Raw genomic sequence first — 56315 nt, forward strand, 5'->3', positions numbered from 1 at the left:
GCCCTTGCCATTCGGATTATCTTCCCCTCAGTCAGGGTGATCCAGGCTTCTTACAACCTGGCGGGTTTGCCAGCTTCGCTGGGCAAACAAAAAAGCCGGCATAAGCCGGCTTTTTTGTTTAGTTTAAACAAGTAGATTATTCAGCTGTAGCTTCTTCTACAACTTCTACTTCTTCAACTTCTGGTCTATCGACTAACTCGACGTAAGCCATAGGGGCGTTATCTCCCGCACGGAAGCCACACTTCATAATACGAGTGTAACCGCCTGGGCGTTGTTCATAACGCTGGCCAAGTTCATTAAACAACTTGCCTACGACTTCTTTGTCACGAGTGCGTGCAAACGCCAAACGACGATTTGCAACGCTGTCTTGTTTCGCCATTGTGATTAATGGCTCTACTACGCGACGCAACTCCTTCGCTTTTGGTAACGTTGTCTTGATAATTTCATGACGCACCAAAGACACAGCCATATTGCGGAACATCGCTTGACGATGGCTGCTATTGCGATTCAGTTGACGACCACTCTTACGATGGCGCATACCTATACCCTTCTCAGTAAATCAATTACTAAAGGAAACTTAGTCGTTATCAATGAGACTAGCTGGCGGCCAGTTTTCCAGGCGCATACCCAGAGACAAGCCACGTGATGCTAATACGTCTTTGATTTCGGTCAGCGATTTTTTACCCAAGTTAGGCGTTTTTAATAGCTCAACTTCGGTACGCTGTACTAAGTCACCAATGTACTGAATTGCTTCTGCCTTAAGGCAGTTCGCAGAACGAACAGTTAACTCAAGGTCATCTACCGGACGAAGCAGAATCGGATCAAATTCCGGTTTCTCTTCTTTCTCTTCAGGTTCGCTGATATCGCGCAACTCGACAAAGGCTTCTAGCTGTTCAGCTAAAATAGTTGCCGCTCGGCGAATTGCCTCTTCTGGATCTAACGTGCCGTTAGTTTCCATATCGATAACCAGCTTATCCAAATCCGTGCGTTGCTCTACACGAGCCGCATCAACACTATATGCGATACGTTCGACAGGGCTAAAAGACGCATCTACCAGTAAACGACCGATTGGACGTTCATCGTCGTCTTCAGACTGACGAGATGACGCAGGAACATAGCCACGACCACGTTCCACTTTAACACGCATGTTAAATTCACTATCACCGGTGAGATGACAGATAACGTGTTCAGGATTTACGATTTCAACATCACCATCGTGCTGGAAATCGCCTGCGGTTACAGGACCTGCACCGGATTTGTTCAAGGTCAACGTCGCTTCGTCTTTGCCCTCGAGGCTGACAGCCAGCCCTTTCAGGTTTAACAAAATTTCGATGACGTCTTCCTGTACGCCTTCTTTACTGCTGTATTCGTGCAGCACGCCGTCGATTTCTACTTCAGTCACTGCACAGCCTGGCATTGACGACAATAGAATACGACGTAACGCATTACCTAAGGTGTAACCAAAGCCACGTTCTAGAGGCTCCAGTGTCACCTTGGCATGAGTCGGGCTTACTTGCTCGATGTCGACTAACCTCGGCTTTAGGAATTCGGTAACAGAACCCTGCATTGTGTCCTCTCTCTATGCTTAAGCTTTACTTAGAGTAAAGCTCTACGATCAACTGTTCGTTAATTTCAGCAGACAAGTCAGTGCGTTCTGGAAGACGTTTGAACTGACCTTCCATTTTGCTGTTGTCTACTTCTAACCAAACTGGCTTTTCACGCTGCTCAGCCAATTCCAATGCTGCTGCGATACGTGATTGCTTTTTAGCTTTTTCACGTACTGATACAACATCTTCAGGACGAACCTTGAATGATGGAATGTTAACAACTTGACCGTTTACAACTACAGCCTTGTGGCTGACCAGTTGGCGAGCTTCAGCGCGTGTAGACGCGAAACCCATGCGATAAACTACGTTATCCAAACGCTGTTCAAGCAACTGCAACAGGTTCTCACCGGTATTGCCTTTCAGACGAGCGGCTTCTTTATAGTAGTTACGGAATTGCTTTTCTAGGACGCCGTACATACGACGAACTTTTTGCTTCTCGCGCAATTGCACACCGTAATCTGACAAACGACCGCGACGCGCGCCGTGTTGTCCAGGTGCAGTTTCGATCTTACATTTAGAATCGATTGCGCGTACGCCGCTTTTCAGGAACAAATCTGTTCCTTCGCGACGGCTCAGCTTGAGCTTAGGACCCAAATATCTTGCCATGATCTTTCTCCAACTATCGATTCACGCCTTAAACGCGACGTTTCTTAGGCGGACGACAACCGTTGTGAGGAATCGGTGTCACATCGGTAATATTTGTGATTTTGTAACCAACGGCATTCAGGGCACGAATCGATGATTCACGACCTGGGCCTGGACCATTCACAAATACTTCCAGGTTTTTAAGTCCGTATTCCTTCGCCATTTCACCTGCGCGTTCTGCGGCAACCTGTGCTGCGAACGGCGTTGACTTCCGTGAACCACGGAAACCTGACCCACCTGCAGTAGCCCACGAAAGTGCGTTACCCTGGCGATCAGTAATGGTAATAATGGTGTTGTTGAAAGATGCATGAACGTGAGCCATGCCATCGGCGACTTGCTTTTTAACGCGCTTGCGAGAGCGAGTTGGTGTCTTAGCCATTACTCAATCCCCCTATTTCTTAATTGGTTTGCGCGGACCTTTACGAGTGCGCGCATTTGTTTTAGTGCGCTGTCCACGTAGAGGTAAGCTGCGACGATGACGAAGTCCACGGAAACATCCGAGATCCATCAACCGTTTAATGTTCATTGATACTTCACGACGTAAGTCACCTTCTACTACATATTTGGCAACTGCGTCACGAAGCGCGTCTAGTTTGTCTTCTGACAATGAACCAATCTTAGTGTCTTCAGCGATACCCGTTGCTGCACAGATAGCCTGTGAGCGAGTACGGCCAACACCGTAGATAGCAGTTAAAGCAATAACTGCATGTTTATTGTCAGGAACGTTAATGCCAGCGATACGGGCCACTAACACGTCTCCTATAATTTGTAGGCATCAGTTGAAAAGCCCGTTAGGATACTCAACCGCATGCCGAATTGCAAACACTTCAAAGGGGGCGACCCTTAGGCCACCCACCTTTCCTTCGAATCAACCTTGTCGTTGCTTATGTTTAGCATCAGTGCAAATCACACGCACAACACCGTTGCGCTTAATGATTTTGCAGTTACGACAGATTTTCTTCACGGAAGCACGAACTTTCATTGCTACTCTCCGTTCTACCTAACCTTAGCGGCCGTAGCCTTTTAGGTTAGCTTTTTTCAGCACAGAGTCATATTGATGAGACATCATATGAGTCTGTACCTGTGCCATGAAGTCCATGATGACAACAACGATAATCAATAACGATGTACCGCCGAAGTAGAACTGCACGTTCCATGCAATCATCATAAACTCAGGAACCAAACAGACAAAGGTAATGTACAGTGCACCAGCTAAGGTTAACCGAGTCATGACTTTGTCAATGTACCGCGACGTTTGTTCACCTGGGCGTATGCCCGGGATGAAAGCGCCGGATTTCTTCAAATTATCTGCCGTCTCGCGAGGATTAAATACCAACGCGGTATAGAAGAAACAGAAGAAAATAATTGCAGCCGCGTATAATAGCACATAAAGCGGCTGACCTGGAGATAAAGTCATCGATACTTGTTGTAAAATATCGGCAACCGTACCTTCACCCGACCCAAACCAGGTCGCAATGGTACCAGGAAACAAAATAATACTCGATGCGAAAATCGGCGGAATAACACCGGCCATGTTAACTTTCAATGGCAAGTGTGTACTTTGTGCTGCAAACACCTTACGACCTTGCTGACGTTTTGCATAGTTAACAACGATACGACGTTGTCCACGCTCCACGAAAACTACGAAGTAAGTGACTGCTAACACAACCACACCGATTAACAACAGCAGCAGTAAGTGCAAGTCGCCTTGGCGTGCTTGCTCAAACGTCTGCCCAATTGCTGATGGTAAACCTGCAACAATACCCACGAAAATCAGGATAGAGATACCGTTACCAATACCACGCTCAGTAATCTGTTCGCCTAGCCACATCAGGAACATTGTCCCGGTAACTAAGCTCACTACAGCGGTAAAGTAAAAACCAAAGCCTGGATCAATAACAAGACCCGGCATTAGATTCGGTAAACCGGTAGCGATACCAACAGATTGGAAAGTCGCCAGTATTAAGGTACCCCAGCGCGTATACTGGTTGATCTTACGTCGCCCAGATTCGCCCTCTTTCTTAAGCTCAGCAAGGCGCGGATGAACCACGGTTGCCAACTGCATAATAATCGAGGCCGAGATATACGGCATGATACCTAGTGCAAATACCGACGCACGTTCCAAAGCACCACCGCTGAACATGTTAAACATGGCAACGATGGTATCTTTCTGTTGTTCGAACAACTGAGCTAAAACTGCGGCATCAATACCAGGAATAGGCACAAAGGAGCCCGCTCGGAAAACGATAATCGCTCCTAATACAAACAACAGGCGACGCTTGAGTTCCGACGTGCCACCTTGCGCTCGATTTGATTCCAATCCTGGTTTAGCCATGAGCTCTATCCTTCGATTTTGCCGCCAGCAGCTTCAATAGCTTCGCGAGCGCCTTTGGTGACTTTTAGACCATTAACGGTCACTTTGCGGCTGATTTCGCCAGACTTGATGACTTTAGCAGCCAACACGTTCTTGCGGATTAAACCAGCAGCTTTCAATGTTGCTAAATCAACAACATCACCCTCGACTTTCGCAATCTCTGCCAGGTTCAATTCTGCAGTGGTCATAGCCTTGCGAGAAGTGAAACCGAATTTTGGCAGACGACGCTGGATTGGCATTTGACCGCCTTCGAAACCTGGCTTAACGGAACCACCAGAGCGAGATTTCTGCCCTTTGTGACCGCGACCACCGGTTTTACCCAGACCTGATCCAATACCGCGCCCAACGCGCTTTTTGCTGCTTTTTGCACCAGGTGCAGGAGAAAGATTATTTAATTCCATCATTTATCCCTCCACCTTAACCATGTAATTTACTTGGTTCACCATACCGCGGACTGCAGCAGTGTCTTCCAACTCTACTGTGTGACCAATGCGGCGGAGACCTAAGCCACGTAGTGTAGCTTTATGCTTCGGTAAACGACCGATGCTGCTACGCGTCTGTGTTACTTTGATTGTCTTGTTCGCCATTGTTCACTACCCCAGTATTTCGTCAACGCGCAATCCACGCTTCGCCGCAACTTGCTCCGGCGACTTCATGTCGTTCAGTGCTTTGATCGTTGCACGAACCACGTTGATTGGGTTGGTTGAACCGTATGCTTTTGACAGCACGTTATGAACGCCTGCAACTTCCAGTACTGCACGCATCGCACCACCGGCGATGATACCTGTACCTTCAGAAGCAGGTTGCATGTATACCTGTGAACCTGAGTGACGACCCTTAACAGGGTGTTGCAAAGTTTCGCCTTTCAGCTGCACCGATACCATGTTACGGCGTGCTTTTTCCATAGCTTTTTGAATAGCTGCTGGAACTTCACGTGCTTTACCGTAACCGAAACCGACTTTACCTTTGCCATCGCCAACTACAGTCAGTGCGGTGAAGCTAAAGATACGACCACCTTTAACAACTTTCGCCACACGGTTGACCGTAATCAACTTCTCGATCAGTTCACCGTTTTGAGCTTCTGCATTTGCCATGTTCGTCTCCTAGAACTGAAGTCCAGCTTCGCGCGCAGCGTCTGCTAATGCAGCAACGCGGCCGTGGTATTTAAAACCACTGCGATCGAAAGTGACGCTTGTAACGCCCTTTTCTACCGCACGCTCAGCGATGATTTTGCCCACGACTTTAGCGGCATCAACGTTACCCGTTGCTTTCACTTGGTCGCGAACTGCCTTTTCAACCGTCGATGCGGCTGCCAGCACTTCAGAACCGTTTGGGGCGATCAACTGTGCGTAAATATGACGCGGTGTACGGTGTACAACCAGTCGATTTGCACCCAACGCTTTAATTTGTTTACGTGCGCGAGTAGCACGACGTAAGCGAGCTGCTTTCTTGTCCATCGTATTACCCTACTTTTTCTTGGCTTCTTTACGGCGCACTTGCTCGTCTGCATAGCGAACACCTTTGCCTTTATAAGGCTCTGGCTTACGGTATGCACGAATGTTAGCGGCAACTTGACCAACTAACTGCTTATCTGCGCCTTTAACGACAACCTCGGTTTGAGAAGGAGTTTCAATGGTGATTCCTTCAGGAATCTCGAACTCCACAGGGTGTGAAAAGCCCAACGTCAGGTTAAGTTTTTTACCTTGCGCTTGCGCACGGTAACCAACACCAATCAGTTGTAACTTACGTTCGAACCCTTTGGTTACTCCAACCACCATGTTTTGCAACAATGCACGCGCAGTACCTGCTTGCGCAGTAGCGTTAGCAACGCCATCACGCGGAACAGTACGCAGTTCGTTGTCTTCTTTTACCAATTCAACGGCATTATTGACTACGCGACTCAGTGAGCCTTGAGCACCTTTAACTGTTACTTCCTGGCCATTTAGCGCAATTTCAACGCCAGCAGGAATTTCAATAGGTGCTTTAGCAACACGTGACATTTCCTACCTCCTAATTACGCTACGTAACCGATGATTTCGCCACCAAGACCAGCTTGGCGAGCGGCACGATCGGTCATTAGGCCTTTCGATGTTGAAACAACAGCGATACCAAGACCACCCATCACGTTAGGCAGCTCGTTGCGCTTCTTGTAGATGCGCAAACCAGGGCGACTAACGCGCTCGATTGATTCTATTACTGGCTTGCCTTCGAAATATTTCAATTCGATTTCAAGCTCAGGTTTTGCATTACTCTCGGCGTTAAAGCCAACAATGAAACCTTCTTGTTTAAGCACTTCGGCAATTGCCACTTTCTGCTTAGATGAAGGCATTTTCACTGTAACTTTATTAGCACCTTGAGCGTTGCGAATGCGTGTGAACATATCCGCAATTGGATCTTGCATGCTCATATTTGCTTTCTCCCGTGATTCGTGGCTTACCAGCTAGCTTTTTTCAAGCCAGGAATTTCACCGCGCATCGCCATCTCACGGACCTTAATACGGCTCATGCCGAATTTACGCAGGAAACCATGAGGACGACCAGTAATACGACAACGGTTACGTTGACGCGTCGGACTGGCATCACGTGGGAGCTGTTGCAATTTAAGAACTGCTTCCCAACGCTCTTCGTCTGATGCATTTACGTCATTAATGACCGCTTTCAGTGCGTTGCGTTTTTCTGCGTACTTAGAAGCGAGTTTTGCTCGCTTAACGTCACGCGCTTTCATTGACTGTTTTGCCATAACTCTACACCTTACTTTCTGAACGGGAAGTTAAAGGCAGCTAGCAAAGCACGAGCTTCGTCATCTGTGCCAGCATTTGTGGTAATGGTGATATCCAGACCACGTACCTTGTCGACTTTGTCATAGTCGATTTCCGGAAAGATGATCTGCTCACGAACACCCATGCTGTAGTTACCACGACCGTCAAACGATTTAGGGTTGAGGCCACGGAAGTCACGGATACGTGGGATTGCAATCGAGATTAAACGTTGCAAAAAGTCCCACATGCGCTCGCCGCGCAGAGTTACTTTACAGCCAATCGGGAAGCCTTCACGGATTTTGAAACCGGCGACAGACTTGCGTGCAACAGTACGGATTACCTTTTGACCAGAAATGGCCTCGAGGTCCGCAACTGCGTTATCAAGTACTTTTTTGTCAGCCAGAGCTTCACCAACACCCATATTCAGGGTGATTTTCTCAATCCGAGGGACTTGCATGACGCTGTTGTAGCTGAACTCTTTAACTAGTTCAGGAACTACCGATTCTTTGTAAAAATCATGCAGTTTCGCCATCGTAAAACTCCAAAATTGAATTAAATGATTGCGTTGTTCGACTTGAAGAAACGGACTTTTTTGCCGTCTTCAGTACGAAATCCAACACGATCTGCTTTACCTGTCTCTGGGTTAAGGATCGCTACGTTCGATACGTGGATAGGCGCTTCTGTTTCAACGATGCCGCCAGATTCACCAAGTGCCGGATTTGGCTTTTGGTGCTTCTTGACAACGTTGACGCCTTCTACGATCACGCGATCTTTATCGGTAAGAACTTTAAGAACTTTGCCTTGCTTGCCCTTGTCCTTACCTGCCAGGACGACTACTTCGTCATCACGTCTAATTTTTGCCGCCATAATGGACTCCTTATAGAACTTCTGGTGCCAGCGAGATAATTTTCATAAACTGCTCTGAACGCAGCTCACGAGTTACCGGCCCGAAGATACGAGTACCAATGGGCTGTTGGTTGTTGTTTAACAACACAGCCGCGTTGCGGTCAAAACGGATGACCGACCCGTCTTGACGACGGACGCCTTTTCTGGTGCGAACGACCACCGCATTAACAACATCACCTTTCTTCACCTTACCGCGCGGAATTGCTTCCTTGACAGTAACTTTGATGATATCGCCGATGTTTGCGTAACGGCGGTGCGAACCACCTAGAACCTTAATACATTGTACGCTGCGCGCGCCGGAGTTATCGGCAACGTCCAGGGTAGTTTGCATTTGGATCATTTCAGTGCCCCGCTTAGTTAAAAAAACAGACCCTCTCGGGTCGTGCTGCCTTTGGTTTTTCCCTTATAAAAAGGGCGGCGAATTGTAACAGATAAAAATACGATGTGGTAGGGCTATCTTACTTTTTTTCTTAACTGACGGTGAAACGACATGGTTTTGCTGTCGGATTCAGTTGGCAGTAAACCGCTGGGATGGTAAATTCGTACTCAAGACGTTCAAATTTAAACATATAAAGCGCCTAATAATCAATCACTGAGCTTTACCACTGGGAATGGCAACAGGAATTAAAAGAGCCTATGAATTTACTCTTTATTATCATGGCGCCGCTTTTCGGAGCGTTGCTACCGTTATTGTTTAAACGTACTCCTCGCGCAGTACAAACATTGATTACGTTGGCGGTGCCGCTCAGCTGCATTGCCGTATTACTCAATTACGCTCCTGCCACTTTTGCCGGCGATGTACCCAAACAGTTTGTCGAGTGGCTTCCTGCGCTGGGGCTTAACTTTGCCTTGCGTCTGGATGGACTGTCATTGTTGTTTGTGAGCCTCATCCTTGGAATTGGTGTGCTCATTATTGGTTATGCCCACTACTACTTGTCCCGTGATGATGACGAGGGCCGCTTCTACGCCTGTTTGCTGCTGTTTATGGCCTCTATGCTGGGTATCGTCATGGCAGACAACATTCTGCTGATGTGGGCCTTCTGGGAGCTAACCAGTATTTCGTCGTTCCTGTTAATTGGCTATTGGTTCCATAGCAGTGATGCACGCCGTGGTGCACGGATGGCATTAGCCACTACCGGTGCAGGCGGTTTAGCGCTACTGGCCGGGCTATTGTTGATTGGCAATATCGCCGGTAGTTATCAGTTTGATGCGGTACTAGCCGCAGCCGATACCATCAAAAACCACGATTACTACGCTACGGCTTTAGTACTGGTGTTACTGGGGGCATTTACCAAATCCGCACAGTTCCCGTTCCAGTTTTGGTTACCTCATGCCATGGCAGCCCCAACACCAGTAAGTGCTTACTTGCACTCAGCTACCATGGTCAAAGCCGGTATTTTTCTGCTTGCCCGGTTCCATCCGGTTTTAGGTGGCACCGAGATGTGGCTAACTATCGTTACTGTGGTTGGCTTAATAACCATGTTAGTGGGTGCCTACTTTGCGCTACTAAAGCACGACCTAAAAGGGTTACTAGCTTTCTCGACTGTTAGTCATCTGGGCTTAATTTGTATGTTGCTTGGCATCGGTACAGAGGGAGCCATTGTTGCCGCGCTGTTCCACATTATTAACCATGCCTGTTTTAAAGCCGCGTTGTTTATGACCGCAGGTATCATTGACCACGAGAGCGGCACACGTGACATGCGCAAGCTACAGGGACTAATGGGATTAATGCCCTTGACCGCGACACTGGCTATGGTTGTCGCCGCCTCAATGGCTGGGATACCGCCATTTAACGGCTTTATGTCTAAAGAGTTGTTCCTGGATCAGGCTGTGCAGCAACACTTGTTTGGTGGTTTGTCATGGTTTGTGCCTATTTTGGCTACCGTTGGCGCGGCACTATCGGTGGCGTATTCGATTCGCTTTATTCATGACGTATTTTTTAATGGCGACTATAAAGAATTACCGAAGAAGCCTCACGACCCGCCACGCATGATGTCGGCACCCGTCGCTATTCTGGCTATTATGTGTATAGCCATTGGTCTCGCGCCCATGACCATGGTGTCCGGCATATTAGACGTCGCAGCCAGCTCGGTAACCAATGCCAGTACAACGGTTAAGTTGTCCTTGTGGCACGGTTTTAATTTACCGCTACTGATGAGTTTTGTCGCGGTCGTTGCCGGCATCTTAATTTATGCCGCGCGGGATCAATTATTTACCTTTAACCGACAGTTTGATGGCCAGGATGCAAAACATAATTTCGAACGTATCGTACAACGCATCAGCGACCGCGCAGCACAGTTGTTTGATCGGCTTGATACTGGCTCCCTGCAACGTTACGTCGCTTTTGTGCTGATCAGCGTTATCGTCATCATGTTGCCGTCATTAATTGACCTTAGTGCCATTACCGGCGGAAAACCACAGCAACCTATTGATGTCGTATCGATGGTTGGCGCCATCGTACTAATTGCTGCCGCATTTGCGACCGCAACCCTACACCGTAACCGGTTTGTGATGTTGATGATGCTGTCTGTCGTTGGCCTGATGGTATCGCTAGCGTTTGCTCATTTCTCAGCTCCTGATTTGGCCATGACACAGTTAGTGGTCGAGGTCGTCAGTATTGTTTTGATGATTTTGGCACTCTTCTTTATGCCACAAAAAACTGCGCGGGCATCGAGCGGGCATCGGGTATTCCGGGATATTATTATTGCCAGCTTTATAGGTGGGATCGTGGCAACCCTCAACTTTGCCATTTTAACCTCACCCGCCGAGTCCATCTCTGACTTCTTTATTGCCAATGCCAAAATCGGCGGTGGTGGCACCAACGTGGTCAACGTCATACTGGTCGACTTTCGTGGCTTTGACACGCTCGGCGAGATCACTGTGTTGGCGATTGCCGCTGCGGGTATTCATAAACTGCTGAATAAACTGAAGCCGTTTATGCCATCCAGCGATGTTGACGGGCGTCCATGGCACCGCATTAAACACCCGTTAATGCTAACTAACGTGGCTAATTTGGTATTACCGATGGCAATGATGGTTGCGGTTTATATTTTCTTACGCGGCCATAACTTACCAGGCGGGGGCTTTATCGCCGGGCTTATCGCCGCCTCCGCTATGATCTTGCAATACATCGCCAATGGCGTCGACTGGGTTAAAGGGCGCTTTAACGTTAACTACCAGTCGTTAATGTCCATTGGGGTGATGATTGCCGCGCTGACCGGCCTGGGTAGCTGGCTATTTAGCAAGCCATTTTTAACCAGTTGGTTCACTTACCTAAAATGGCCCGTGGTTGGGAAGTGGGAGTTCGCGACCGCGCTACTCTTTGATCTCGGTGTGTTCCTAACCGTTATCGGCGCGACCATGATGATTCTCAGTAACTTTGGCAAGATGACCACTCGCCACCGTCCAACGTACGAGGGCAATTAATGGAAACACTCTATTCAGTCACTGTCGGTATATTGACCGCGTGTAGCATCTTTTTAATTCTCCGTGGCCGTTCATTCCCGGTTGTGGTGGGTATTACTATGCTTTCTTATGCAGTTAATCTGTTTCTGTTTTCGACCGGACGCCTGACTATCGATGGCGCGCCCATACTCGGAACGCAAGACAGCTACGCCGATCCGCTGCCTCAGGCATTGGTGTTAACGGCTATAGTTATCGGTTTTGCGATGACGGCGTACTCGATTATTCTTGCCGTGCGCACCCGTGGCGAAGTCGGCACCGACGAAGTCAGTGATTCAGATAGTTCATCGGAGGGTAAACGCTGATGTTGCAACAACACCTTGCTATATTACCCATTCTGATTCCGCTATTTGCTGCATTATTGCAGTTATTACCCTGGGGCAACCGACCGCAGCCTAAGCGCCGTGCCATCGGCCTATTGGCCAGTATTTTAACGCTAATTGCTGCGGTTGCACTGTTAGTCGAAGTGCAGCAACAAGATATGCTGGTGTACTTATTGGGCAACTGGGATGCTCCCTTTGGCATCGTACTGATGGTAGACCGTCTCAGCGCGCTAATGATGCTGATAACCGCAGTGTTAGCTCTACCAGTATTGATTTATGGTTGTTACGCAGAAGATAACCTCGGGTCGCACTTTCAGGCGCTTTATCAATTCCAGATTATGGGCATCATGGGTGCCTTTGCCACTGGCGATATCTTCAACCTGTTCGTGTTCTTCGAGGTATTACTTATTTCGTCGTATGCCTTGATGATGCATGGTGGCGGTAAATTCCGCGTGCGCGCAACGCTGCATTATGTGCTACTTAATCTATTAGGTTCAGCACTATTTTTAATTAGCATCGGAGTACTCTACGGCGTAACCGGCACACTCAATATGGCAGATATGGCGGTGAAAATTCAGTCACTGACCGGCGACCAGGCAATGTTAGCTAAAGCGGGCTCGTTAATGCTGCTAATTGTCTTCGGCCTGAAAGCCGCAATACTGCCACTGCATTTTTGGTTACCGCAGGCATACTCAACAACCACCGGCGTGGTCGCGGCATTATTCGCCATCATGACAAAGGTTGGCGTGTACTCAATTATCCGCGTTTACTCGCTAATATTTGGCGCTGACGCTAATGAGTTAGCGTTGGTTGCTCATGACTGGCTATGGATTATGGGCTTGTTAACATTAGTTGCCGGTGCTATCGGTATACTTGCAGCGCGCGATCTACGACTGATGGTGGCTTATTTAGTCGTTATCTCGGTGGGCACGCTGGTGGCGGCCTTCAGTCTGTCATCAGCAGCCACTACCGGCGCCACGCTATTTTATCTGATTCATTCCACTTTTATTACGGCAGCACTGTTTTTACTCGCCGACCTGATGGCCTTTGAACGGGGTAAGACAGCCTCCCGTATTGTCTCGGGTAAGAAAATGGCAAACCATTCGACCTATGCGACATTCTTTTTGATCGGCGCGATTGCCATTATTGGGCTACCACCACTCTCAGGGTTCGTATCTAAATTGATGATACTTGAATCCGCTGCTGCCAATGGCCATAACTTCTGGCTTTGGGGCGCGATTATCGGCGCTACTTTCGTCATGCTGGTAGCAGTCACGCGTGCGGGCAGCAAAATGATTTGGCATACCCTATCCGGCAAAGCATCTGAGCAGTCGGCGCCACTGGGTAAACGAATAGCACTGGCTTCGTTATTATCACTGACCTTATTAATCAGTATTTTTGCCAACCCTATCCGTCAATATACCGATGCGGTTGCTGATCAGTTAACTGACGTCGATAGTTATCCGGTTCATGTGTTAAAACGCGCGGGAGGTGAACATGAATAAGCTGATGCCCGCCCCACTACTCAGCGCATTCTTATTACTGATATGGTTGTTGTTATTTAACTCTCTCAGCGCCGGTGTAGTGCTATTGGGCGTAGTCTTCTCTTTGTTAATACCGATACTGTTACGTCCGGCCTGGCCTCATTTTGCAGAGGTTAAAAAACCGCATTTAGCCGTAATTTACTTCTTTATCTTGCTGTTTGATATCGTTGTCGCCAACTTTAAAGTCGCAGCCCTTATTTTAGGTAGTCGCAAAAGCATCAAGCCGGCCTTTTTTGTTTACCCGTTAGACATGAAAGAAGAACTGCCGGTTACCATCCTTGCCAGTACTATAACCCTCACACCAGGTACAGTATCTTGTGAAATAACACGAGGCAGGAAGGGCATTCTGATCCATGCGTTTTCGGAAGACGATCCAGAGCAAGTGATCAATACGATCCGTCACCGATACGAGCGCCGTCTAAAGGAGATATTTGAATGCTAGGTACTATTTTGCAAATTGCATTTTTGTTGTTCAGCCTATCGATATTAATGAACCTTTGGCGGCTGGTTAAGGGGCCCGATTTGCCCGACCGGATACTGGCATTGGATACTATTTATATCAATTCGCTGGCACTGCTTTTACTACTGGGCATGTTCCAAAATACACAAACTTACTTTGAGGCCGCATTGCTGATTGCAATGTTTGGTTTCGTTGGCACCATTGCTGCCGGTAAGTTCTTGTTACGTGGCGACCTCATCGAGTAAGGAAGTTAATTATGGAAACGCTTAATGCACTACCCGTGTGGAGCCAATGGCTTATTGGCTTTTTTATCCTGTTAGGATCTGTGTTTGCCTTTATCGGTTCGCTGGGCTTGGCGCTTTTACCTGATTTTTTTACCCGTTTACATGCGCCGACAAAAAACACCACGCTGGGTATCGGCGGTATCGTTATTGCATCGATTATCGCAACATCGGTGCAAGGCTCCGTCACCCTAAGTGAACTTCTTATTGCCATATTTTTATTCCTTACGGCACCCATTAGTGCACACATCATGGCAAAAGCAGCGCTACATACCGAGCTGAAGATGTTCTCTCGTACCCGGGATTATCGTCAAAAGGGTGACGCCTACGAACACGAAAAAGCCGACTAAATGTCGGCTTTTTTTAACGTAGTTGAGTTGCTTTAGAAGTAGTAACCGAAGTTAATGTTAAAGCGGTCATTAACCTCACCACCATCAGTAGCAATGTTACCGCCAATAAACGGCTGGTTTTTCGCTCTCACGTAATCGACATAGGTATAAAACCCGCCACCTGCAGCTACGGCTACACCGAGAACATTCATCCAGGTGTCGTCCTGATAGCCGGCTTTGTCGGTAATGATACTGTGGTCATTGTAGAAGGTTAAACTGGTAATTGGACCGATATCGGTAGGTAGCGTGTAAGCAACGTTACCGGTGTATATTTTCGCCTCGGTCGGAATTGCGTCATAGTAGGCATAAGCCCCCATATACACACCGCGGTTTTCTACTTCCAGGTCATACTCGTAATCAGCATACTGTAATTGAACGTTCCACGGACCGTTGTTGTAGTTCGCGTGTGCGCCCCATGCAAAACGGTTGCCTACGTTCTGATCATTGTATTGCGAGTATGCTTCAAATCCCTCTGCGGCAGTACCGGAATAGAAATTATTGCCCTGCGCTGACAAACCAACTTCCAGGTTGTGGTCATCGGTGAAGTGGAATACCCGTGCACCCCGAACGGCATAGCTGTTGCTCTCACCGATAGCAAGACCCGGCGTGTCATAAGCACCCTGACCTGGTAGCCGTATACCAACGCTGTCGTAGTTATAACGCGCGGTGCGATCGCTGGTTGACCCGTCTACACCCCCCTGTTCGTCCGACTTATGGTAAGCAATGTCAAACTGCCAGTCGTCGTCGCGATAGAGTAAGCGAATACCGTTGTCGTGTTCATCTTCTAAACCAACATAAAAGGTCGAGTTAAAGAAGTAGCTGTGTGAGTTGTATGGCAAGTTACCAAAGGGTACTTTGACCACACCTACCTGGCCCTGCCAATTTTCAGTGAAGTTATAGCCGAACCAAGCATGTTTAACCGAATCCATATAATGGAACCAACGATACTCAGCTGACAGGATCACGTCGCCAATTTCGCCGTCAAAGTTAAGACGGAAGATATCGAAGTCCAGGTCACCCGTGCGATTTTCGTTACCTTGGTTGTAGTTATTGTACTCATACTGAAAACGTACCGCACCGTGCACCTTTATTGGCCAGTTCTCATTTTCTTCAGTTTTGTCTTCAAGTTTCGCCAAACGAGCCTGAACACCGGAGTCAGCGCTGTTTTCGCGTATTGACTGACGTTGTTTGCTATCCGTTTGTTTATATTCTTTGCGCGTCACCATTTGCTCATGACGCTCCTGCATTTTTTCCTTCTGCGCTTCTTGCTCTGCTAGGCGCTGCTCAAGTTCAGCAAGTTTCTGTTTTAGCATCTCGATCTGGGTTTGCACGCTTTGATCATCTTGCGGCGCCGCAGAGGCGAGAATTGGGGATGCAGCGAACACCGACGCTGCGAGTATCCATCCTTTTGCCATAAATAGCTCCTTAGTTTGGCGAGACGTAGCGACCATTATAACAATCGCTTACTTCGAAATTTTAGTATAACTCGCTGACTAATACCGATATTTATATTATTTAGATCAAAAAAAAGGCCTCCGCAAGGAGGCCTTTTTGTTATTTAGTCGTTATCTGCGTTTAGACAACAGTAGCTTGCTCAACAACTTCAACCAGTGTCCAAGACTTATTCTTAGACAATGGACGTGATTCGCGAACAATCACGATATCGCCCATTTTGCACTGATTGTCTTCGTCGTGTGCGTGTACTTTAGTTGTACGCGAGATGTATTTACCGTAGACCGGGTGCTTAACACGGCGCTCTACAGCTACAGTGATGGTCTTATCCATCTTATCGCTGACAACTTTGCCTTGCAGTGTACGAATACGTTTATCTTGAGACATTACGCACCTGCCTTATCGTTCAAGATGGTTTTAATACGCGCGATATCGCGACGTACTTGCTTCATCATGTGAGTCTGATTCAGCTGACCAGTTGCCGCTTGCATGCGCAGATTAAACTGCTCACGACGCAAGTTCAGCAATTCTTCTTGCAGCTGCTCAACGGTTTTTTCTTTCAGTTCACTTGCTTTCATCACATTACCGTCCGAGTCACAAAAGTGGTTTTGAATGGCAACTTACGAGCCGCAAGGCGGAACGCTTCACGTGCCAGTTCTTCAGAAACACCGTCCATTTCGTACAGTACGCGACCTGGCTGAATCTGAGCAACCCAGTATTCGACGTTACCTTTACCTTTACCCATACGAACTTCTAAAGGCTTTTTGGTAATTGGTTTGTCTGGGAATACACGGATCCAGATTTTACCTTGACGCTTAACGTGACGAGTCATTGCACGACGGCCGGCTTCGATTTGACGCGCGGTCATACGACCACGGTCAGTCGCTTTTAAACCAAAGGTTCCGAAGCTGACTTTGTTACCAGACTGCGCCAGACCACGGTTACGGCCTGTGTGAACCTTACGGAATTTAGTACGCTTAGGTTGTAACATTATCGTCTCTCCTTACTTACGGTTTTTGCCGCGCTTAGGAGCTGGTTTTTCTTCTGTTGGCAAGCCACCAAGAACTTCGCCACGGAAAATCCAGACCTTAACACCGATGATACCGTAAGTGGTGTTCGCTTCTGACGTCGAGTAATCGATGTCTGCACGCAGTGTGTGCAAAGGTACACGACCTTCACGATACCACTCTGTACGTGCGATTTCAGCACCGCCCAAACGGCCGCTAACTTCTACCTTGATACCCTTGGCACCAAGACGAATAGCGTTTTGAACAGCACGTTTCATCGCACGACGGAACATCACACGACGCTCCAACTGACCCGAGATGTTGTCAGCAACAAGCTGAGAATCCAGCTCAGGCTTACGTACTTCAGAAATATTGATTTGCGACGGCGCGCCAGTCAATTTCTGAACCTGCTTGCGCAGCTTTTCTACGTCTTCGCCTTTTTTACCGATAACAACACCTGGACGTGCAGTGTGAATAGTCACACGAACACTTTTCGCAGGACGCTCGATAACGATACGAGACACTGATGCATTGCGCAGTTCTTTAGTCAGGAACTTACGTACCTGATGATCACTGTGCAGGTTATCAGCGAATTCGTTTGTATTCGCATACCAGGTTGCATTCCATGGTCTGGAGATACCTAGGCGAATACCATTAGGATGTACTTTCTGACCCATAATTTATCTCCTAGCTATCCGACACGACCACAGTAATGTGGCTGGTGCGCTTAAAGATACGATCGGCACGGCCTTTCGCACGTGGCTTGATACGCTTCATTGTAGGACCTTCGTCTAAGAAGATCTTAGCAACTTTCAGCTCATCAATGTCCGCACCTTCGTTGTGTTCCGCGTTAGCGATAGCTGATTCAAGAACTTTCTTGATCAAGCCAGCTGCTGCTTTAGGGCTGTACGCAAGGATGTCCAGCGCTTTTTCTACTGGCAAACCGCGAATTTGGTCAGCAACCAAACGGCCCTTTTGAGCAGAAACGCGGGCAAATTGGTGTTTAGCAATTGCTTCCATCACTTTCTACCTCTTACCGTTTCTTCGCTTTCTTATCAGCAGCATGGCCGCGATAAGTACGGGTTGGTGCGAATTCACCCAGCTTATGACCGATCATTTCGTCTGAAACGAAAACTGGAACGTGCTGACGACCATTGTGTACAGCAATCGTCAAGCCGATCATATCTGGCGTAATCATTGAACGACGGGACCAAGTTTTAATTGGCTTTTTATCCCCGGCTTCCAACGCTTTCTCCACCTTATTTAGCAGGTGAAGGTCAATAAATGGACCTTTTTTAAGAGAACGTGGCATGTTATATCCTCAACTCTTATTTGTTGCGACGGCGTACGATGAATTTATCGGTACGCTTGTTCTTACGGGTTTTATAGCCCTTGGTCGGCGTGCCCCAAGGTGTCACTGGGTGACGACCACCAGAGGTACGGCCTTCACCACCACCGTGCGGGTGATCAACCGGGTTCATCGCCACACCGCGAACGGTAGGACGAACACCGCGCCAACGTTTGGCACCAGCTTTACCCAATTGTTGTAGCATATGCTCAGCATTGCCCACTTCGCCGATAGTTGCACGACCTTCAGACTGTACGCGACGCATCTCGCCAGAACGTAAGCGGATGGTGACATAAGCACCGTCACGCGCAACGATCTGTGCGTAAGCACCTGCAGAGCGTGCTAACTGAGCACCTTTGCCAGGTTGCATTTCGATGGCGTGTACAACACTACCTACCGGAATGTTACGCATTGGTAATGCGTTACCCGGTTTGATTGGCGCATCAGAACCTGATTGTACGCGGTCACCCACGTTCAAGTTCTTAGGAGCCAACATGTAGCGACGCTCACCGTCTACGTACAATATCAGAGCGATGTTCGCTGAACGGTTTGGATCGTATTCGATACGCTCAACCTTTCCAGGAATACCGTCTTTATTACGTTTAAAGTCGATAATACGGTAGTGGTGCTTGTGACCGCCGCCGATATGGCGAACCGTAATACGACCGTTGTTGTTACGACCACCTGACTTGCTGATTTTTTCCAGCAACGGTGCGTAAGGCTTGCCTTTGTACAGTTCCTGACCAACGACTTTAATCTTGTGGCGTTGACCCGGAGACGTAGGCTTACTTTTAACTACAGCCATGATTATTCCTCCTGTTACTCAGCGCCGCCAACGAAGTCGATGTCAGCACCCTCTTTCAGGGCTACATACGCTTTTTTCCAATCGTTACGTTTACCGAAACGGAAACCGGTACGCTTGGTTTTACCCTTCACGTTAACAGTGCGTACGTTCTTAACTTCAACTTCAAAAAGTTTTTCGACAGCCGCTTTAATTTCGGATTTAGTTGCATCTTTTGCGACCTTGAAAACAACCGTGTTGTTGCCTTCAGCCGTCATGGTGCTTTTTTCCGAAACGTGAGGTGCTAGGATCACATTAAGCAAACGTTCTTCGCGCATCATGATAACACCTCCTCAAGCTGCTTGACTGCGTCGGCAGTCATCAGGACGTTTTCGAAAGCGATTAAGCTAACAGGGTCGATACCTTGAACGTCGCGTACATCAACTTTATGCAAGTTGCGTGACGCCAGGAACAAGTTCTCGTCCACGTCTTTAGTCACAATCAAAACGTCATTCAGGTTCAAACCTTTCAGTTTTTCAACCAGTTGCTTAGTCTTCGGTGCTTCAACACTGAAGTTTTCAACAACGGTTAAACGATCCTGACGAATCAATTCAGACACGATGCTTTTAATTGCACCGCGATACATTTTCTTATTTACCTTTTGGGCGTGACTTTGCGGTTTAGCCGCGAAAGTTGCACCACCCGAGCGCCAGATCGGACTGCGGATAGTACCCGCACGAGCACGACCGGTGCCTTTTTGACGCCATGGCTTCTTGCCGCCGCCAGCTACTTCAGAACGAGTCTTCTGTGCTTTTGTACCCTGACGAGCACCGGCTGCGTACGCTACAACTACCTGGTGGACAAGTGCTTCGTTGTACTCACGTCCAAAGGTAGCTTCGGAAACCTCAAGAGCGCCTTTTGCGTCTTTCAATGTTAATTCCATCACCATTCTCCTCAGACGTTACGCCTTGACCGCAGGTTTAACGATAACATCACTGCCGGTAGCACCAGGGACCGCACCTTTGATCAACAACAAGTTGCGTTCTGCATCTACACGGACCAACTCAAGTGATTGAGTGGTGACGCGTTCGTTACCCATTTGACCAGCCATTTTTTTGCCTTTAAATACTTTACCAGGCGACTGGTTTTGACCGATTGAACCCGGTGCACGGTGTGATAATGAGTTACCGTGGGTAGCGTCCTGAGTACGGAAGTTCCAGCGCTTCACGGTACCGGCAAAGCCTTTACCTTTAGAAGTACCAGTAACGTCCACTTTTTTAGTTTCTGCAAAAACTTCTACAGTCAGTTCAGAACCCACTGCATAATCTTCGCCTTCGCCATTTTCAAGGCGGAATTCCCAAAGACCGCGACCAGCCTCTGTACCAGCTTTAGCAAAATGACCTGCTAAAGGCTTGGTGACACGACTCGCTTTCTTCTCGCCTGTGGTCACTTGAAGCGCGCGATAACCGTCTGTGTCTTCAGATTTAACCTGAGTCACACGGTTCGCCAACACTTCGATCACAGTAACAGGAACAGAAGCGCCGTCTTCCTGGAAGACACGCGTCATTCCTACTTTACGACCGACTAGACCTATAGCCATTGTTAAAACCTCTCGTGTGTAATCCTATTACTGCCCACTTAACCCAAGCTGATCTGTACATCAACGCCAGCTGCCAAATCTAAACGCATCAATGCGTCAACAGTTTTGTCAGTTGGGTCCATGATATCGATCAGACGCTTGTGGGTGCGGATTTCGTACTGGTCACGCGCATCTTTGTTTACGTGTGGAGAAATCAGCACGGTGAAGCGTTCTTTCCGTGTTGGCAGTGGAATTGGACCACGTACCTGAGCACCAGTGCGTTTTGCAGTTTCTACGATCTCTGCAGTTGACTGGTCGATCAGACGGTGATCGAACGCTTTCAAACGAATCCGAATTCTTTGATTAGCCATAAAAAATCAAAGCCTCAATTAAAGAGCATTTAAAAAAGAGCACAGACAAACGCAAACCTCCCTGGCACATACCGGGGGTGCGAATATCTCTACATCAACCATTCAATCCCCTATCGGGACTGCTGTGGAACACCAAACATATAAACCTTGCGGCTTAGGGAAAATTGATGTGGTCGCGAATTATACACCTTCGCGACCGTATGTCAACATTTAGCAATATGTAGGTTGCGCCTATGGCGCGACTTCTTGGTAGAACTTGCGCTAAAAGCGCAAGCTACTTGGCGTGATCCAAAACCTGCTGCCAAACGCGGGTAAAGTTACCACCCAGAATCATTTCAATTTCTTTTTCGGAGTAGTCACGGTCTAACAGACCCTGAACTAAATTAGGATAAGTAGAAACATCTTTTAGGCCAACCGGCAGTGAGTCACCAACGCCATCATAATCTGAGCCAATACCAATATGCTCAACACCAATTAATTCTTTGACGTGGTCGATGTGGTCCAATACCTGTTCCAGCGTCGCGTAGGGGTATGGATTAGTTGCTTCGATTTCAGCAACACGGCGCTTCGCTTCATCACTGTCCTCGCCAAACTGCTGGTAAACGGCTTGAATCCGTTTTTTCATCATATCGCGGTAACGATTGGCTTGTTGGGCAACAAACGACGAACCGAAATTAATTTGTACTACACCGCCATTTTCAGCCAGTTTTTTGAGCATATCGTCGCTCATATTGCGTTCAAAGCCCGGAGTAAAGCTACGTAACGACGAATGCGAGGCTATAACCGGCGCTTCAGTCGTTTCGATAACGTCGTAAAAGGCTTCGTCAGAGATATGTGATACATCGATCATCATGCCAATATCGTTACACGCTTTGACCAGTTCAAAGCCAAACTCGCTAAGCCCGTCCCATTGCTTGCGGATGTCATAGGACGAGTCAGAGATATGATTGGTTTGTGAGTGAGCAAACGAAATATATCGTACGCCACGCTCATAGAACATTTCCAGGTTGTCGAGATCGCCCTCCATTGGGGTTCCGTTTTCCATCCCCATAGCGATAGACATCAGTCCATTATTCATATTTTCGCGCGCTTCAGCGGGCGAATAGGCAAGTGCAAATTTATTCGGTGCGCGACCCACCAATGCTTCCATACTATCAATCAAGTCATGAGCTAACTCAATACTGCCACCGGTTTGCTCATATTCGGCCGGGATATAAATAGCCATAAAGGGTACGTTCAGACCGCCCTCTACTGCACGGGGGTAGTCAAAGTCGCCGCTTTCTGTGGCAACAGTTACATCTTCCCAGCTATTATGAATTCGATAGGGCACATCAATATGGGTATCGGCGATAAGATATTTTTTTGCCAGTTGTTTTGCTTTGTCGCTCGCCTGGTATTCCTGTGCGCCGGCCATAGTAGCCGCTACACTCATTACCGCCAGCACTGACGCTTTTATCGTTGTTTTTAACATGCTTAATCCTCGGTAATACAATAAACTGTTTTCTGGATTAGGCAGGTTAACAAATCTTCAACTGTGACGCACTATAGATGCGCTGAATGCGATAAAAGCGCCGATTACTAACGTCCCTATTATCAGGGTTCCAACGACCGGCGCTACTAACCAGGCAAGCCACCATTCATTAATAAACATGGTTAACCTCACGCACGTTTATTGAGTTTTTGGCTGGTTTTGCTTTTCTTCGGCCGGCTCGTTAGCAGCAACTGCCTGGTCGCTTTCTGAGGCAAGTAATTCATCACCCCATACGGTTAACGTCTCAATCACCGTGGCTTTGGTTGCGTTAAACAATTCAACCGATACGTTTGCAACTTGCTCGCTAATAAAAGAGGTAGCTTCTTGCTCCGCTTGCTGTGCAGACGCTGCACTGGATACCATAAGTGCTGTAGCTGCCACTGAAGTTAAGATGACTTTTTTCATGATGTTCTCCTTTGTATTCTTGTTTGTGTTCGACTCAATAGTTAAGTCGTAGTTACTAATACAAAGGTTGTGCCAACTTCTATTTGTTTACTAACACCATGATTTTATTGGTTTTTTATTTGCCTTCTAAAACACAGGCGAATACCGCCATTAACTACCAAATAATTAATTAGCTAATTTAACCAACTAACTGGTCAAATCCGCTAACGTCTCTTCAGGGTTAAGCCTAAACGCCAGTGCACCTTCTATTAATGCGCTCCCGTCTTTGGCTCGAGGACCTTTTATACTCAAATATTGCCGCCATTTTTTACCACCCGGCTGGCCCTGGAATAGCCCCAGCATGTGGCGCACCACGTGCCACGCACGGCCACCTTGGCTTATATGTTCATTCACGTAGGTAATCATTTGCCTGGCAACCTGTTCGCGGTCGAACCCCAGCCGCTCCTCGCTCTCAATACCAGCTAACTCAGTGAGCATCCAGGGATTTTGGTATGCTTCACGACCAATCATTACCGAATCCACGTGTTCAAGGTGCGCCAACACCTCAGCCTTGCTTTTTACACCGCCATTGATACTAATGGGTGTATCGATATAACGTTGCTTAGCCTGATAAACACGCTGATACTGAAGTGGCGGTACCTCACGATTTTCTTTTGGGCTCAAACCACTCAGCCAGGCTTTTCGGGCATGCAGCGTCAACTGGTCAACACCGGCATCCACCACGGCATCTAAAAATTGATATAAAAATTCGTCTGAATCCTGTTCATCAATACCAAGCCGCGTTTTAACGGTGACCGGTATATCCACCACCCGCTTCATAGCCCTGACACAATCAGCTACGGATTCGGGCTGCGCCATCAAGCAAGCGCCAAAACTACCATTTTGAACCCGATCGGACGGACAACCGACATTAATGTTTACCTCATCGTAACCCCGTTGCTGAGCCTGCTCGGCGCAGCGTGCCATAGCCTCAGGTTCACTGCCGCCAAGCTGCAAGGCGACCGGATGCTCAGCGTCATTATAAGCCAGGAAATCCTGTTGACCGAATAAAATTGCGCCAGTGGTTACCATTTCCGTATAAAGTAAGGTTTTAGGAGTCAATAGCCGATGAAAATATCGACAATGACGATCGGTCCAATCCAGCATCGGGGCCACTGAGGTTTTGTAGGGATAGCTAGGCATACGTTAGGCAAATCACTTGATAACAGAATTAATCCGCATTATACCGTAACAACAGGCATATCTCACCACCTACCCGTGCAAAACGGTTGCCTCTGATTTAAAAGGCATTACAATGAGGTTTCAGCATTAATACTGTGTAAACTATGACCAAGTCAGAAACCGAGCGCCTTGTTCGCAAGGCTGAAAAACTTTGTCAGGCGCGTGGCGCCCGTATGACATCGACGCGTAAAGAAGTATTTGCCATTCTCGCCCAGCAGGATGGTTCAATTGGTGCTTATGATCTGCTCGATCAATTAAAAATTATCGTGCCAAATGCCAAACCACCTACTATTTACCGCGCATTGGATTTTTTACAAGAGCAAGGCTTTGTCCACAAAATCACTTCATCGAATAGTTTTGTACTTTGCTCGCATTTTGATCACCACCACCCGGTGCAAATGTTAATCTGTGAATCATGCGGAAACGTCCAGGAGATCCAATCTGACGGCGTTTACGAAGAGCTTCAGCATCAAGCTGAAGGACAAGGTTTTTTGGTACAAGAACAAACTATAGAGGCACACGGGCTTTGCGCTAAGTGCCACTAACAGTATCATTATTTAAGACTTTCCTTATAACAATACAAAATAGATAGGCCTTCCTATGAAGTTAAATTACCTGTTGGGTATTACGATTGCAGGGTTAGGATTTTCCACGCTTGCCAGTGGTCAGGCGTTTGATGATAAATTTCGTCAGTTAAACGACGATAAATTTCGTACCCCTAACGTTTACCGTACAGCATCCGGCGCTCCGGGCCACCAATACTGGCAGCAAGAGGTTGACTACGATATTCGCGTAACACTGAATGACGATAATCAAAGCGTCAGCGCGCGTAGCACCATTACCTATACCAATAACTCACCGGATACCCTGCGTTATTTGTGGGTGCAGTTAGACCAAAACCGGTTCAAAAAGGATTCAATTGGTCCCAAAACCCGCGCTACCTCAGCAGATAGCCTTGAACGGGTGAGCTTTTCTCGTATGGAAAGCATGTTAACCCAGGAAGAGTTTCCGGCTGGTTACACTATTACCGATGTCAGCGATACCCGCGGCGAGCCGATGGATTACACCATCAATGACACCATGATGCGTATTGATTTAGATGAAGCACTGGCATCGGGTGAAAGCGTTACTTTTAACATCGGCTGGCAGAACAACATTATCGAAGCTGATGTACTAGGTGGCCGTGGTGGTTACGAGTACTTCGAGGACGATGGTAACTATCTGTATGAAATGGCGCAGTGGTTCCCGCGTATGGCAGCCTACTATGATGTAGAAGGCTGGCAGAATAAGCAGTTTATCGGCAACGGTGAATTTGCCCTGGAGTTTGGCGATTACACTGTTGCGATTACGGTACCAGCCGATCATATCGTGGCCTCAACCGGCGAGCTACAAAATGCCGAAGAGGTGTTAACTGACGAACAATTAGATCGTCTAGAGCAAGCTAAATCATCTGACCAACCAGTTAAAATCGTGACTCAGGACGAAGCGCTGGAAAACGAAAAAGAAGGCACTGACGAAACCAAAACCTGGGTTTTTAAAGCCGATAAAGTTCGTGATTTTGCCTGGGCATCATCGCGTAAGTTTATCTGGGATGCGCAGCGCTATCAAAAGGGTGACACCGACGTTATGGCAATGTCGTTTTACCCGGAAGAAGGCAACCCGCTATGGGAGCGTTATTCGACGGCGTCAATTATTCACACCATTGACGTATATAACGACTACAGCTTTGACTACCCCTACCCTGTTGCGATTTCAGTAAATGGTCCGGTCGGTGGTATGGAGTACCCTATGATCACCTTTAACGGTCCGCGCCCATATCTGGACGAAGAAAGTGGTGAGAAATATTACTCTAAACGCACTAAATACGGCCTGATTACCGTCATCATCCACGAAATCGGTCATATTTACTTCCCCATGATCGTCAACTCAGACGAACGCCAGTGGACCTGGATGGACGAGGGTATCAACACCTACCTACAGTTCTTAGCGGAACAAGAATGGGAGCCCGACTATCCATCCTGGCGTGGCGATGCACGTAATATCGTGACCTATATGGCTAGTGATAACCAAATGCCGATTATGACTAACTCAGAATCTATTCTGCAGTTTGGTAATAACGCTTATGGTAAACCAGCGACAGCATTGAATATTCTGCGCGAAACTATCGTGGGTCGTGAATTATTTGACTTTGCCTTCCGTGAATACGCTAATCGCTGGAAGTTTAAACGACCGACTCCAGAAGACCTTTTCCGCACCTTAGAAGACGCCAGTGGCGTTGATCTTGACTGGTTCTTCCGTGGTTGGTTCTACACCACAGACCATGTCGACATCAGCCTGGATCAGGTCAATTTGCTGACCGTCAGCACCCAGGATCCAGAGGTAGAGGCGGCATGGCGTAAGCAGGTTGATGAACAGGACCCGGAAACCATTACCGCGGTTCGTAATCAAGACGTAATGTATAAAATCCACCAACAAGAACAGTTGCAGGACTTTTATAACGAGCATGACGAATACACGGTTACTAATGCTGATCGCAACAAATACAAGACGTTGCTGGATGGTCTTAATGAAGAACAAAAAGCAATGCTTGATAACGGCAGTAACTTTTATGTCTTAGACTTCAGTAATCTTGGCGGTCTGGTCATGCCTATTCTGCTTGATCTCCACTACCAAGACGGTAGTAAAGAACACGTCCGTATTCCGGCAGAAATCTGGCGTCGCTCGCCGCAGCAGGTCAGTAAATTGCTGATTCGCGACAAAACCATCGCAGAAATCGTGCTCGACCCATACTGGGAAACCGCTGATGTTGATACTACCAACAACTATTGGCCAGCCCGTCCGGTGCCATCACGTATCGAACTATTTAAACGTGGTGATCGCGACAACAGCATGATGGAAGATTATGATGCAGAACTTAAAACAGACGACGATGAAGAATAAATTAGCCGTCTTTTTTACTGCATTATTGTCACTTGCGCTGCTACCTCAGGTAGCAGCGCACAAGTATTTTTTTGGGCTGACTGAAGTCAGTTATAACCCCCGCACCCAACATGTCGAGGTTGTTCATCAATACACTCTGCATGACGTGCAACGGGCGTTACAGAAGCAGTACGGTGATGACTTCACGCTCGACAACCCTAACGCAGAAGCGCAAATAATGCGTTGGCTTGAAAACCAATTCACCCTTTTTGACAGTAATGACAATAAAGTAAAGCTTAACTGGATTGGCTTTGAAGCTGACTTCCAGAATATTTGGCTTTACCAGGAAGTTGATATTGCCCCGACCGATTTTTGTAATTGGCGGGTGAGTAACAATATATTGATGCGCGAATTTGCTCCACAGGTGAATACCGTTAACTTTGTAACCGATAACGGCACTGATGGCGTTACCTTGACTCGCGAAAACTATACAAAAGCGGTAAACTGCCAATAAATACTTGCAACGACATAGGGACAAGATTGCATGAATGCTGAGTTCGTAAACCCATTTCTGCAGGCATTACAAAATGTAATGTCGATGATGGCGCAAACGGAATTGAAACCCGGAAAGCCGCAGCTTAAAAAAGATGATGTCGCGCGAGGCGATGTGTCCGGCATTATCGGTATGGTTGGGCCACAAATAAAAGGCTCGTTTTCTATCTCTTTTGAAGAAAACCTGGCCTGCGAAATCATGAATAAGATGTTAGGCGAAATGCCAGACTCAGTTGATGACGAAGTCTGTGACATGGTGGGTGAAATTACCAATATGGTTACCGGTGGAGCCAAAAAAACCCTGGGTGAAAAAGGGTACGAGTTTGATATGGCTACTCCGATTGTTGTATCCGGTAAAGATCACACGATTTCACACCGTTCTGAAGGTCCCAGAATTATCATGCCTTTTAGCCATATTGCCGGCAAAGCCTACATCGAAATTTGTTTTGATAAGATTGGCTAAGGTTTATTTTAGCCGTCAACTCTAACTAGTAATGGTCATCGGCAGCTCGCGCAAAATTATCAAAGCGGGACAAGTGGCCATGAAACTTAAGCTCTATCTTGCCTATAGGCCCGTTACGCTGTTTACCTATGATAATTTCTGCCAGCCCTTTCTCACCGCTGTCCGGATGATAAACCTCATCCCGGTAGATAAACATAATGACGTCAGCATCCTGCTCTATTGAGCCGGATTCACGTAAATCAGAGTTTACCGGCCGTTTATCAGAGCGTTGCTCTAGTGAACGGTTTAACTGCGACAACGCAACTACCGGTACATTGAGCTCTTTGGCCAGCGATTTTAACGAGCGCGATATTTCTGCAATTTCCAGCGTGCGGTTCTCGGACATCCCCGGTACCGTCATCAATTGCAGATAATCCACCATGATCATTGATAAACCATCGTGATCCCGTGCAATACGACGAGCACGAGAACGCACTTCGGTAGGTGTCAGCCCCGACGCATCATCAATGTAAAGATTGTTTTTCTCGTTGAGAATATTCATCACTGAAGCAATGCGTGCCCAGTCATCATCCTCAAGTTTACCGGTCCGAACTTTGTTCTGATCAACCCGGCTTAATGATGCCAGCATACGCATCATAATTTGTTCTGCCGGCATCTCCAGACTGAATACCAGAACGGGCTTTTCTTCGTTCATTGCAATATTTTCAGCCAGGTTCATCGCGAAGGTTGTTTTACCCATCGACGGACGCGCGGCGACAATAATCAAATCCGATGGCTGCAGCCCGGCTGTCATCTGGTCCAGATCGTGGAAACCACTGGATACTCCGGTCACGCCGTTGTGGTTTTTAATTTTACTTAACGCGTCTATGCGCTCGATAGTCTTGGCCAGAATATCGCTGACACCCTTGGGGCCCTCTGTCGCGCTAGTACGTTTTTCGGCAATGCGGAATACTTTACTCTCCGCCTCATCCAGCAGTTCCTGGCTGGTTCTGCCCTGCGTATCGTAACCGGACTCGGCAATGTCATTGGCGGCTGCGATCATTTCGCGCAAAACAGCCCGTTCACGCACAATATTTGCGTAGGCTAAAATATTGGCCGCACTGGGGGTATTTTTTGATATTTCACCTAAATAAGCGAAACCACCCACTTTGTCCAATTCACCTGCGGCCTCGAGTACTTCAGAAACAGTAACCAAATCCATTGGTTGGCTGTTATCAGATAGTTTTTGTAGGGCCTGAAAAATCATCCGATGCCCGCGATGATAAAAGTCTTCGGCAATGATGCTGCCAGCCACTTTATCCCAGGCATCGTTATCAAGCATTAATCCGCCTAACACGGACTGTTCAGCCTCGATCGAGTGAGGCGCTGAACGCAGCGCCTCAATTGCTTTATCAGATTTTTTTGCAGCTTGGGCCATGCAAGACGCTTCTCTTGAGTGGTATTGAATAACCCGCCTACTATAGCGTTATTCGCTGCGAATTTCGATAGTTCCGGACACCGTACTCATTTTTACCCGCGCAGCGCCAGAGCCGGCAGTAAAGTCCAATGATGATGAGGCCCCCCAACGAGACTCATCAGCTTTAGCATCGGTAATTCCGTTGACAATGTCGCCGCCTGCATTAGCTTTCAGATCAAAGGTTGCGTTTACCTCACCCAATAAGCGGAAGTTTAAGTCACCGCTCACCGACGAGGCGTCCAGACTTGCGGTGTCGTTAAGCCCGAGCGTGATATCAACGTCGCCGCTGACGTTTTTTACATCGCCTGAATCGACGGCAGGCAAACGCATCTCTACATCACCGGAGACATTCTGCAACTGAAAGCGCTTTAAGGTATCAGACTGAACATCGACGTCGCCACTGACCGCCTGGTATTTTGCAACGGTCGCTGCATTTTCAATATCGGTAATATCACCACTTACCGTTTCTAAGGTAACATCGCCCGCTAACTGGCTGGCTTTGATATCACCCGACACCGTTTTTAACAGTACATCGCGGGCGGCATTGGTGAGCTTGATATCACCACTTACCAGGGTAATGTCTGTAACTGCCTGCAGGTCTGACGCACGCACGTCCATCGATACACCCTCTACTTTCAACGGGCTAGTTGATGGCATATACAGCGTTAGCTCCGAGCCTTCTTCGTCATTGTAACTCCAGCCGTTCTGCTCGGGCGTCCTAACCTCGATTCTCACGCCGTTGCCGCGTAGCTCAAAAATAAGCTCCTCGGCGTTTTCGTCGAGCGTTCCTACCAACCGAACCTGGCTTTTGTCATGTGTTATCACCTCTAACTCACCGCGCTCGTTATTGAGGTAAATCTGGGTGCCAGCACTAATATCGATGGTTTTATCAACCGGCTGTTGCGCCACACTGTTAAAACTGACCGAAGCCATTAGAACACCCGCCAATACCGGTAGGGCTTTTAATAACTTACTCATCGCACATCTCCTGTTTAGATCGCTTGTAATTTGGGTTGTTGCTGATAAGCCTGTTGCAACAACTGCAATTCTTGTTGGTTAATCCAGCGCAGCAGTTCGAGCATTTGCGCGTTACCGCCATTTTGTTGCATCGAGCGGATAAGTTGCTGCTGTTGAGCTTAATTCATTTGTTCAGGCAGTTTTATATCGGTGAGCTCGGACACCGTTGTCTCCCTGTCTATGCATTACTTTTTAAGTTATTTGCTAATGAGTCGCTATGGGTTTTAGCAGGGTTTACAGGCGGGGTAAATTTTTTCAAAAAAAAAGCTGCCGAATGGCAGCTTTTTCTCTGGTTGTTGGCACTTACTGATTAGTCAGCAGCAACAACTTTCAGGTTTACGTTAGCAAACACGTCTGCGTGCAAGTGCAATTCCAGCTCGTATTCGCCAGTTTCACGGATAGTACCGTGAGGCATTAATACTTCAGCTTTCTTCACTTCTACGCCGGCTGCAGTAATCGCGTCAGCGATATCACGCGTGCCGATTGAACCGAACAGTTTACCTTCGTCACCAGCTTTAGAAGCGATTTCGATAGTATCCAGTGCGTTGATTTTTTCTGCACGAGCTTCTGCTGCTGCTAATTCGTCAGCAAGCTTAGCTTCGTACTCAGCGCGACGCTGTTCAAACAGTTCAATGTTTGATTTGGTTGCAGGAACCGCTTTACCCTGAGGGAATAAGAAGTTACGTGCATAACCTGATTTAACGCTAACTTGGTCGCCTAAGCCACCCAGGTTAGCAATTTTGTCTAACAAGATGATATTCATTTTTCGCTACCCTTAATCTTGGAACCGTTGCTAACTTACTGATGTGAATCAGTGTAAGGCAGCAATGACAAATAACGAGCGCGCTTGATAGCACGAGCTAACTGGCGCTGATACTTCGCAGAGGTACCAGTGATACGGCTAGGAACAATTTTACCTGATTCGGTAATGTAGTTCTTCAGCGTAGCGATATCTTTGTAATCAATCTCTTTAACGCCTTCTGCCTTAAAACGGCAGAACTTACGGCGACGGAAAAAACGAGCCATGATGGTCTCCTAGATCTGTTCTAAGTGCTGAGCATGAAGTACTAAACGCGCCAGACCATTGTTGTCTTCGTGGCGATGCAGAAAACCTTCTGCGTGTACCTCACTACCCACCGTCAATTTTTGTAACCAGTGTTGTAACCCTTCACCGCTCATAACGAGCTGCAGTTTAACGTAACTTTGACGGTTCATTCCGGCTTCCGGTTGCATCGAACGGTGTTCGATGGTCACCAATAAGTGCTCGATGCCCGACGGACTGGTTTCCAGCTTCGCGGGTTTACAAACAGTACCGGTAATGTGTAGTCGATTCATACGTCTCTCTGAGGGTCTGCTTTACTCAAACGAGTTAGGCAGCTTCACTGTCACCTTTACGATCTTCCTTCGGCTTAGTCAGCGGCGAAGGTTCAACGATCGCTTCTTTTTTGCGCATAATCATGTTGCGCAATACTGCATCGTTAAAACGGAATGCAGTTTCCAGCTCTTCTACAACCTCTGCAGACGCTTCGATGTTCAACAGAACATAGTGCGCTTTGTGCAGTTTATTGATTGGATAAGCCAGTTGACGACGGCCCCAGTCTTCCAAACGATGGATCTGACCACCACCTTGCTTGATCGTTTCGCTATAGCGCTCGATCATGCCAGGTACTTGCTCGCTTTGGTCCGGGTGGACCATAAATACGATTTCGTAATGACGCATTACAGTTTCCTTTTGGTTCGTATAGCCTCGGTTCAGCTCAGCCGCACTGACATAGAAGCAAGGAACTCAACTAGTAGTTAATTCAATGGCTGATTTAAGCCGCGCGATACTAACGCATTTAAAGGTAAAAAGCAATTTTTGCTTATTCGCTGTCGGCGGCTTGGTGGGATGATTCAATACGGTCGGTCAGCAGGCCAACCAGGCGGCCAACCAATTCGTTTTTGACTTCGCTCTGACCGCGCACAACAATATGATCAAAACGTTTATCGTTGCGATGCAAGGTGGCATCAATTTGTATCGCTCCGTCGCGTTCGACCAGCGCTATTACCACGTCATATTGCGCTTCGCGGTCACCCACTTTATGCCACTCGTGGCGCACCTCTAAGCGGTTATCAATATCTTCAGCAACCTCACTCAGGGTGCGGGTTTCTGTAGTATCAAATTGATACTCGAAGTTTACGTAGGGTTTGGTCGAGCGAATAAACTCACCCGACTCCCAGTTAGGAGTCCAGCTAATAAAAACCATTGCAATTAACACTAAGGCAATGGCAATGGGCAATAGTCGACGTTTAAGATCCATTGCGCTGTCTGACAACCTCAAATAAACACACGCCACTGGCGACCGATACATTTAAACTACTGACACTGCCTGCCAACGGAATCGATACCAGTTCATCGCAGGTTTCACGCGTTAAGCGGCGCATGCCTTTACCTTCAGCGCCCATTACCATGGCAGTCGGGCCCTGATAGTCTATTTCGTAAAGTGATTTTGTTGCTTCGCCCGCCGTACCGACAATCCAGACATTCAATTGCTGTAGTTCCCGGAGCGCACGAGCCAGGTTGGTCACTACGACCATTGGCACCACTTCCGCGGCACCAGAGGCGACCTTACGCACGGTCGGCGTAATCTGTACTGACTTGTCTTTAGGCACCACCACGGCGGTTACCCCAGCGGCATCGGCAGTGCGCAGGCAGGCCCCCAGATTATGCGGGTCGGTAATACCATCCAGCACTAAAAATAGTGGCGACTGCTCACTGTCATCAATCAATTTGGCAAAATCATGTTCGGTCAGCGTAGGCAAAGACGTTACCGTGGCTACCACGCCTTGGTGATTACCACCCTCAGCGCGTTTATCCAGCGCATGCTTTGGCACCCACTGCGGCCTGATGCCAATCGTATGCGTTTGTTGCACCAGTGCATTGACCGCATCATTTTGGCGCTCTTTAGAGACATAAAGCTCAACCAATCGGTCCGGATGGTTATCCAAAATAGAACGAACCGCGTGTAAACCAAATACCGTGACCTTTTGGCTCATGATGATTTTTTACCCTTGCCTTTGTTGCCCTTTTGCGGCTTCTTATTAGTTGGCTTTTTGCCACCCTGAGATTTTTTGCGCTGGGTTTTACCACTATTACGTTTGCGTTGTTTACCCGCAGGGCTCTCTGCCGCGATCAAGCTTAAATCGATCTTACGTTCATCCAGGTCAACGGTCTTAACTCGAACCTGAACTTTATCACCGAGGCGGTACACGGTGCGTGTATTTTCACCAATCAACAACCCTTTTTGATTGTCATACTGATAATAATCATCGCCGAGATTGCTAATATGAACCAGACCATCGATTTGGTATTCGTCCAGGCGAACAAACAAACCAAAGTTGGTTACCGATGAGACCACACCACTGAACTCCATACCGATGTGATCTAACATGAATTCACATTTCAGCCATTCATCCACTTGCCGCGTTGCATCATCAGCCCGACGTTCAGTCATCGAACAATGTACGCCAAGATCCTCCAGCTCACGCTCACTGTAAGCCCATGCACCCGTCAACGCTTGCTCTGTGCCTTCACGCTTACGCAGAATCGATTTAATCGCCCGATGCAGAATCAGATCAGGGTAGCGCCGAATCGGCGAAGTGAAGTGCGAGTAGGATTTAAGCGCCAGCCCAAAATGCCCTTCATTCTCAGACTGATAGACGGCCTGCTGCATTGAGCGCAGCAACATCGTCTCGATCAATTCATGATCAGGGCGATCTTTGACTTCCTCTAATAATTTACCATAGTCCGATGGCGTTGGCTTATCGCCGCCGCCCAAACTTAACCCCAGTTCGCCCAGGAAAGCCCTGAAACTGGTTAAACGCTCGTCTGCCGGTGCTTCATGCACGCGGAATAGCGCACCAATTTCTTCTTCGCTTTCAATCAGTCGCGCCGATGCAACGTTCGCGGCAATCATGCACTCTTCGATAATTTTGTGCGCCACATGACGTTTGACCGGTTCAATCCGCTCAATTTTGCGGTGCGCATTAAAAATAAAGCGCGTTTCCTGCGTGTCAAACTCTATGGCAGAGCGTTGTTTACGTACCGTAGCCAGTGCTTTATACACATTGTGCAGTTCTTCAATATTGCTGAGTACGTTTTTATACTGCTCGCGCAGTTCTGCGTCACCATCTAAGATTTGCTTAACTTTGGTGTAGGTGAGGCGGGCGTGTGAATTCATCACCGCCGGATAAAAACGCGAGTTTTTCAGCTTACCGCGCGGGCCAATTTCCATTTCCGCGACCATACACAAGCGGTCGACGTTAGGATTAAGCGAACACAGCCCATTAGAAAGTTTTTCCGGTAGCATCGGAATGACGTTATTCGGAAAGTAAACCGAATTACCGCGGTTAACGGCTTCGTTATCCAGCTGAGTCGACGGTTTTACGTAATAGGATACGTCAGCAATAGCTACCCATAAGCGCCAGCCTTTTTCTTCCGGCAAGGCACACACAGCGTCATCAAAATCACGTGAATCTTCGCCATCAATGGTTATTAATGGCAATTCCCGCAGATCGACACGGCCATCGTAAGCCTCTTTGGGTACTTCCTCGCTGTATTTTTCCAGCTCAGCGTCAATACCCTCTGGCCATTCGTTAGGAATATCATGCTCACGAATCGCGATTTCGATTTCCATACCCGGCGCCATATGGTCACCCAGTATTTCATAGACCTTACCAATAGGACTGGTGCGGCGATTAGGCCGGCGCGTAATGGTCACGACAACGAGTTGACCATGGCGCGCGCCAAGATTGTCGGCATGCGGTATTAAGATATCCTGACTAATACGCGAGTCATCCGGCACCACAATGCCCAAATCATTTTCGACAAAATAACGTCCGACGATATTACTATCCCGCGGCTCAACAACACGAACGACACGACCTTCGGCACGGCCGCGGTTATCGGTCCCGGCAGGCTTAATCAGTACTTTATCGCCATGCAGCACCGAATACATTTGGTGGTGCGGAATAAAAATATCTTTGCCGCCGTCATCAGGGCGACAAAATCCGAAGCCATCACGATGACCGATAATGGTGCCGCGGACCAACTGCATGCGCTCGGGCAGACCATAACAATTGGCTTTGGTATAGACTAATTGACCATCACGCTCCATTGCCCGCAAACGACGCTTTACACCAATATGCTGTCGCTCATCCTGCAGCTTAAAATGCGTAATAAAATCGTCAAAGGGCACTGGCTTTAAGCGCTCAGTTACCAGTTCAAGCAGTTCATCCCGTGACGGGATTTCGACATCGTATTGTGGTGTCGTTTGGTCGTTGCTGTTGCTTGCGTTGTTATCGGTCATAGAATCCTTAATTTTGCGCGTATCTTGCGTCTTTTACCTAACTAATAGTATACGCACCTGAATAGCTCTTGTCAGTTAATCTACCATGACAATAAAAAACCCCCGCTTACTTGCGGGGGCTGTTGCTGTGTTTTAGCCGAAAAACTTATTCGTTTGGCTGCGATAAACTCAGCTCGCGAATGGTGTTTTCCTGAATATCACTGTTATCAAACCAAATCGGACGCAACTGTGGCTGTTGCGAGTACAGCAGCGTCTGGTCAATGTAGTGATCAGAGAACACGTTACGTGACTGCGAGTAACTCAGTAGTCCTTCGGCTACCGGACCGTTCTCGGTAAATTCCATGGTAAACATCCAGCTTGAACCGTAGCTAATATGATAGCCAAGGCCGGCTTCGGTCAGGTTGGAACCATCTGCTTCAGGATAAATTAAACGCGGATAGATGGTACCATCTGAACCGGTGTTAGCACGGAAGACGTTAAAGCCACCTTCAACGTTGTTAGCACCACCCCAGGGTAAGCGCTGACCCGAAGGTTGTCCGGTCGGTAATGCGCGTTCGACAAATTGCACTTCGCCCAACGGCGCGTCAATCGGTAATCCCAGTGACTGGATGCGCACCATGGCATTACCCAGATCCGTTAATACCGACACATTGTTTACCATGTCGCGCGGCGTATTAAGTGGATCAGCCGGATCAAACTCAACTTCCCATTTGGGGTTGCGATTAAATTCGGTAGCAAATTCACGGAACAACATCGCACCGACGCTATCTTTGTTCATCGTGCCATCCCACTGACCGAGCGTATCGCAAGCAGGTTTGATGCTGATATTGCCGGCCGCAGTAGATACCGGTTGTTCACCCTGACGGGTACACAACGCCAGCAGATCGTCCAACAGCACCTCAGCCAGATAGCTACGATTACTTAACAACTTCTCGGCGATATCTTCACGGGTAAACTTACCATCAGCAGAGCCACCTTCAGCCAGCATTTTTTGGCCTAAACGCGAACGCCACGATTGTTCGTTGTTGATTGGTCCCCACAACGGCGCAACATTCTCAATTGGCGTATCCGGGTTGGTTAGCCAATAACTGTTATTCGAGTTTTGTACAAAGTCAGTGCGCAACAGTGAAGGAGCACGGTCAAACGACATCTTGCCGTCTGCTTTGAACATTGCTGAATTACCCGGCATCACAGGGAAGCCGGCAGAAGCACTAATGCCCTGCAGCAAGGTGTTTTGCTCCCATGCGGCAATCGCTTCGTCGCTGATATTCGGCACCGATGAACCATCAGTAAAGAAGGCATCGCCATCGTCATCAACTGCCATCGCGTTGTTAAATACCGTACCGGTATAGTCAATAAAGCTTTGGCGGTATTCTTCGATATTACGCGCCCGGTTCATTGCCAGCCAGTGGTCAAGCACTTCGTAGTTTGGCAAGTTGGCATCGTAAATCGCATAAGCGACGTCTTTACCAAAATCATCCACACCCCAGGTTAATGGTGAGTTAGGAACCTTTATGATGGTACCGAACTCACTGTGGTAGCTGGTTTTTTCCAGGGTAATACTATTCCCGCCACCGACATTAACCCGAATCTGGTGCGTCTTGGTTGTCATCTCGACCGGCTCGCCGTCGACCAAATAGGTGGTACCCGATTCATCCGCCGGGTCCAGTTCTAATTGGTGCACAACAAAGCGGTTAGCGGTAGAGAAAGTATGCGTCCAGGCCACGTTCTCGTTAAAGCCGATATTAACCACACCTGGCATACCCGATAACGAGCCACCGGCAACTTTCAACTCGCCCGGAATTTCTATACCAAACTGCCAGAAGCGTTGGTTACCGGTATGCGGGAAGTGCGGGTTAGCTAACAGCATACCCTGCCCGGTTGCACTTAAGTCACGCCCCACAGCCCAACCATTTGAGCCCATTTCGGTAGGGTTCGGTTCCGGCATGTGAACGTCTACATTGGCCAGATTCAGACTCGCGGTTTCCTGACCCGGCATAACCGGCTGGGGCGCAAAGTCCTGCCCCGGAGGCGCTGCTACAAACACCGCACCCGTAAAGTTACTGGCTCCCGGCAACAACGCAACCCCCTGCGCATAGGTCAGCATGTCGACCGGCGTAATTTCGCGCACAAATGGTTGGCCGGCACATTGAGGGTCAATATTCGCAACACCGGTATCATTCAGGTACTTGTTATAACCTGCCGCATAACCTTCAAGTAAGGCTTTAGATTCGTCAGTCAGGCTGTCATAGCCCTGCTCCGCGTTGTCACGGATACCTAATGCTAAAAAGCCAAAATCATCGATTAAGTTTTGGCTGTTACCCGATCCAATCGGGTTATCAGGACCAAAGAACATGGACCGCTGAGAATTAAACTTAACGATTTGATCGGCAAGGATACAAATATTGTCTTGCGCAAAGGCATAGCCCACGCCAAACGCTATACTTTCGACATTGTCGGCAGTTATGTAAGGTACGCCATAGTCTGTCCAGGTAATATCCGCGGTTAACTCACCATCTGTATCAAAGGTAGTTAACGGCTCCTGTTCTGGTAACGGACTACTGTGGTCAGGTTCTTCCGCCACTGGCGGTGCTTGGTATTCCGGTACGTCGTTTTCAAATTCACAGCCAGCGAGCGTCACTACGCCAGCCAGGATCATCCCCTGATAAATCCGACTTTTTGTTGGCAAATTCATCGCTTTTTCCTTGTTATTGTTTTTAATTTTTAAAACGATACTGCCTTATTCGTTTAGTGCTTGAGTATGGAAGCTACAGGTCGAACCTGCAAGTCAATTTCTGCCGGTTTATTATAGCTTTATCGTGCCTTTCAGGTAATCTACCGCAGTGCCATGTATCTGCACTCGGTCACCGACCACGACACACTGCAATGTTCCGCCACGACGGGATGCCTGGCGGGCTAAAATGTGGTTTTTATTTAACCGTTGCGCCCAATATGGCGCCAGCTGGCAGTGTGCCGAGCCGGTTACCGGATCTTCAGGTACATTAAGCTTGGGGAAAAAACAGCGGCTGACGCAGTCATAGTCGCGACCGGCGGCTGTAAATACGACCCCGCGCGAGTCCAGCCGCTGTAAGACGGATAAGTCGGGGGCGAGATCCAGCACCTGATGTTCATCAGCAAGAACAACAATGTGGTCAAACCCCAGCAACACGGCTTGCGGCTCAACGTCCAGTACCTGGCTAATGGCCTCAGGCACCGCAACCGACTCCGGCAGCGTCGCCGGAAAGTCCATCATTAAACCTTGTTCTGTGCGATGCACAATAAGCTCACCGCTACGGCTCTCGAACGACACCTGCTGTTGAGCGTAACCCAAGTGCTCAAAAACCACATGCGCAGCCGCTAAGGTTGCATGACCACACAGATCCACTTCAGCTGCCGGCGTAAACCAACGCAGCTGAAAGCGCTCACCCTGCGGCACAATAAACGCGGTTTCGGATAAATTATTTTCTTCGGCTATTTTTAACAGCAGGTCATCAGCAAGCCATTGTTGCAAAGGCACGACTGCTGCCGGATTCCCCTCAAAAACACGCTCAGCAAAAGCATCCACCTGAAATAAATTGAGTTCCACCGCAACTTCCTCTTGTTATTACCAGTTATTGGCTATACATAGTAAGTGATGAACACGATGCTGATAAAGATATTCAACTTATTTCTGCTGCTAGCGAGCGCAATGACTGTCGCGCATGCCGAATACGTTTATGCCGGCGTCAAGTCAGATAAACACAACATCACCCAGCATACGACGCTAGACAGACAGGGTCTCAATTACCACCAAACGCTGTTACAAGCAGACGTTGAAAACGAAACGAGTGATCTCGACAGTTTAACAACTACGCCGGAACTCCCCCCCTGGCATCGTCTATCGTTCGGTCAACCGTCAGCACTGTCGCTAGCTAATGTCGCGTTTAAGTTTTCTTTCCCACAGAGCCGTGCCCCGCCAGTAATCTGCTAACGCAATTTTGATTTAACGACGTCATCAACGTTTACTATCTGTGTTAGTGGAGTATTCATATGAACCAATTTAAAGCGATCCCATCCGATCACATGAGCCCGGAACTGGGCACAGAAAACACCCAGCAAGAGTTTAGTCACGCAAGTTGGCATGCGCCGGCGACGGCTGTGTTTGATGATTTCCGTCAGCATGAGCCCGTTATCGTCGATGCCGACACTAGTCTTGCTAAGACCGAGTCACTTTTGCATAAAAGCGGTCAACGCTACGCCTGTGTGAGTAATACCAAAGGTAATATCATCGGATTTGTGGCGCTACGTGAGTTTTATGGCCGGCGTGCCATGCAATTAGCATTACAAGCTCAGATTCCGCGCGCTGAAGTGAGCGTCAGTGCGCTGATGGTGAACCTAGCGCAATTGCCACAAATCGAATATCGGTTGCTGAATCAAGCGCGCATTGGCGATGCCGCAGCAACATTGAAGACTCGAGGTTACGACTTTTTAGTGATTAAAGAAGGGGAAATTCTGCGCGGCGTTATTTCATCACTACGCATCGCTGAAGTCACCGGAGAATCAGTAAACATTTATCACTCCGCGTCCACTTTTGCCGAAATCATGACTGCCGTCAGTCATGGTGAATTAATGGACTAACGTAAACAGCTAGCGGTAGCGCTTATTATTGATACAAGCGTTACCCAGCTATCGCCCAGTTTTACCGTCAAGTGGTCATAAAACGTCTGTGTTTGCATCGCCGGGGGTGTTTGCTAACCCCAGCGGGACCATTAATAACAACCCCGACATGATAAATAGACGCATAAATGCCTCAAGCGCGGAATAAACTAAAAGCTTAAACTGAAGCAGTGGCGTTTTAGATCAATAGCGTGATTTGGCGCTGTGGTTTTAAAGGACTATTTATAACTGATTATTTCTAATTGATGGTGCCGAGGGGGGGACTTGAACCCCCACGCTGTTACCAGCGGTGGATTTTGAATCCACTGCGTCTACCAATTCCGCCACCTCGGCAAAAGATAGGATGTCTTGGTCGACGGGTGGGATTATACCCGTGACATGGTGCTAATCAAGCACTTATTGCAGAAATTTTTCAGTTACTGGTTTAATTGCTGATTAGTTAACCAATGCCGCCTTTTTTGCCCCATGCATACGCGATTTTTCGGCTTCGTGTTACACTTTCGTGGTTTGATTAGCACAAGCAACGATAAGGGTTACCGTGGTTACCGAAGCACAAAAATTACATGCCAGTTTCCCCAGTGCGGGAATACTTCGACGTCTTGCCGCGTGGATTTATGATTTACTGGTAGCAGCCGCTATTATTATGCTGGCATCTGCTGTGGCGCTAGCTTTTGCCGGGATCTTGTCTGCAACCGGCATGATTACCTTAACCGAAGAGTTCGACCACGCGGCCTGGCTGGCTCAGGGGCCCTGGTACAGCATTTATTTGATTACCGTGGTGGCGATTTTTTTTGGCTATTTCTGGAAAACCTCCGGGCAAACCGTCGGTATGCGCGCATGGCGGTTAAAACTACAAAACCGTGATGGCAGTAAACTGTCGCTAACCCAGGTCGTGATCAGGTTACTAACGTGCTGCGCCGGCCTTGGCAGTTTATGGGTGTTAGTCGATTTTAAAAACCGTCGCAGCTGGCACGACTACGCCGCCGGCACTGAGCTGGTTGTGCTATCTAAAGAGGCTAACCAGCTATTTTATTGGCATGATTTATAGTCGCTTCCGCGAACAAGCTAGCCCGGCCGCTTCTGCATAAAATAAACAGCCAAACCGGCAAACACGATACTGGGCAATACCGCGCCCAGTATCGCCGGAATCTGGTAAACCTGCGCTAACGGCCCGAAAATCTCGTTGGTTACGTGAAAACCAAAACCGGTCACCACGCCCAATAAGATGCGCGCCCCCATACTGGTCGAGCGCAGCGGCCCGAAGATAAACGACAACGCCACCAATAACATCACCGCGACCGTAATCGGTGCTAATACCTTGCGCCACAGCGCCAGCTCATAACGCTGCGATGACTGCTGGTTGCTCTCCAAATAGGTCAGGTAATCCAGTAGCCCGGTTATCGACAAAGACTCCGGCTTTACCGTTACAACGCCCAGTTTGTCAGGTGTTAAACTTGACTGCCACGCTATTGATGGCACCCGGCGTTCGTTAATTCTGCGTTCACCAATTTCGGTCACCACCACCTGGTTTAAGCGCCATTTTTGGTCACTGAATACCGCTGACTGCGCATAGGTAACCGTGTCTAACTGCTTTTGTTCGGTAAACTCGTAAATCAATACGCTGTTCAGTTGGCCGGTATCCTGCACTTCGCCGATATTGATAAAACGATTACCGTCTTTAGCCCACACCCCGCGCTGCGCCGAAATCAAGCTACCACCGGATATTTCCTGTGCCCGGATTAACCGCCCTTTGGCTTCCATTGGCGGCGCAATCCACTCGCCAATCGCCATTACCGCGACCATCATAATAATGGCGGTTTTCATCACCGCAGCCGCAATATTCAGGCGCGAGCGCCCCGCTGCCATCATCACCACTAACTCGGAGTTACTGGCCAACATGCCCATGCCTATCAAACCACCCAACAAGGCAGCCATAGGAAAGAATACCTCGATATCCCGGGGCAGGCTGTAAAACACAAACAACGCGGCATCAACCACTTCGTAACTGCCCCGCCCCACTGACTTTAACTGTTCAACAAAACGAATCAGCGACGACAGCCCGGTCAACACAGCTAAACTAAGTAGCGACGTACGCAACACCGTCATACCGATGTAACGTTCCAGAATTGATAACATTAACTACGCCCCCATTTTAGCGAGGCCAGCATCCGTAAGCCCACCGGACGCCCCTTACCAATTAATATCATGCCGAATATCAATAGCCCGATATGGATCCACCACAAACCAATAGCGGTAGGAATGACACCATCGCGGACAGCAGATTTAGCCGCCATCAGCAGCAGAAAGTACCCCAAATAGATAAGCAGCGCCGGTGCCATCCGCGCGAATTTACCCTGCCGCGGATTAACCCGGCTTAACGGCACCGCAATCAATGTCAGCAACGGCATCGCCAACGGAATCGCCACACGCCACTGAAACTCAGCCACAGCCGCAGCGCCGGACTCTTGCAGCAGCTCTTGCGTACTGTAGGCTTCCAGCTTGCGAATTTGCTCGTTAACCGGCTGCTCTTTAATCTGCAGGCGATAGCTATCAAACTGCATCAGCTGGTAGCTGTTGGCATCACCAGCAAAGCGTTTACCGTTATTCAGCTCCAGCCATTGCTCACCCGATGCTTCGGTAATAACCCGGCCACCATCCGCCATCACCACACTGCCTGACTGCAGTTGACCCTGTTCATGCTGGTGCTGTGCTACAAACACATTATCCAGCTGCCCCTCTTCACCCTGCGCTTCGATAAAAATGACGGCTTTTTGGTTACTGGCTTGCTGAAAACGACCGGGCATTAATGCCGTCAGGCCACTATCTGCGCGTGCTTTATCTTCAATTTTCTGTTCTTGATCTAATGCCCATGGCACTGCCCACAACGTTAACGCCGCCGTGGCAAGCGCTAATACCAGCGACAGCACCAGCGTCACCCGGGTGACATACCATTCGCTAACACCACAGGCGTGCAGCACGGTCATTTCGTTATCTGCGTAAATACGCCCGTGCGCCAGCAAAATACCCAAAAACAGGCTTAACGGCAGGATTAGTGACAATAATGCCGGTAAGTTTAACGACAACAGCTGAAATATGATGGTACCGGGAATATCACCTTCGGATGCATCCGATAGCACCCGGACAAATTTTTGACTGACAAAAATTGTTATCAAAATAAATAAAACGGCAAGTTGAGATTTAAAGGTCTCATTGATCAGGTATTTAAATATGCGCACCGGCTTTCGCTCTTAATGTTCGCTCTAAGTTTAACCCCATAACATGGGTTTTTACTGGAATAGCTGTGATTTTTAAGTAAACTTGGTATTTTAACAACAAATTTATGCTTTAGGTAAACTATAGCAGGCCTTTAGCCCTACCGAAACAGGAGCCGTTTCATGGAGTTCAGCGTAAAAAGTGGTAACCCGGAAAAACAACGCTCTGCTTGTATCGTCGTTGGGGTCTTTGATCCCCGTCGATTGTCAGGCGTAGCCGAACAACTCGACAACGTTAGCGATGGCTATCTGAGCAACTTATTGCGCCGCGGCGACCTCGAAGGCAAAGCCGGTCAGGTATTGCTGTTACATCATGTACCTAATGTCCTCGCCGAGCGTGTATTGCTTATTGGTTGTGGCAAAGAGCGAGAGCTTGACGAACGCCAGTATAAGCAAATTATTGCAAAAATGATCAATACGCTTAACGAAACAGGCTCGATGGAAGCGGTCTGCTTTTTAAGTGAACTGCATGTTAAAGGCCGTGATACCTACTGGAAAGTTCGGCAAGCCGTTGAGGCTGCACGTTCCGCTAATTACACCTTTAACCAGTTAAAAACTAAAAAAGAGGAGCCGCGCCGACCGCTGCGTAAGCTGGTGTTTAACGTGCCCAGCCGCAAGGAACTAGGTATTGGTGAGCAGGCGATTCAGCATGGTTTAGGTGTAGCAGCCGGAATGGATCGTTGCCGCGACGTAGCCAACATGCCGCCGAATATCTGCACACCCCGTTATTTAGCAGAACAGGCGAAGGAAATAGCTGACAGCTACGACAACTTAACCGTGACCACGGTTGAAGAAAGCGAGATGGAGCAGCTGGGCATGAATGCATACCTGGCCGTTGGCCGTGGCTCAGAGCATGAGTCAGTGCTTACACTGATGCATTACCGCGGTGCTGCCGATGAGCAGGCACCTATTGTGTTAGTTGGTAAAGGCCTGACATTTGACTCCGGCGGTATTTCCATCAAACCCTCCGCCAACATGGACGAAATGAAATATGACATGGGCGGTGCTTCCGGTGTTATCGGCGCGATGCAGGCGTTGGCAGAGTTACAACTACCGATCAATGTTATTGGCGTGATGGCAGGCTGCGAAAACATGCCCGATGGCAAAGCTTATCGCCCGGGCGATATTCTTACTACCATGAGCGGACAGACGGTTGAAGTATTAAACACTGATGCTGAAGGCCGTTTAGTCTTATGCGATACGCTAACTTATGTTGAACGTTTTGAGCCCGAATTGGTTATCGACATGGCTACCTTAACCGGTGCCTGCGTGGTTGCACTGGGTTCACATGCCTCGGCAGTTTTAAGTCAGCACAACCCGCTGGCCAGCGAAATTCTTAGTGCCGCATCGCAAAGCGGCGACAAAGCGTGGCGCTTGCCACTGTGGGACGAATATCAGTCGCAGCTGGATAGTCCGTTTGCCGATATGCAAAACATCGGCGGCAAAGAAGCCGGTACCATTACCGCGGCCTGTTTCTTATCGCGCTTTACCAAAAAATACACCTGGGCACACATGGATATTGCCGGCACCGCATGGAATGGCGGCGCTAATAAGGGATCAACGGGTCGCCCGGTGCCGCTGTTGACGCAATTCCTGATTAATCGTTGCAGCCAGACGGATAGTTCAGAGTAACATGTCGCGGGTTACTTTTTTTCTGCTACCCGAGGCTGCCGCAGACGAGCAAAACGGTCTCATTTGCGATAAAATTGCGGATCTTTTTCGGCAACATAAAAAGGTTCGTGTCTTTGCTCGGTCGCAACAGCAGGCTGAACAAATCGACGAGCTATTGTGGCAGCGCCCGGCGGACAGTTTTATTCCCCACAATCTGGTGGGCGAGGGGCCTGCTAATGGCGTGCCGGTAGAAATCGTCTGGCCTGAGGCTGACAACATCGCCCGCCGGCCCGGCTACGTTTTGTTTAACCTGGCTGAGCAGGTGCCGGCGCAAGCACAACAAAGTCACACAATTTTTGATATCGTGCCGGCCGATGAAGAGCAAAAAGCCATTGCACGTGAACGTTACAAACATTATCGGGCCAGCGGTTGCCAATTAACCACTGAGCCCCTGAACGCAGAGTAATAGTAAGGTCATTATGGATAAGACGTATTCCCCCAAAGACATCGAAGAAAACCTCTACCAGCAGTGGGAAGAAAAGGGCTATTTTAAGCCCAGTGGAGAAGGTCAACCCTATTCCATTATGATTCCGCCCCCCAACGTCACCGGTAGTTTGCATATGGGGCATGCGTTTCAGCATACCATCATGGATACGCTAACTCGTTACCAACGCATGGACGGCAAAAACACACTCTGGCAGGTTGGTTCTGACCATGCCGGTATTGCCACCCAAATGGTGGTAGAGCGACAGTTGGCGGCGCAGGATACAACACGCCAGCAACTCGGCCGCGATGCATTCATCGACAAAGTATGGGAATGGAAAGAACAATCCGGCGGCACCATCACCTCGCAGATGCGCCGTTTAGGTGACTCGGTCGATTGGGATCGTGAGCGCTTTACCATGGACGAAGGTTTATCAAAGGCGGTACTGGAAGTCTTTGTGCAGCTATACAAAGACGATTTAATTTATCGCGGTAAGCGCCTGGTTAACTGGGATCCCAAACTGCAGACCGCTATTTCTGACCTGGAAGTAGAAAACAAAGAACAACAAGGCTTTATCTGGCACCTGCGTTACCCACTGGCTGATGGTGCAACAACAGCCGATGGCAAAGATTACCTGGTGGTCGCAACGACCCGTCCGGAAACCATGCTCGGTGACGTCTGTGTTGCCGTGCATCCGGACGATGAGCGCTATCAGCATTTGGTTGGCAAACATATAGAGCTACCTATCGTTAACCGCCGTGTGCCGATTATTGCTGACGATTATGTTGATGCTGAATTTGGTACCGGTTGTGTGAAAATTACGCCGGCGCACGACTTTAATGACTATGAAGTAGGCAAACGTAACCAACTGGGTATGATCGCCGTATTTGACGATACCGCGCATGTGCTCGCCACTGCGGGCTTGTTTACCAGCACTGGCGAAGAGCTGGACGAGCTCAATGGCTTTGACGGTAAACTGCCGGCGCAATACGCTGGTCTGGAACGTTTTGAAGCGCGAAAAAAATTAATTGCCGAATTTGAAGCCAATGGCTTGCTGGAAAAAACCGAAAAGCACACCAACAAAGTGCCTTATGGCGATCGCGGTGGCGTCCCCATTGAGCCACACTTAACCGACCAATGGTATGTGCGCGCAGCACCGCTGGCTAAACAAGCCACCGAAGCGGTTGAAGACGGGCGTATTGAATTCGTGCCGAAGCAATACGAGAACATGTATTTTAGCTGGATGCGTGATATCCAGGATTGGTGTATCTCTCGTCAGCTATGGTGGGGACATCGCATTCCGGCCTGGTATGACAACGACGGTAACGTCTATGTCGGCCGTAACGAAGACGAAGTTCGTCGCGATAACGAGCTGTCGGCAGATATTCAATTGCGTCAGGACGATGACGTGCTCGACACCTGGTTCTCGTCAGCGCTGTGGACTTTTTCTACACTAGGCTGGCCGGAACAAACCGATGATTTAAAAACCTTCCACCCGACCGATGTGTTGGTAACCGGTTTTGATATCATTTTCTTCTGGGTTGCACGCATGATCATGATGACCATGCACTTTATGAAAGACGAGCAAGGGCAACCACAGGTTCCTTTCAAAAAAGTGTATGTAACCGGGCTTATTCGGGACGAAGAAGGCCAGAAAATGTCGAAGTCTAAGGGCAATGTACTTGACCCGCTGGACATGATTGATGGTATCAGCGCCGACGAGCTGGTGGCAAAGCGCACCGCTAACTTGATGCAGCCGAAAATGCGCGAGAAAATTGAAAAAGCCACGCGCAAACAATTTCCGGAAGGGATTACACCACACGGCACCGATGCGTTGCGTTTTACTCTGACCGCACTCGCTTCAACCGGACGCGATATTAACTGGGACATGAAACGTCTGGAAGGCTACCGCAACTTCTGTAATAAGTTGTGGAACGCCAGCCGCTTCGTGTTGATGAACACCGAGGAGCATGATTGTGGTGCAGCCGGCGGCGATATGACGCTGTCGTTGGCTGATGAGTGGATCCTGGCGCGTTTCAATCACACGGTTAAGGAATTCCGTCAGGCGCTGGACAGCTACCGCTTTGACATGGCGGCATCTATTGCCTACGAATTCACCTGGAACCAGTTCTGTGACTGGTATCTGGAGCTGACCAAACCGATTTTGCAACAGGGTAGCGACGCTGAGCAACGCGGTACACGGCGTACGCTGGTTACGGTACTAGAGCAGTTACTGCGTTTATTACACCCGATCATGCCATATATCACCGAGACTATCTGGCAGCGCGTTAAACCGCTGGCCGGCATACAAGGCGAAACCATTATGCTGCAAGCGTTCCCGCAGGTCTGTGACGATACTGATGTGCAGGCAATGCAGGACATGGAATGGCTGAAGCGGGTTATCCTGGCTATACGTAACATTCGCGGCGAGATGGACTTATCACCCAATAAACCATTGCCTCTGTTGCTATCGCATGCCGATACCATGGCACGGGGCCGTATCGAGAAAAACCAGAACTTTTTAAGTAGCCTGGCGAAGCTCGAGTCGGTTGAGTTCCTTGGCGATAATGATGATCCACCGGCTAGCATGACGGCGCTGGTTGATAATCTGCAGCTGCATATTCCTATGGCCGGGCTGATTGACAAAGACGCTGAGCTTAAGCGCTTGAACAAAGCGATTGAAAAAGCGGAGAAAGACCTGCAACGTGTCAGTGGCAAGCTAAGTAACGAAAACTTTGTCAGTAAAGCACCTGAAGCGGTGATTGCGAAAGAACGTGAAAAGCAGACCGAAGCGCAGGAATTGGTTAACCAGTTACAGGAACAACTGAAGAAAATTGAGGCGCTGTAGTTAAAAGAGTTAAAATAGTTAAGTTAGCCACTGCGCCTTAAACCTCAGTAAAAGCGCTTGAGTCACTCAAGCGCTTTTTTATTCTTCGTCGTCCTCATAATCTTCATCATATTCTTCATCGTCGAGTAGTGTGCCCCAGCCGTCATACTCAACACCGCACTCATCGGCAATGGTCGCAACTTCGCGAATTTGACGCGCCAACACGTCTTCATCAAGGCCTGCGTCAACCGTCGCCGCAAAAGCAAACCAGCGTTGTCCGTTATCGTCTTCAAATTCGTCGGCATCATCAACGTGATAGCCTTCCTTTACCAGCTCTACCGCAGCTTTCTCTAACTTAGTAAAGTCCTGACTCGCCAGGTGATGATCGATTTCGTACAACAACGAAGGATCCGCACCATCACTCACCAAAGCGTCTATGGTTTCGCGGCTCTGCTGTAATAAGGCCTCTAGGTTTACACTCATGAATCTTCCTTTTGCTTGTGTTCAGGTTGCTCACCTTCTAACTGAGCATCCAGCGCGGCAATTTTTTTCGCCATTAGCTGATGACTATGTTTGCTTAACTCGCGCAAAGTCTCTTTGCGGTAGTTAGCAATCGGCAGAGGTTGCAAAAACTCTACCAGTAACTCGCCGTTATCCCAGCGATTGATATCGATTTTACCATGTAAATTAGAGACACACACCGGCACCACGTCAACGCCCGCTTGGTACGCGGTATGAAAAGCACCGTTTTTAAACGGCAACAGGCCTCGTCCGTTACTGCGGGTTCCCTCCGGAAACATCCACACCGAGATATCGCGCTTTTTTATCGCGGCAGCCGTTTGTGCAATGGTACCGTGCGCCCTGCCCTTATTGTTGCGGTCAATCAAAATATTACCGGCCAGCCAGTATAACCAACCAAAAAATGGGATCCACTTAAGGCTTTTTTTGCCCAGGGTGACGGTGTTGGGCGGCAGTGCTGCGGCGATCGTAAAAATTTCCCAGCTATTTTGGTGGTTACAAATATAAACGTAGGGACCATTTTTAGGTACATCAGGATGCACTTTTACCCGCAGCTTAAGCCCGAGTATACGCGTCGCTGAACCAAAAATGTGAGCCCAACGATAGGTGTTATTGCGATGAAATGGCCTTAATATGCAGAACAAACAGCCGATAACACCCACTAACACAATAAAAATGCCTAAAACCAACCAGCGAACCGCAGCTAACATTATTTCTCCTTGTTGTTTTGCCTCGCTAGTATAACCTCTTTAACAAGAGTAAACGTCCGATCAGTGACGACAGGAACCACAACGATGACGATTTTTGAACGCCCGGCAATTGAAGATGAAGTCTATCAGGAACTGCTAGACGAAATTAAAGATTTACATCAGCAGGCAGAGACCAGCCTGATAGCACTTGAGCATGAACCAAATAACGAGCAACATCAACACAGTGTGTACCGCTCAATCCATACCATCAAGGGTGATTTGGGCATAATTGGCCTATCGCCCATGGTTGCCGTTATAGGTGCCATTGAGGACTTGCTCGATTTAGTCCGCAAAGGTGACATGAGTTACAACTCGGTTTTTAGCGACATCGTGCTGTCATTGATTGATCAGGTTACCGAGTTTGTCGAAACTTGCCAGAACCAGGAAGTTATTGACGTACCCGATCGCCGTTATCAGAGCGTGATTGATTTAAGCGCCGACATTGTCGCCGCCAATGACACAGAACGTCAGCCGCTGCTGGGGCGTTTATTGGCTCGCTTGTCACCGGAGCTGATACTGGATTCTGATATTCAGCCGCAGCAACAATACCGGCCACCGCATACCGAAGATGACTGGGACTACGATTTACGCTTTTTCAGGCGCCTAATGGCCGAGGTCGAAAGACGATCCAGCTATTGGCACGATCGTGCCGATCGTCAGCTAAAAATAGCGCTGATGATCAATCGCTATGCAGGCAGCCCGGTGGACGAAAAGCAATTAACCGCGGCCTGTTATGTGCACGACTTCGGCATGGGCTTTATGCCGCTGACATTGTTGCACCAAAGCGAACCGTTAACACCGGATCAGCACAAATCTATTCAAAACCATGTTTACTTATCGGCTAAGCTACTGGAGAACCTGGATTACTGGAAGACGGCTAAATTAATGGTGTTACAACATCATGAACATGCCGACGGTAACGGCTATCCGTTGGGCTTAAAAGATAATGAGATCAGCGACGGGGCAAAGATTCTGGCGCTGGTTGATACCTTTGACGCCATGACGCACGAACGAGCGCATCAGCACCACCTTAAGCGCCCCATCAGTCGTGCCGTCGCGGAAATTAACCGGCTGGCCGCCACCCAGCTGAGTCCATACTGGGTAACCGTTTTTAACGAAGCCATGAACAATTTAGTGAAAAGCTGGCGTTAATCGCCAGCTTGGTGCTCCTCAGCCTCGGTAGTCGCCGGGGTTTCTTCTATCGTTATCGCATCAACGCGTTGCAAACCGCGCGGCAGTTTGTTGCCTCGTCGTCCGCGTTCACCACGATAATGCTCTAAGTCCGAAGGTTTTAAGGTCAACTTACGTTTACCCGCCTGCAAGGTCACGGTGGCATCGTTAGGCGCGCTGGCCAAGGCAACGACATACTCTTCACGTGTTTGCGCGCGCAGTGCCGGAATACTGATAATCTTATTACCTTTGCCCTTTCCTAACTGTGGTAAATCAGCAACCGGAAATACCAGCATACGGCCCTCGTTGGATACCGCTATAACACTCTCTTGCGAGGGTTCACGCACGCTCACCGGACTTAATACTTTAGCTCCGGTAGGCAGCGTCAGGATGGCCTTGCCATTTTTATTGCGACTCACTAAATCTTTGAATTGGCAGACAAAGCCATAACCGGCATCAGAGGCCAACAGGTAATGTTGCTCCTCTTTGCCCATGATCACTTGATCGACTGACTCGCCGGCAACAATGTTAAAACGGCCGGTGAGCGGTTCACCCTGTGAGCGAGCCGATGGCAACAGGTGCGCTTCGCAAGAATAACTGCGGCCGGAAGAATCAAAAAACACCACCGGCTGGTTACTTTTACCTTCTGCAGCAGCAAGGAAGCTATCGCCTGATTTATAACTCAGCTTCTCGCCATCGATGTCGTGTCCTTTGGCGCTGCGCACCCAACCTTTTTTCGACAGCACAACCGTGACCGATTCGGCCGGCGTTAGCTCACGCTCACTCAAAGCTTTTGCTTCACCTCGCTCCACCAGTGGCGAACGGCGCTCATCACCATACTTTTCGGCATCCGCCAGCAATTCTTTTTTGATTAAGGTTTTCATGCGGCGCTCTGAACCCAACAACTTTTCCAGCTGCTCACGTTCTTTTTCGAGCTCGTCCTGTTCGCCCTTCAGCTTCATCTCTTCGAGCTTAGCTAAATGGCGTAATTTTAATTCCAAAATTGCTTCAGCTTGCTTGTCGCTCAGACCAAAGCGCTTGATCAGCTCTTCTTTAGGCTTATCCTCATAACGAATGATCTCGATGACTTCGTCAATGTTAAGGTAGGCAATCAACAAACCTTCTAACAGATGCAGTCGCGCCAGCACTTTATCCAGACGGAACTGCAGACGGCGCGTGACCGTTTCTAAGCGGAACTGCAGCCATTCGCTTAAAATTCCCACCAGCGGTTTAACTTTAGGACGTCCATCTAAGCCCAGAATATTAAGATTTACCCGATACTGCTTTTCCAGGTCAGTAGTGGCAAACAAATGCGCCATCAGTTGTTCGGTATCAACCCGATTTGAACGCGGCACAACCACCAGACGAGTTGGATTTTCGTGATCCGACTCATCGCGTAAATCCGACACCAGCGGTAGCTTCTTAGCTTGCATCTGCGCCGCAATTTGCTCAAGAATCTTGGCACCGGAGGCTTGATGCGGTAGTGCAGTAATGACTATCTCACCCTCTTCCAGCGCATATTTGGCACGCATTTTTACTGAGCCACGGCCGGACTCATAGAGTTTTTTGATGTCCTCCGCCGGGGTAATAATTTCGGCGTCGGTGGGATAATCCGGCCCGCGCATGTGCTCCATCACGTCATCCAGCGACGCGCTGGGCTTGTCTAGCAAGTGGGCACAGGCGTTAGCGACTTCGCGGGCATTGTGCGGTGGAATATCCGTGGCCATTCCGACTGCTATCCCGGTTACGCCGTTAAGCAAAATATGCGGCAGGCGCGATGGCAGCACCTTGGGTTCTTTCATGGTGCCGTCAAAGTTTGGTATCCAGTCTGACGTGCCCTGCCCCAGTTCGCTCAGTAATACTTCACTAAATTTGGACAGCTTAGCTTCGGTATAACGCATTGCAGCGAAGGATTTGGGGTCATCCGGTGATCCCCAGTTACCCTGCCCGTCAACCAACGGATAGCGGTATGAAAATGGCTGCGCCATCAACACCATAGCTTCGTAACAAGCGCTATCACCGTGCGGATGAAATTTACCCAGTACATCACCGACCGTACGTGCTGACTTCTTATATTTAGCCAATGCCGATAAACCCAGCTCTGACATCGCATACACAATACGGCGCTGCACCGGCTTTAAGCCATCGCCGATATGCGGCAGGGCTCGGTCCATAATCACGTACATGGAATAATTCAGATAAGCCTCTTCGGTAAAGCGGCTTAAAGGTGTCTGTTCACTGACTTCCATCGACATCGTTATACTCTCCGCTTAAATCCGTTAAAGCTCGGCCAGATCGGCCATATTACCTTTGCTTTCCAGCCAGGTACGGCGATCGGAAGCACGCTTTTTAGCTAACAACATATCCATTAACTCTTCCATCTGTTCTGCATCGTCAATGGTCAACTGCACTAATCGGCGGGTATTAGGATCCATAGTTGTCTCGCGCAGCGTTAGCGGGTTCATCTCACCCAAACCTTTAAAGCGCTGCACATTAATTTTGCCTTTGCGCTTTTCGGCCTCGATACGGTCTAAGATACCGCGCTTCTCATCTTCATCCAGCGCATAAAACACGTCTTTGCCTACATCGATTCGATACAACGGTGGCATCGCCACAAAAATATGGCCGTTTTCTACTAATGGACGAAAATGCTTCACAAATAGCGCACATAAAAGCGTTGCAATGTGCAGTCCATCAGAATCGGCATCGGCGAGGATACAAATTTTATGGTAGCGCAATTTGTCTAAATCAACGGTATTCGGGTCGACCCCAACCGCCACAGAAATATCGTGAATTTCCTGCGACGCCAGAATTTGCTCTGGCTCGACTTCCCAGGTATTCAATATTTTACCGCGTAACGGCATCACCGCCTGAAAATCACGGTCCCGGGCCTGCTTAGCAGAGCCACCCGCAGAATCACCCTCGACTAAAAACAACTCGCTACGTGACGGCTCCTGCGAGCTGCAGTCGGTTAATTTACCCGGTAGCGCCGGGCCTGAGGTGACTTTTTTGCGCACCACTTTTTTGCTGGCCCGCAAGCGCCGCTGGGCATTGTTAATACACAGCTCTGCTAACGCCTCAGCTTGTTCGGTGTGTTCGTTCAGCCACAGGCTAAACGCATCCTTTACCACCCCTGAGACAAAACTGGCAGACTGCCGTGATGACAACCTTTCTTTGGTTTGCCCGGCAAATTGCGGATCCTGCATTTTAGTAGAAAGAATATAGCTGCAACGATCCCAGACATCTTCCGGAGTAAGTTTTACCCCACGCGGCAGCAAATTGCGGAACTCGCAGAACTCACGCATCGCTTCCAGTAGTCCTTGACGTAAACCATTGACGTGGGTACCGCCTAACGCTGTCGGTATTAGGTTAACATAACTCTCGCTAACCCCTTCACCGCCTTCCGGTAACCAGGTTACAGCCCAATCTACGCCCTCGGTTTGCCCGGAAAAACTGCCATCGAATGGCTGCTCCGGCAAGGTTGGTAAATGACTCACCGCTTCGACTAAGTAATCGGTTAAACCGTCTTGATAAAACCAGGTGTCTTCGCTGTCATCGAGTTTATTCTTAAACTGAATGGTTAAGCCCGGACATAACACGGCTTTAGCGCGCAGTAGATGGCGTAATTTTGGTACCGAAAATTTTGCCGAGTCGAAATATTTAGGATCTGCCCAGAAATGCACACGAGTACCAGTGTTGCGTTTACCGCAGCTACCCGTCACTTCCAGTTCACTGACCTTATCGCCGTTTTCGTAGGCCATTTCATAGACATTGCCGTCACGCTTGATGGTGAGTTCGACCCGCGTCGACAGGGCATTAACCACCGAGATACCAACGCCGTGCAGACCACCGGAAAACTGATAGTTTTTATTGGAAAACTTACCGCCGGCGTGGAGCTTACTCATGATCAACTCAACTCCGGGGACTTTTTCTTCCGGATGGATGTCCACGGGCATGCCGCGACCGTCATCTAACACTTCCAGTGACTGGTCCTGATGCAAAATCACAGTAACTGTTTTAGCGTGGCCAGCCAGCGCCTCATCGACACTGTTGTCGATAACTTCCTGACCTAAATGATTAGGCCGGGTGGTGTCGGTATACATCCCGGGACGGCGCTGAACCGGTTCTAACCCGTTAAGCACCTCAATAGAATCGGACTTGTAATCTGTCATAGGTTTGGTCGTTAGCGCTTATAGTTATAATAAATGAATACAGCGATGATGATGATAATGTACCGCTAAGCTACGCCTATTTGAAGCCGTGGGGAAGAAATTTGTCGTTGAAGCCTGAACTCACCTGTCCCTGCTGTCGGCATAATTGTAACCAATCTGCTAAAAATTGATTCACCTGATATTTTTCGTCGCGGTGGCGCATGTCAGGGTTGGGCTGTTGATAATGAACCGCCAATCGCCGCACGCCCTGACTAGCAATAACTTCCGCCATGCGCACATCATGGTACAAACGTATCTCCAGCTGCGCGCGTAAATAATCGGACGCCCAGTGTGCCGGCTGTTGCCGAATTAACAGCTCGGAGGTATAGCGAGCTTCGGAGGTAATGGTTAACTCAAAAGTTAAAAACTCACCGGTGGTGATGCTAATGGTTTCGCCAACATCAGGGATTAGGTTTATCAGTCCGGCATAATTTCGCTCATGCAGACGGTGCAGTTCGGCGACATCGACCTGATAGCGTCTTTGCTGTGCCGGCTTTTGGCTATGCTTTAAACTCAACCCTGTGCTCCCCGCTTACTCAGTAAATAAATGCTGTTTATGTAATTGCATCCATTGTAGCCCAATCACGCTGGCTGCGTTATTAAATTGACCTTGTTCT

The 56315-nt window shown here is 48.6% G+C and carries 68 protein-coding genes and 1 tRNA gene (1 of these 69 running past the window's edge); 17 read left to right on the forward strand and 52 right to left on the reverse strand.

Annotated features, from left to right (window positions below):
* Window positions 1-136: 136 nt before the first annotated feature.
* The 17 genes from rplQ to rplN all read right to left on the reverse strand — a co-directional run bounded on the left by rplQ (window position 137) and on the right by rplN (window position 8630).
* Entirely contained in the window at window positions 137-538 is a 402-nt protein-coding gene (rplQ, locus tag DEU29_RS06780) for a 50S ribosomal protein L17 (RefSeq protein WP_133539505.1), read from the reverse strand.
* 39 nt (window positions 539-577) lie between these two features.
* Window positions 578-1567 carry a DNA-directed RNA polymerase subunit alpha gene (locus tag DEU29_RS06785; protein ID WP_133539506.1) on the reverse strand — a complete coding sequence of 330 codons (990 nt, stop codon included), beginning with the start codon at window positions 1565-1567 and terminating at the stop codon, window positions 578-580.
* Window positions 1568-1592: 25 nt separating this feature from the next.
* Window positions 1593-2213 carry a 30S ribosomal protein S4 gene (gene rpsD, locus DEU29_RS06790; RefSeq protein WP_133539507.1) on the reverse strand — a complete coding sequence of 207 codons (621 nt, stop codon included), beginning with the start codon at window positions 2211-2213 and terminating at the stop codon, window positions 1593-1595.
* Window positions 2214-2241: 28 nt separating this feature from the next.
* Window positions 2242-2631, reverse strand: coding sequence for a 30S ribosomal protein S11 (gene rpsK / locus DEU29_RS06795; RefSeq protein ID WP_133539508.1), 390 nt, complete (start codon window positions 2629-2631; stop codon window positions 2242-2244).
* 12 nt (window positions 2632-2643) lie between these two features.
* Window positions 2644-3000 carry a 30S ribosomal protein S13 gene (gene rpsM, locus DEU29_RS06800; protein WP_133539509.1) on the reverse strand — a complete coding sequence of 119 codons (357 nt, stop codon included), beginning with the start codon at window positions 2998-3000 and terminating at the stop codon, window positions 2644-2646.
* Window positions 3001-3120: 120 nt separating this feature from the next.
* A complete protein-coding gene (gene rpmJ, locus DEU29_RS06805) occupies window positions 3121-3234 on the reverse strand; it encodes a 50S ribosomal protein L36 (RefSeq protein ID WP_006956433.1) in 114 nt (37 codons plus the stop codon).
* A gap of 24 nt (window positions 3235-3258) precedes the next feature.
* Window positions 3259-4587, reverse strand: coding sequence for a preprotein translocase subunit SecY (gene secY / locus DEU29_RS06810; protein WP_133539510.1), 1329 nt, complete (start codon window positions 4585-4587; stop codon window positions 3259-3261).
* Window positions 4588-4592: 5 nt separating this feature from the next.
* Window positions 4593-5027, reverse strand: coding sequence for a 50S ribosomal protein L15 (gene rplO / locus DEU29_RS06815; protein WP_133539641.1), 435 nt, complete (start codon window positions 5025-5027; stop codon window positions 4593-4595).
* Between the two features lie 3 nt (window positions 5028-5030).
* On the reverse strand, window positions 5031-5213 hold the full coding sequence (gene rpmD / locus DEU29_RS06820) for a 50S ribosomal protein L30 (RefSeq protein ID WP_008488644.1): 183 nt from the start codon (window positions 5211-5213) through the stop codon (window positions 5031-5033).
* 6 nt (window positions 5214-5219) lie between these two features.
* Window positions 5220-5720, reverse strand: coding sequence for a 30S ribosomal protein S5 (rpsE, locus tag DEU29_RS06825; protein ID WP_133539511.1), 501 nt, complete (start codon window positions 5718-5720; stop codon window positions 5220-5222).
* A 9-nt stretch (window positions 5721-5729) separates the two neighbouring features.
* Window positions 5730-6083, reverse strand: coding sequence for a 50S ribosomal protein L18 (rplR, locus tag DEU29_RS06830; protein WP_133539512.1), 354 nt, complete (start codon window positions 6081-6083; stop codon window positions 5730-5732).
* 9 nt (window positions 6084-6092) lie between these two features.
* Window positions 6093-6626 (reverse strand): 50S ribosomal protein L6, encoded by a 534-nt coding sequence (rplF, locus tag DEU29_RS06835; protein ID WP_133539513.1) that lies wholly within the window; start codon window positions 6624-6626, stop codon window positions 6093-6095.
* A gap of 14 nt (window positions 6627-6640) precedes the next feature.
* Window positions 6641-7033 (reverse strand): 30S ribosomal protein S8, encoded by a 393-nt coding sequence (gene rpsH, locus DEU29_RS06840; RefSeq protein WP_133539514.1) that lies wholly within the window; start codon window positions 7031-7033, stop codon window positions 6641-6643.
* 26 nt (window positions 7034-7059) lie between these two features.
* Complete coding sequence (gene rpsN / locus DEU29_RS06845; RefSeq protein ID WP_133539515.1) at window positions 7060-7365, reverse strand: 30S ribosomal protein S14; 306 nt, start codon at window positions 7363-7365, stop codon at window positions 7060-7062.
* An 11-nt stretch (window positions 7366-7376) separates the two neighbouring features.
* On the reverse strand, window positions 7377-7916 hold the full coding sequence (gene rplE, locus DEU29_RS06850; RefSeq protein ID WP_133539516.1) for a 50S ribosomal protein L5: 540 nt from the start codon (window positions 7914-7916) through the stop codon (window positions 7377-7379).
* A 20-nt stretch (window positions 7917-7936) separates the two neighbouring features.
* The gene (gene rplX / locus DEU29_RS06855; protein WP_133539517.1) at window positions 7937-8251 is read right to left on the reverse strand and encodes a 50S ribosomal protein L24; all 315 of its coding nucleotides are present in this window, start codon (window positions 8249-8251) and stop codon (window positions 7937-7939) included.
* A 10-nt stretch (window positions 8252-8261) separates the two neighbouring features.
* Entirely contained in the window at window positions 8262-8630 is a 369-nt protein-coding gene (gene rplN / locus DEU29_RS06860; RefSeq protein ID WP_006956444.1) for a 50S ribosomal protein L14, read from the reverse strand.
* Between the two features lie 296 nt (window positions 8631-8926).
* Between rplN and DEU29_RS06865 the strand changes: the two genes are divergently transcribed.
* From DEU29_RS06865 to DEU29_RS06890, 6 genes are read left to right on the forward strand one after another with little or no spacing between them, the layout of a single operon-like run.
* Window positions 8927-11716: a monovalent cation/H+ antiporter subunit A gene (locus DEU29_RS06865; RefSeq protein ID WP_133539518.1), complete on the forward strand. Its 2790-nt coding sequence runs from the start codon at window positions 8927-8929 to the stop codon at window positions 11714-11716.
* The gene (locus DEU29_RS06870) at window positions 11716-12057 is read left to right on the forward strand and encodes a Na+/H+ antiporter subunit C (protein WP_133539519.1); all 342 of its coding nucleotides are present in this window, start codon (window positions 11716-11718) and stop codon (window positions 12055-12057) included. Before DEU29_RS06865 ends, DEU29_RS06870 begins: the two co-directional genes overlap by 1 nt.
* Entirely contained in the window at window positions 12057-13580 is a 1524-nt protein-coding gene (locus tag DEU29_RS06875; RefSeq protein ID WP_133539520.1) for a monovalent cation/H+ antiporter subunit D, read from the forward strand. The genes DEU29_RS06870 and DEU29_RS06875 overlap by 1 nt, the downstream gene beginning before the upstream one ends.
* On the forward strand, window positions 13573-14061 hold the full coding sequence (locus tag DEU29_RS06880) for a Na+/H+ antiporter subunit E (RefSeq protein WP_133539521.1): 489 nt from the start codon (window positions 13573-13575) through the stop codon (window positions 14059-14061). The genes DEU29_RS06875 and DEU29_RS06880 overlap by 8 nt, the downstream gene beginning before the upstream one ends.
* Complete coding sequence (locus DEU29_RS06885; RefSeq protein ID WP_133539522.1) at window positions 14055-14324, forward strand: K+/H+ antiporter subunit F; 270 nt, start codon at window positions 14055-14057, stop codon at window positions 14322-14324. Before DEU29_RS06880 ends, DEU29_RS06885 begins: the two co-directional genes overlap by 7 nt.
* An 11-nt stretch (window positions 14325-14335) precedes the next feature.
* Entirely contained in the window at window positions 14336-14710 is a 375-nt protein-coding gene (locus DEU29_RS06890) for a Na+/H+ antiporter subunit G (protein ID WP_133539523.1), read from the forward strand.
* 32 nt (window positions 14711-14742) lie between these two features.
* On the opposite strand, the gene DEU29_RS06895 is transcribed toward DEU29_RS06890, so the two are convergent.
* The 15 genes from DEU29_RS06895 to dusA all read right to left on the reverse strand — a co-directional run bounded on the left by DEU29_RS06895 (window position 14743) and on the right by dusA (window position 24405).
* Window positions 14743-16164 (reverse strand): carbohydrate porin, encoded by a 1422-nt coding sequence (locus tag DEU29_RS06895; RefSeq protein WP_133539524.1) that lies wholly within the window; start codon window positions 16162-16164, stop codon window positions 14743-14745.
* A 160-nt stretch (window positions 16165-16324) separates the two neighbouring features.
* Window positions 16325-16588, reverse strand: coding sequence for a 30S ribosomal protein S17 (gene rpsQ / locus DEU29_RS06900; protein WP_133539525.1), 264 nt, complete (start codon window positions 16586-16588; stop codon window positions 16325-16327).
* Entirely contained in the window at window positions 16588-16779 is a 192-nt protein-coding gene (gene rpmC, locus DEU29_RS06905; RefSeq protein WP_126785670.1) for a 50S ribosomal protein L29, read from the reverse strand. Before rpmC ends, rpsQ begins: the two co-directional genes overlap by 1 nt.
* Entirely contained in the window at window positions 16779-17192 is a 414-nt protein-coding gene (gene rplP / locus DEU29_RS06910) for a 50S ribosomal protein L16 (RefSeq protein WP_105306958.1), read from the reverse strand. The genes rpmC and rplP overlap by 1 nt, the downstream gene beginning before the upstream one ends.
* 12 nt (window positions 17193-17204) lie before the next feature.
* Complete coding sequence (gene rpsC, locus DEU29_RS06915) at window positions 17205-17885, reverse strand: 30S ribosomal protein S3 (protein ID WP_133539526.1); 681 nt, start codon at window positions 17883-17885, stop codon at window positions 17205-17207.
* A gap of 10 nt (window positions 17886-17895) precedes the next feature.
* Window positions 17896-18228, reverse strand: coding sequence for a 50S ribosomal protein L22 (gene rplV / locus DEU29_RS06920; RefSeq protein ID WP_053954203.1), 333 nt, complete (start codon window positions 18226-18228; stop codon window positions 17896-17898).
* 13 nt (window positions 18229-18241) lie between these two features.
* The gene (gene rpsS / locus DEU29_RS06925; protein WP_133539527.1) at window positions 18242-18520 is read right to left on the reverse strand and encodes a 30S ribosomal protein S19; all 279 of its coding nucleotides are present in this window, start codon (window positions 18518-18520) and stop codon (window positions 18242-18244) included.
* A gap of 16 nt (window positions 18521-18536) precedes the next feature.
* A complete protein-coding gene (gene rplB / locus DEU29_RS06930; RefSeq protein WP_133539528.1) occupies window positions 18537-19361 on the reverse strand; it encodes a 50S ribosomal protein L2 in 825 nt (274 codons plus the stop codon).
* Between the two features lie 14 nt (window positions 19362-19375).
* On the reverse strand, window positions 19376-19678 hold the full coding sequence (gene rplW, locus DEU29_RS06935; protein ID WP_105306961.1) for a 50S ribosomal protein L23: 303 nt from the start codon (window positions 19676-19678) through the stop codon (window positions 19376-19378).
* Complete coding sequence (gene rplD, locus DEU29_RS06940; RefSeq protein WP_133539529.1) at window positions 19675-20280, reverse strand: 50S ribosomal protein L4; 606 nt, start codon at window positions 20278-20280, stop codon at window positions 19675-19677. Before rplD ends, rplW begins: the two co-directional genes overlap by 4 nt.
* Window positions 20281-20298: 18 nt before the next feature.
* Window positions 20299-20937 carry a 50S ribosomal protein L3 gene (rplC, locus tag DEU29_RS06945; RefSeq protein WP_133539530.1) on the reverse strand — a complete coding sequence of 213 codons (639 nt, stop codon included), beginning with the start codon at window positions 20935-20937 and terminating at the stop codon, window positions 20299-20301.
* Window positions 20938-20975: 38 nt separating this feature from the next.
* On the reverse strand, window positions 20976-21287 hold the full coding sequence (rpsJ, locus tag DEU29_RS06950) for a 30S ribosomal protein S10 (protein WP_008488677.1): 312 nt from the start codon (window positions 21285-21287) through the stop codon (window positions 20976-20978).
* Between the two features lie 274 nt (window positions 21288-21561).
* On the reverse strand, window positions 21562-22758 hold the full coding sequence (locus DEU29_RS06955; protein ID WP_133539531.1) for a dipeptidase: 1197 nt from the start codon (window positions 22756-22758) through the stop codon (window positions 21562-21564).
* A gap of 198 nt (window positions 22759-22956) precedes the next feature.
* Window positions 22957-23223, reverse strand: coding sequence for a hypothetical protein (locus tag DEU29_RS06960; RefSeq protein ID WP_133539532.1), 267 nt, complete (start codon window positions 23221-23223; stop codon window positions 22957-22959).
* Window positions 23224-23409: 186 nt separating this feature from the next.
* A complete protein-coding gene (dusA, locus tag DEU29_RS06965) occupies window positions 23410-24405 on the reverse strand; it encodes a tRNA dihydrouridine(20/20a) synthase DusA (protein WP_133539533.1) in 996 nt (331 codons plus the stop codon).
* 143 nt (window positions 24406-24548) lie between these two features.
* Between dusA and zur the strand changes: the two genes are divergently transcribed.
* The 4 genes from zur to DEU29_RS06985 are packed head-to-tail and all read left to right on the forward strand — an operon-like array spanning window position 24549 to window position 28378.
* Window positions 24549-24989 (forward strand): zinc uptake transcriptional repressor Zur, encoded by a 441-nt coding sequence (gene zur / locus DEU29_RS06970; RefSeq protein WP_133539534.1) that lies wholly within the window; start codon window positions 24549-24551, stop codon window positions 24987-24989.
* Window positions 24990-25044: 55 nt separating this feature from the next.
* A complete protein-coding gene (locus DEU29_RS06975; protein WP_133539535.1) occupies window positions 25045-27384 on the forward strand; it encodes a M1 family metallopeptidase in 2340 nt (779 codons plus the stop codon).
* Window positions 27347-27877: a DUF6702 family protein gene (locus DEU29_RS06980; RefSeq protein WP_243734506.1), complete on the forward strand. Its 531-nt coding sequence runs from the start codon at window positions 27347-27349 to the stop codon at window positions 27875-27877. The genes DEU29_RS06975 and DEU29_RS06980 overlap by 38 nt, the downstream gene beginning before the upstream one ends.
* 30 nt (window positions 27878-27907) lie before the next feature.
* Entirely contained in the window at window positions 27908-28378 is a 471-nt protein-coding gene (locus DEU29_RS06985) for a chemotaxis protein CheX (RefSeq protein WP_133539536.1), read from the forward strand.
* Between the two features lie 25 nt (window positions 28379-28403).
* Here DEU29_RS06985 and dnaB read toward each other — a convergent pair whose 3' ends face one another.
* From dnaB to DEU29_RS07040, 11 genes are all read right to left on the reverse strand, one after another.
* Window positions 28404-29795 carry a replicative DNA helicase gene (dnaB, locus tag DEU29_RS06990; RefSeq protein WP_133539537.1) on the reverse strand — a complete coding sequence of 464 codons (1392 nt, stop codon included), beginning with the start codon at window positions 29793-29795 and terminating at the stop codon, window positions 28404-28406.
* Window positions 29796-29843: 48 nt separating this feature from the next.
* Window positions 29844-30812, reverse strand: coding sequence for a DUF4097 family beta strand repeat-containing protein (locus DEU29_RS06995; protein WP_133539538.1), 969 nt, complete (start codon window positions 30810-30812; stop codon window positions 29844-29846).
* A 349-nt stretch (window positions 30813-31161) separates the two neighbouring features.
* A complete protein-coding gene (rplI, locus tag DEU29_RS07000; protein WP_133539539.1) occupies window positions 31162-31614 on the reverse strand; it encodes a 50S ribosomal protein L9 in 453 nt (150 codons plus the stop codon).
* A 35-nt stretch (window positions 31615-31649) separates the two neighbouring features.
* Window positions 31650-31877, reverse strand: coding sequence for a 30S ribosomal protein S18 (gene rpsR, locus DEU29_RS07005; RefSeq protein ID WP_006956988.1), 228 nt, complete (start codon window positions 31875-31877; stop codon window positions 31650-31652).
* Window positions 31878-31886: 9 nt separating this feature from the next.
* Entirely contained in the window at window positions 31887-32186 is a 300-nt protein-coding gene (gene priB / locus DEU29_RS07010; RefSeq protein ID WP_133539540.1) for a primosomal replication protein N, read from the reverse strand.
* Window positions 32187-32220: 34 nt separating this feature from the next.
* Window positions 32221-32571, reverse strand: a complete 351-nt coding sequence (gene rpsF, locus DEU29_RS07015; RefSeq protein WP_105306976.1) for a 30S ribosomal protein S6 — start codon at window positions 32569-32571, stop codon at window positions 32221-32223.
* Between the two features lie 142 nt (window positions 32572-32713).
* The gene (locus DEU29_RS07020; protein ID WP_133539541.1) at window positions 32714-33151 is read right to left on the reverse strand and encodes a signaling protein; all 438 of its coding nucleotides are present in this window, start codon (window positions 33149-33151) and stop codon (window positions 32714-32716) included.
* Window positions 33141-33887, reverse strand: a complete 747-nt coding sequence (rlmB, locus tag DEU29_RS07025; protein WP_133539542.1) for a 23S rRNA (guanosine(2251)-2'-O)-methyltransferase RlmB — start codon at window positions 33885-33887, stop codon at window positions 33141-33143. Before rlmB ends, DEU29_RS07020 begins: the two co-directional genes overlap by 11 nt.
* Complete coding sequence (gene rnr, locus DEU29_RS07030) at window positions 33884-36199, reverse strand: ribonuclease R (RefSeq protein WP_133539543.1); 2316 nt, start codon at window positions 36197-36199, stop codon at window positions 33884-33886. The genes rlmB and rnr overlap by 4 nt, the downstream gene beginning before the upstream one ends.
* 145 nt (window positions 36200-36344) lie before the next feature.
* On the reverse strand, window positions 36345-38894 hold the full coding sequence (locus DEU29_RS07035; protein WP_133539544.1) for an acylase: 2550 nt from the start codon (window positions 38892-38894) through the stop codon (window positions 36345-36347).
* A gap of 111 nt (window positions 38895-39005) precedes the next feature.
* On the reverse strand, window positions 39006-39785 hold the full coding sequence (locus DEU29_RS07040) for a PhzF family phenazine biosynthesis protein (RefSeq protein WP_133539545.1): 780 nt from the start codon (window positions 39783-39785) through the stop codon (window positions 39006-39008).
* 102 nt (window positions 39786-39887) lie between these two features.
* Here DEU29_RS07040 and DEU29_RS07045 point away from each other — a divergent pair, with 102 nt between their 5' ends.
* Together DEU29_RS07045 and DEU29_RS07050 are read left to right on the forward strand one after the other, a co-directional pair.
* Window positions 39888-40169 (forward strand): hypothetical protein, encoded by a 282-nt coding sequence (locus DEU29_RS07045; protein WP_133539546.1) that lies wholly within the window; start codon window positions 39888-39890, stop codon window positions 40167-40169.
* Window positions 40170-40228: 59 nt separating this feature from the next.
* Window positions 40229-40816 (forward strand): hypothetical protein, encoded by a 588-nt coding sequence (locus DEU29_RS07050; protein ID WP_133539547.1) that lies wholly within the window; start codon window positions 40229-40231, stop codon window positions 40814-40816.
* Between the two features lie 285 nt (window positions 40817-41101).
* On the opposite strand, the gene DEU29_RS07055 is transcribed toward DEU29_RS07050, so the two are convergent.
* A tRNA-Leu gene (locus DEU29_RS07055) sits at window positions 41102-41188 on the reverse strand.
* Between the two features lie 205 nt (window positions 41189-41393).
* Here DEU29_RS07055 and DEU29_RS07060 point away from each other — a divergent pair.
* Complete coding sequence (locus DEU29_RS07060; protein WP_133539548.1) at window positions 41394-41903, forward strand: RDD family protein; 510 nt, start codon at window positions 41394-41396, stop codon at window positions 41901-41903.
* Between the two features lie 17 nt (window positions 41904-41920).
* On the opposite strand, the gene lptG is transcribed toward DEU29_RS07060, so the two are convergent.
* Complete coding sequence (gene lptG / locus DEU29_RS07065) at window positions 41921-42991, reverse strand: LPS export ABC transporter permease LptG (RefSeq protein ID WP_133539549.1); 1071 nt, start codon at window positions 42989-42991, stop codon at window positions 41921-41923.
* Complete coding sequence (gene lptF / locus DEU29_RS07070) at window positions 42991-44091, reverse strand: LPS export ABC transporter permease LptF (RefSeq protein ID WP_208107617.1); 1101 nt, start codon at window positions 44089-44091, stop codon at window positions 42991-42993. Before lptF ends, lptG begins: the two co-directional genes overlap by 1 nt.
* A 159-nt stretch (window positions 44092-44250) precedes the next feature.
* Here lptF and pepA point away from each other — a divergent pair, with 159 nt between their 5' ends.
* The 3 genes from pepA to DEU29_RS07085 are packed head-to-tail and all read left to right on the forward strand — an operon-like array spanning window position 44251 to window position 49070.
* Window positions 44251-45759, forward strand: coding sequence for a leucyl aminopeptidase (gene pepA, locus DEU29_RS07075; RefSeq protein WP_133539550.1), 1509 nt, complete (start codon window positions 44251-44253; stop codon window positions 45757-45759).
* A 1-nt stretch (window position 45760) separates the two neighbouring features.
* Complete coding sequence (locus DEU29_RS07080; RefSeq protein ID WP_133539551.1) at window positions 45761-46204, forward strand: DNA polymerase III subunit chi; 444 nt, start codon at window positions 45761-45763, stop codon at window positions 46202-46204.
* A 13-nt stretch (window positions 46205-46217) separates the two neighbouring features.
* Window positions 46218-49070, forward strand: coding sequence for a valine--tRNA ligase (locus DEU29_RS07085; protein WP_133539552.1), 2853 nt, complete (start codon window positions 46218-46220; stop codon window positions 49068-49070).
* A 78-nt stretch (window positions 49071-49148) separates the two neighbouring features.
* On the opposite strand, the gene rraB is transcribed toward DEU29_RS07085, so the two are convergent.
* Both rraB and DEU29_RS07095 read right to left on the reverse strand, forming a co-directional pair.
* A complete protein-coding gene (rraB, locus tag DEU29_RS07090; protein WP_133539553.1) occupies window positions 49149-49532 on the reverse strand; it encodes a ribonuclease E inhibitor RraB in 384 nt (127 codons plus the stop codon).
* On the reverse strand, window positions 49529-50278 hold the full coding sequence (locus DEU29_RS07095; RefSeq protein WP_133539554.1) for a 1-acylglycerol-3-phosphate O-acyltransferase: 750 nt from the start codon (window positions 50276-50278) through the stop codon (window positions 49529-49531). Before DEU29_RS07095 ends, rraB begins: the two co-directional genes overlap by 4 nt.
* A gap of 84 nt (window positions 50279-50362) precedes the next feature.
* Here DEU29_RS07095 and DEU29_RS07100 point away from each other — a divergent pair, with 84 nt between their 5' ends.
* On the forward strand, window positions 50363-51469 hold the full coding sequence (locus tag DEU29_RS07100; protein ID WP_133539555.1) for an HD domain-containing phosphohydrolase: 1107 nt from the start codon (window positions 50363-50365) through the stop codon (window positions 51467-51469).
* Here DEU29_RS07100 and parC read toward each other — a convergent pair.
* The 4 genes from parC to DEU29_RS07120 all read right to left on the reverse strand — a co-directional run.
* Complete coding sequence (parC, locus tag DEU29_RS07105; protein WP_133539556.1) at window positions 51466-53742, reverse strand: DNA topoisomerase IV subunit A; 2277 nt, start codon at window positions 53740-53742, stop codon at window positions 51466-51468. The two genes, DEU29_RS07100 and parC, sit on opposite strands and share 4 nt — an antisense overlap.
* Window positions 53743-53766: 24 nt before the next feature.
* Complete coding sequence (gene parE, locus DEU29_RS07110; RefSeq protein WP_133539557.1) at window positions 53767-55659, reverse strand: DNA topoisomerase IV subunit B; 1893 nt, start codon at window positions 55657-55659, stop codon at window positions 53767-53769.
* Between the two features lie 76 nt (window positions 55660-55735).
* Window positions 55736-56215: a DUF1249 domain-containing protein gene (locus DEU29_RS07115; protein WP_133539558.1), complete on the reverse strand. Its 480-nt coding sequence runs from the start codon at window positions 56213-56215 to the stop codon at window positions 55736-55738.
* 15 nt (window positions 56216-56230) lie between these two features.
* Window positions 56231-56315, reverse strand: partial view of an NUDIX domain-containing protein gene (locus DEU29_RS07120; RefSeq protein ID WP_133539559.1) — the final stretch only. The gene runs 527 nt beyond the window's last position; 85 of the gene's 612 nt are visible here — the last part of the coding sequence; its start codon lies beyond the right edge, outside the window — the gene reads right to left on this strand; its stop codon occupies window positions 56231-56233.

Source organism: Idiomarina aquatica (genome assembly GCF_004362895.1).
In the GTDB taxonomy this organism is placed as follows: Bacteria; Pseudomonadota; Gammaproteobacteria; order Enterobacterales; family Alteromonadaceae; genus Idiomarina.

Coding starts and splice junctions, on each gene's coding strand:
- rpsF (WP_105306976.1), bottom strand. CDS start 32,571: ATGCGTCATTACGAAATCGTATTTATGGTCCACCCGGACCAAAGCGAG.
- dusA (WP_133539533.1), bottom strand. CDS start 24,405: ATGCCTAGCTATCCCTACAAAACCTCAGTGGCCCCGATGCTGGATTGG.
- dnaB (WP_133539537.1), bottom strand. CDS start 29,795: ATGGCCCAAGCTGCAAAAAAATCTGATAAAGCAATTGAGGCGCTGCGT.
- rpsH (WP_133539514.1), bottom strand. CDS start 7,033: ATGAGCATGCAAGATCCAATTGCGGATATGTTCACACGCATTCGCAAC.
- rnr (WP_133539543.1), bottom strand. CDS start 36,199: ATGACCGATAACAACGCAAGCAACAGCAACGACCAAACGACACCACAA.
- DEU29_RS06865 (WP_133539518.1), top strand. CDS start 8,927: ATGAATTTACTCTTTATTATCATGGCGCCGCTTTTCGGAGCGTTGCTA.
- rplW (WP_105306961.1), bottom strand. CDS start 19,678: ATGATGCGCGAAGAACGTTTGCTTAATGTGATCCTAGCACCTCACGTT.
- DEU29_RS06975 (WP_133539535.1), top strand. CDS start 25,045: ATGAAGTTAAATTACCTGTTGGGTATTACGATTGCAGGGTTAGGATTT.
- DEU29_RS06880 (WP_133539521.1), top strand. CDS start 13,573: ATGAATAAGCTGATGCCCGCCCCACTACTCAGCGCATTCTTATTACTG.
- rplI (WP_133539539.1), bottom strand. CDS start 31,614: ATGAATATCATCTTGTTAGACAAAATTGCTAACCTGGGTGGCTTAGGC.
- DEU29_RS07020 (WP_133539541.1), bottom strand. CDS start 33,151: ATGGATCTTAAACGTCGACTATTGCCCATTGCCATTGCCTTAGTGTTA.
- rplV (WP_053954203.1), bottom strand. CDS start 18,228: ATGGAAGCAATTGCTAAACACCAATTTGCCCGCGTTTCTGCTCAAAAG.
- DEU29_RS07085 (WP_133539552.1), top strand. CDS start 46,218: ATGGATAAGACGTATTCCCCCAAAGACATCGAAGAAAACCTCTACCAG.
- DEU29_RS06885 (WP_133539522.1), top strand. CDS start 14,055: ATGCTAGGTACTATTTTGCAAATTGCATTTTTGTTGTTCAGCCTATCG.
- DEU29_RS06870 (WP_133539519.1), top strand. CDS start 11,716: ATGGAAACACTCTATTCAGTCACTGTCGGTATATTGACCGCGTGTAGC.
- DEU29_RS07095 (WP_133539554.1), bottom strand. CDS start 50,278: ATGTTAGCTGCGGTTCGCTGGTTGGTTTTAGGCATTTTTATTGTGTTA.
- rplQ (WP_133539505.1), bottom strand. CDS start 538: ATGCGCCATCGTAAGAGTGGTCGTCAACTGAATCGCAATAGCAGCCAT.
- rraB (WP_133539553.1), bottom strand. CDS start 49,532: ATGAGTGTAAACCTAGAGGCCTTATTACAGCAGAGCCGCGAAACCATA.
- DEU29_RS06980 (WP_243734506.1), top strand. CDS start 27,347: ATGATGCAGAACTTAAAACAGACGACGATGAAGAATAAATTAGCCGTC.
- rplB (WP_133539528.1), bottom strand. CDS start 19,361: ATGGCTGTAGTTAAAAGTAAGCCTACGTCTCCGGGTCAACGCCACAAG.
- DEU29_RS06875 (WP_133539520.1), top strand. CDS start 12,057: ATGTTGCAACAACACCTTGCTATATTACCCATTCTGATTCCGCTATTT.
- DEU29_RS06895 (WP_133539524.1), bottom strand. CDS start 16,164: ATGGCAAAAGGATGGATACTCGCAGCGTCGGTGTTCGCTGCATCCCCA.
- rplC (WP_133539530.1), bottom strand. CDS start 20,937: ATGGCTATAGGTCTAGTCGGTCGTAAAGTAGGAATGACGCGTGTCTTC.
- rpsR (WP_006956988.1), bottom strand. CDS start 31,877: ATGGCTCGTTTTTTCCGTCGCCGTAAGTTCTGCCGTTTTAAGGCAGAA.
- DEU29_RS06985 (WP_133539536.1), top strand. CDS start 27,908: ATGAATGCTGAGTTCGTAAACCCATTTCTGCAGGCATTACAAAATGTA.
- DEU29_RS06890 (WP_133539523.1), top strand. CDS start 14,336: ATGGAAACGCTTAATGCACTACCCGTGTGGAGCCAATGGCTTATTGGC.
- rplX (WP_133539517.1), bottom strand. CDS start 8,251: ATGGCGGCAAAAATTAGACGTGATGACGAAGTAGTCGTCCTGGCAGGT.
- zur (WP_133539534.1), top strand. CDS start 24,549: ATGACCAAGTCAGAAACCGAGCGCCTTGTTCGCAAGGCTGAAAAACTT.
- lptG (WP_133539549.1), bottom strand. CDS start 42,991: ATGTTATCAATTCTGGAACGTTACATCGGTATGACGGTGTTGCGTACG.
- rpmC (WP_126785670.1), bottom strand. CDS start 16,779: ATGAAAGCAAGTGAACTGAAAGAAAAAACCGTTGAGCAGCTGCAAGAA.
- rplD (WP_133539529.1), bottom strand. CDS start 20,280: ATGGAATTAACATTGAAAGACGCAAAAGGCGCTCTTGAGGTTTCCGAA.
- rpsC (WP_133539526.1), bottom strand. CDS start 17,885: ATGGGTCAGAAAGTACATCCTAATGGTATTCGCCTAGGTATCTCCAGA.
- rpsJ (WP_008488677.1), bottom strand. CDS start 21,287: ATGGCTAATCAAAGAATTCGGATTCGTTTGAAAGCGTTCGATCACCGT.
- secY (WP_133539510.1), bottom strand. CDS start 4,587: ATGGCTAAACCAGGATTGGAATCAAATCGAGCGCAAGGTGGCACGTCG.
- rplR (WP_133539512.1), bottom strand. CDS start 6,083: ATGGACAAGAAAGCAGCTCGCTTACGTCGTGCTACTCGCGCACGTAAA.
- DEU29_RS06995 (WP_133539538.1), bottom strand. CDS start 30,812: ATGAGTAAGTTATTAAAAGCCCTACCGGTATTGGCGGGTGTTCTAATG.
- rpsQ (WP_133539525.1), bottom strand. CDS start 16,588: ATGTCTCAAGATAAACGTATTCGTACACTGCAAGGCAAAGTTGTCAGC.
- rplO (WP_133539641.1), bottom strand. CDS start 5,027: ATGGAATTAAATAATCTTTCTCCTGCACCTGGTGCAAAAAGCAGCAAA.
- rpsE (WP_133539511.1), bottom strand. CDS start 5,720: ATGGCAAATGCAGAAGCTCAAAACGGTGAACTGATCGAGAAGTTGATT.
- rpmJ (WP_006956433.1), bottom strand. CDS start 3,234: ATGAAAGTTCGTGCTTCCGTGAAGAAAATCTGTCGTAACTGCAAAATC.
- rpsK (WP_133539508.1), bottom strand. CDS start 2,631: ATGGCTAAGACACCAACTCGCTCTCGCAAGCGCGTTAAAAAGCAAGTC.
- DEU29_RS07100 (WP_133539555.1), top strand. CDS start 50,363: ATGACGATTTTTGAACGCCCGGCAATTGAAGATGAAGTCTATCAGGAA.
- priB (WP_133539540.1), bottom strand. CDS start 32,186: ATGAATCGACTACACATTACCGGTACTGTTTGTAAACCCGCGAAGCTG.
- rpsD (WP_133539507.1), bottom strand. CDS start 2,213: ATGGCAAGATATTTGGGTCCTAAGCTCAAGCTGAGCCGTCGCGAAGGA.
- rpsS (WP_133539527.1), bottom strand. CDS start 18,520: ATGCCACGTTCTCTTAAAAAAGGTCCATTTATTGACCTTCACCTGCTA.
- DEU29_RS07080 (WP_133539551.1), top strand. CDS start 45,761: ATGTCGCGGGTTACTTTTTTTCTGCTACCCGAGGCTGCCGCAGACGAG.
- rplE (WP_133539516.1), bottom strand. CDS start 7,916: ATGGCGAAACTGCATGATTTTTACAAAGAATCGGTAGTTCCTGAACTA.
- DEU29_RS06785 (WP_133539506.1), bottom strand. CDS start 1,567: ATGCAGGGTTCTGTTACCGAATTCCTAAAGCCGAGGTTAGTCGACATC.
- DEU29_RS06955 (WP_133539531.1), bottom strand. CDS start 22,758: ATGTTAAAAACAACGATAAAAGCGTCAGTGCTGGCGGTAATGAGTGTA.
- rplP (WP_105306958.1), bottom strand. CDS start 17,192: ATGTTACAACCTAAGCGTACTAAATTCCGTAAGGTTCACACAGGCCGT.
- DEU29_RS07045 (WP_133539546.1), top strand. CDS start 39,888: ATGACTGTCGCGCATGCCGAATACGTTTATGCCGGCGTCAAGTCAGAT.
- DEU29_RS07050 (WP_133539547.1), top strand. CDS start 40,229: ATGAACCAATTTAAAGCGATCCCATCCGATCACATGAGCCCGGAACTG.
- DEU29_RS07035 (WP_133539544.1), bottom strand. CDS start 38,894: ATGAATTTGCCAACAAAAAGTCGGATTTATCAGGGGATGATCCTGGCT.
- parC (WP_133539556.1), bottom strand. CDS start 53,742: ATGTCGATGGAAGTCAGTGAACAGACACCTTTAAGCCGCTTTACCGAA.
- DEU29_RS06960 (WP_133539532.1), bottom strand. CDS start 23,223: ATGAAAAAAGTCATCTTAACTTCAGTGGCAGCTACAGCACTTATGGTA.
- rpsN (WP_133539515.1), bottom strand. CDS start 7,365: ATGGCAAAACAGTCAATGAAAGCGCGTGACGTTAAGCGAGCAAAACTC.
- parE (WP_133539557.1), bottom strand. CDS start 55,659: ATGACAGATTACAAGTCCGATTCTATTGAGGTGCTTAACGGGTTAGAA.
- rplF (WP_133539513.1), bottom strand. CDS start 6,626: ATGTCACGTGTTGCTAAAGCACCTATTGAAATTCCTGCTGGCGTTGAA.
- rlmB (WP_133539542.1), bottom strand. CDS start 33,887: ATGAGCCAAAAGGTCACGGTATTTGGTTTACACGCGGTTCGTTCTATT.
- rpmD (WP_008488644.1), bottom strand. CDS start 5,213: ATGGCGAACAAGACAATCAAAGTAACACAGACGCGTAGCAGCATCGGT.
- pepA (WP_133539550.1), top strand. CDS start 44,251: ATGGAGTTCAGCGTAAAAAGTGGTAACCCGGAAAAACAACGCTCTGCT.
- rplN (WP_006956444.1), bottom strand. CDS start 8,630: ATGATCCAAATGCAAACTACCCTGGACGTTGCCGATAACTCCGGCGCG.